Source organism: Citrobacter freundii complex sp. 2024EL-00216 (assembly GCF_043945515.1).
Classification (GTDB): Bacteria; Pseudomonadota; Gammaproteobacteria; order Enterobacterales; family Enterobacteriaceae; genus Citrobacter; species Citrobacter portucalensis.
Genome location: NZ_JBIMRA010000006.1, coordinates 173,014 through 230,684, shown reverse-complemented (window position 1 = coordinate 230,684; position 57,671 = coordinate 173,014). Strand labels below are relative to the sequence as shown.

Below are 57,671 nucleotides of genomic sequence, written 5' to 3'. Positions count from 1 at the left end.
TGCGCACTGATGCATAACAGCCAACAGCTACGTCTGATGCAGCTCGCCAGCAGCGCGCTCCCGGTAGGGTCATTTACCTGGTCCCAGGGTCTGGAGTGGGCGGTGGAAATCGGCTGGGTGAAAAGCGTCGATGACTTCTCTGCCTGGCAAATCCAGCAGATGGAGCAGAACTTTTTTACCGTTGACCTACCGCTGCTGGCGAGACTGTATCGCGCCTGCGAGCAGGACGATCTCGACGCAGCACGCCGCTGGAGCGCTTACCTGCTGGCCTGTCGCGAAACCCGCGAACTGCGGGATGAAGAACGCAGTCGGGGTGCGGCGTTTACGCGGCTGGTCACCGACTGGGAGTCGGATTGCTCGCGAGAATGGCGCACCCTCTTTGTCGACAGCCAACTCTGCGGCATGGCCTGGCTGGGCGTGCGCTGGAAAATTCCGCTGACGGAGCTGGCGTTAAGCCTCGGCTACAGCTGGATTGAGAGCGCTGTCATGGCTGGCGTCAAGCTGGTTCCTTTTGGACAACAGGCGGCCCAGCGTTTGATTATTGCGCTCTGCGATCGCTATGCGCAGGGTTTGGCACAGGCGCTGACGTGTCCTGACACCAGCCTCGGCTCCGCAACGCCGTTGGCCGCTATCGCGTCTGCCCGGCATGAAACCCAATATTCCCGATTATTCCGCTCCTGAGGAGAAAAAATGAGTAACTACAAGCATCCCCTGCGTGTGGGCGTTGGCGGCCCGGTTGGCTCGGGCAAAACGGCGCTGCTGGAAGCGTTATGCAAAGCCATGCGCAGCAGCTATCAGTTGGCGGTGGTGACCAACGATATCTACACCAAAGAAGATCAGCGCATTCTCACCGAGGCGGGCGCACTGGAGCCAGAGAGGATCGTCGGCGTGGAAACCGGTGGCTGCCCGCATACCGCCATCCGCGAAGATGCGTCGATGAATCTGGCCGCCGTAGAAGCGCTGAGCGAGAAATTCGGCAATCTGGATCTGATTTTTGTGGAAAGCGGCGGCGATAACCTGAGCGCCACCTTCAGCCCGGAACTCGCAGATCTGACGATCTATGTGATCGATGTTGCTGAAGGCGAGAAGATCCCGCGTAAAGGTGGTCCGGGGATCACCAAATCCGATTTTCTGGTGATCAATAAAACCGATCTTGCCCCTTACGTCGGCGCATCGCTGGAGGTGATGGAGCGCGATACCTTGCGCATGCGCGGCGAGCGTCCATGGACGTTTAGTAATTTAAAATCTGGAGAAGGCCTGGAAAAAATTATCGCGTTTCTGGAAGAGAAAGGAATGTTGCGGATGTAGTGAGAGCTATCGCCGGGCGGCGGATTCGCCTGACCCGGTCTACGGTTTTGTAAGCCCGGTAAACGCAGCTCTACCGGGCAAAAAAACTTATGCTGCCGGTAATTCCGCCAGCGGCCAGCGTGGACGCACGGTCACGCCAAGATCCGCCGTTGCACCCGCTTTAAAGCGCACCATGCCCGCGTAGGCGATCATCGCCCCGTTATCGGTACAAAATTCCGGACGCGCGTAAAACACTTCGCCACGACGTTTTTGCATCATCTCGGCCAGTTTTGCGCGCAGCGTACGGTTCGCACTCACGCCCCCCGCCATCACCAGACGTTTAAAACCGGTTTGGTCCAGCGCGCGTTTGCACTTGATCATCAGCGTATCAACTACCGCGTCTTCAAACGCACGGGCGATATCAGCGCGGGTCTGATCGTCATTTTCGTTATTACGAATGGTATTCGCAGCGAAGGTTTTCAGACCTGAGAAACTGAAATCCAGCCCCGGACGGTCAGTCATCGGACGCGGGAAGACAAAACGTTTTTCAACGCCTTGTGATGCCAGCTTTGACAGCATTGGGCCACCAGGATAATCCAGCCCCAGCAGCTTGGCGGTTTTGTCGAACGCTTCACCGGCAGCATCATCAATCGATTCGCCCAGCAATTCATACTGACCGATACCGGTGACGCTGATCAGCTGCGTGTGACCGCCGGAAACCAGCAGCGCGACGAACGGGAACGCAGGGGGATTATCTTCCAGCATTGGCGCCAGCAGATGCCCTTCCATGTGGTGCACAGGAATTGCCGGTACGCCCCAGGCGAACGCCAGCGAACGTCCTACGGTTGCACCAACCAGCAGCGCACCAACCAGACCAGGACCTGCGGTATACGCCACCGCATCGATCTCTTTTGCCGTCAGTCCCGCTTCTTTCAGCGCGGCCTGGATCAACGGTACGGTTTTACGTACGTGATCGCGCGAGGCCAGTTCAGGCACTACGCCGCCGTAGTCAGCATGTAATTTCACCTGACTATACAATTGGTTGGCTAAAAGACCTTTTTCATCGTCGTAAATGGCGATGCCGGTTTCATCGCAGGATGTTTCAATACCCAGTACACGCATGACTTGTTTTACCTCGCTCTATTACCGCGCAGTGTAGGACCAATGCGGGTTGATGTAAAACTTTGTTCGCCCCAGGAGTTCGGCTCGTGTATACTCCTTGTCCTTATAAAAGTCCCTTTCAAAATCGCGTCGGTGCTTTACAAAGCAGCAGCAATTGCAGTAAAATTCCGCACCATTTTGAAATAAGCTGGCGTTGATGCCAGCGGCAAACCGAATTTATTAAAGGTGAGAGTTACATGCCGGTAATTAAAGTACGTGAAAACGAGCCGTTCGACGTAGCACTGCGTCGCTTCAAGCGTTCATGCGAAAAAGCAGGTGTTCTGGCGGAAGTTCGTCGTCGTGAGTTCTATGAAAAACCGACTACCGAACGTAAGCGCGCTAAAGCTTCTGCTGTGAAACGTCACGCGAAGAAACTGGCTCGCGAAAACGCACGCCGTACTCGTCTGTACTAATCCATTGAGAGCCAAAGCTCTCAATTCAGACTGAGTTGTAGTTGTAAGGCCGTGCTTCCGGAAGGAATGCGCGGCTTATTTTCGTTTATACACGTCATCATTCAAGCTGCCTCAGTGTTGGCTGTAGTCGCTCACCCCAGTCACGTACTGCTGTACGCTCCTGAGGATTCGCTTCCTTGCCGCCTTGATGCATCCTGAATGATTTTGTGTATATGAGTCATCAAAAAACAGGGGCTTATGGCTGGACGAATTCCTCGCGTTTTTATCAATGACCTGCTGGCAAGAACCGACATCGTCGATCTCATCGACGCGCGGGTAAAGCTGAAAAAGCAGGGCAAAAATTATCACGCGTGCTGTCCGTTCCATAACGAAAAAACCCCCTCTTTCACCGTAAACGGTGAAAAACAGTTTTATCACTGCTTTGGGTGTGGCGCGCATGGCAACGCCGTCGACTTTCTCATGAACTACGACAAGCTCGAGTTTGTGGAAACCGTCGAAGAACTGGCCGCAATGCACAACCTCGAAGTGCCCTATGAAGCAGGCAGTGGCCCCAGTCAGATAGAGCGCCATCAACGGCAAAGCCTTTATCAATTGATGGACGGCCTGAACACTTTTTATCAACAGTCTTTGATGCAGCCCGCCGCTACCCCTGCGCGCCAGTACCTGGAAAAGCGAGGATTAAGTAGCGACGTTATCACCCGTTTTGCTATTGGTTTTGCGCCCCCCGGCTGGGACAACGTCCTGAAACGGTTTGGCGGCAATGCTGAGAATCGCAAATCGCTGGTCGATGCGGGGATGTTGGTCACCAACGATCAGGGACGCAGTTACGATCGCTTCCGCGAACGGGTGATGTTCCCCATTCGCGACAAACGTGGTCGAGTCATTGGTTTTGGTGGACGCGTGCTGGGCGATGCCCTGCCGAAATATCTGAACTCCCCGGAAACCGATATTTTCCATAAAGGCCGCCAGCTGTATGGCCTTTATGAAGCCCAGCAGGATAACGCCGATCCACAGCGCCTGTTAGTGGTAGAAGGCTATATGGATGTGGTGGCGCTGGCGCAATACGGCATTAACTACGCCGTGGCATCCCTAGGGACGTCAACTACTGCCGATCACATCCAACTGTTGTTCCGCGCGACGAACAACGTAATTTGCTGTTACGACGGCGACCGAGCAGGACGTGACGCAGCATGGCGCGCGCTGGAAACCGCACTGCCCTATATGACAGACGGACGCCAGCTACGCTTCATGTTTTTACCTGACGGCGAAGACCCCGATACGCTGGTGCGTAAAGAAGGGAAAGAGGCCTTTGAAGCCCGGATGGAGCAGGCGCTGCCGCTCTCCGCGTTTTTATTTAACAGCCTGCTGCCGCAGGTGGATTTGAGTACCCCGGACGGACGCGCACAGCTCAGTACGCTGGCATTACCGCTGATTACTCAGGTACCAGGCGAAACGTTGCGCATTTACCTGCGACAGGAGTTGGGAAACAAGCTCGGCATTCTGGATGACAGCCAGCTTGAACGTTTAATGCCTAAACTGGCAGAAAATGGGGCTTCCCGCCCTGTTCCACAGCTAAAACGTACGACCATGCGTATACTTATAGGGTTGCTGGTACAGAACCCGGGCCTCGCCCCGCTGGTTCCACCGTTAGGCGCACTGGATAGTAATAAGCTGCCTGGACTTGGCTTATTCAGAGAACTGGTCAACACTTGTCTGGCTCAGCCAGGTCTGACCACCGGGCAACTTTTAGAACACTACCGTGGCACAAATGATGCTGCGACCCTTGAAAAACTGTCGATGTGGGACGATATAGCAGATAAAGATATCGCGGAAAAAACCTTCACCGACTCACTCAACCATATGTTTGATTCGATGCTTGAACTGCGCCAGGAAGAGTTGATAGCTCGTGAGCGCACACACGGTTTAAGCAGCGAAGAACGCCGGGAACTCTGGACACTGAACCAGGAACTGGCCAAGAAATAAGAGAAAGACAAAAGTATTTAACGGCTTAACTGCCGAATATCGATCGGGAAGCCCCCGACAGCCGCACGGAGAGGCAGCGGCAAAATATAAGTATGCCCTCGTTTTGCCGTTGGCGGTTTTACCGCCCAACACCAATCAAACGAATTAAGTGTGGATACCGTCTTATGGAGCAAAACCCGCAGTCACAGCTGAAGCTTCTTGTCCAACGTGGTAAGGAGCAAGGCTATCTGACCTATGCCGAGGTCAATGACCATCTGCCGGAAGATATCGTCGATTCAGATCAAATCGAAGACATCATCCAAATGATCAATGACATGGGTATTCAGGTGATGGAAGAAGCACCTGATGCCGATGATCTGCTGCTTGCTGAAACCTCCAACAGCACCGATGAAGACGCGGAAGAAGCGGCTGCCCAGGTTCTGTCCAGCGTTGAGTCCGAAATCGGTCGTACGACTGACCCGGTCCGCATGTACATGCGTGAAATGGGTACCGTTGAACTGTTAACCCGCGAAGGCGAAATCGACATCGCTAAACGCATCGAAGACGGGATTAACCAGGTTCAATGCTCCGTTGCCGAATACCCGGAAGCTATCACCTACCTGCTTGAGCAGTACGATCGCGTAGAAGCTGAAGAAGCACGTCTTTCCGATCTGATCACTGGCTTTGTCGATCCAAATGCGGAAGAAGACATGGCGCCAACGGCGACCCACGTCGGTTCTGAACTCTCTCAGGAAGAGATGGATGACGATGAAGACGAAGATGAAGAAGATGGCGACGACGACAGCAGCGATGATGACAACAGCATCGACCCTGAGTTAGCGCGTGAAAAATTCGGTGAACTGCGTACTCAGTACGAAATCACTCGCGACACCATCAAAGCGAAAGGCCGCAGCCATGCTGCCGCGCAGGAAGAAATTCAGAAGCTGTCCGAAGTGTTCAAACAGTTCCGCCTGGTGCCGAAGCAGTTCGACTACCTGGTAAACAGCATGCGCGTCATGATGGACCGCGTGCGTACTCAGGAACGTCTGATCATGAAGCTCTGCGTTGAGCAGTGCAAAATGCCGAAGAAAAACTTCATCACCCTGTTCACTGGCAACGAAACCAGTGAAACCTGGTTCAACGCGGCAATCGCGATGAACAAACCGTGGTCTGAAAAACTGCACGACGTGGCAGATGACGTTCACCGCGGCCTGCAGAAACTGCAGCAGATTGAAGAAGAAACCGGCCTGACCATCGAGCAGGTTAAAGATATCAACCGTCGCATGTCCATCGGTGAAGCGAAAGCACGCCGTGCGAAAAAAGAGATGGTTGAAGCGAACTTACGTCTGGTTATCTCTATCGCTAAAAAATACACCAACCGTGGCCTGCAGTTCCTGGATCTGATTCAGGAAGGTAACATCGGTCTGATGAAAGCTGTTGATAAGTTTGAATACCGTCGTGGTTACAAGTTCTCCACCTATGCAACCTGGTGGATCCGTCAGGCGATCACCCGTTCGATCGCGGATCAGGCGCGTACCATCCGTATCCCGGTACATATGATTGAGACTATCAACAAGCTCAACCGTATCTCCCGTCAGATGCTGCAAGAGATGGGCCGCGAGCCGACGCCAGAAGAACTGGCTGAGCGCATGCTGATGCCGGAAGACAAGATCCGTAAAGTGCTGAAGATCGCTAAAGAGCCTATCTCCATGGAAACGCCAATCGGCGACGATGAAGATTCGCATCTGGGTGATTTCATCGAGGATACCACCCTCGAGCTGCCGCTGGACTCTGCGACCACCGAGAGCCTGCGTGCCGCAACGCACGACGTTCTGGCTGGTCTGACCGCCCGTGAAGCGAAAGTTCTGCGTATGCGTTTCGGTATCGATATGAACACCGACCACACGCTGGAAGAAGTGGGTAAACAGTTCGACGTTACCCGCGAACGTATCCGTCAGATCGAAGCGAAGGCGCTGCGTAAACTGCGCCACCCGAGCCGCTCTGAAGTACTGCGTAGCTTCCTCGACGATTAATCTCGCCGTATAAGTTCAAACGCCACCGCAAGGTGGCGTTTTTCTTTACATCCCGCGCATGACCAGCGCATCATCCAACTCGCGATACGCCTCCACCAGCTTATCCAGTGTAATCCGGCTCAATCCGCTGGGATTCGGCAATACCCAAATCTGCGTCGCGCCAATGGTCAGCGTCTGTTTTCCCCACTGCGCCCCACGCTGGCTAAGCCCCTGCTCAAATGCCTGCTTCCCAAGGATAGCGAGCGCGGCTGGCTGATACTCTTCTATTTTCTCAATAAGCAGACGACCGCCGCTACGCATCTCTTGTAGCTTCACTTCATTGGCTTGTACCGTTGGTCTGTCGACAAACTTAGTCACGCCGCAGCGGAAGTCCAGCAGGTGCTGTGCCTCTTCAGGTTTAAGCTGGCGATCGGTAAATCCCGCCTGATGGATAACCTTCCAGAAGCGATTAGCGGGGTGCGCAAAGGGGAATCCTGTACCTGCGGAAGAAAGCCCCGGATTGATGCCGCAAAACACCACCCGCAGCTCCGGTGCCAGTATGTCCTTAACCATAATTACTCCGAACAATACATCAGAGGAACCAGTATAACGGACTGAAAATACATTGTTTATAAAAACAGCATCCGTACGCTTATGTCTGGATTGCAACGCGGAGTTACTTTATAATCCACCGCCACGGCCCCTTAGCTCAGTGGTTAGAGCAGGCGACTCATAATCGCTTGGTCGCTGGTTCAAGTCCAGCAGGGGCCACCAAATATCAAGGACTTGCGAGAAATCGCAGGTCCTTTTTTTATGGGTATTCCGTAGAAATTGGCATGTAGCAAAAAAGAGTTTGCCCTGGAACAAATCAATACTTACTTGCATCAATATGTTGAATGAGTGCACAGAAGAACATGGCTGGCGGGGGCTAAAGCTATTTACGCGATACACCTGTTCAGAAAACAGCATGTTAATGGCAACCCCATCTGGACGCCGCCATCCTGGGATGGAAACGTCCGTTAGAGTTTAATTCGATAGTCAGCTCACACTAGCTCTTTGAGCTGCTCCTGCATATAGGTTGAAAAATACTCTGGGTTCTTGATAAGGATGCGGTTACCGGAGGCGACTTTTTCTGCCCATCCGGCCACTTTTTTCGTGAACTCGGGATTCCATCCCTCTTGCTCACCCCGTGCCATCACAACTTCCGGACTTGCTGGCACACCTAAGTCATGCAAATACTTTAAGATTCCCTTAGCGGTACTTTCATCCATTGAATGTGGTACTGACGCCGAAGTGTTCATACCACCAATAAAATCCAATGCTTTCTCAATTGCTGTTGGCATGCTCTTATCCTTAAAATTAACCACGTGAGAGACACATTTATACTATGTACCCAACTCCGCCGGGATATCAAAGAGAACATCGCCTTTATTTGACTTACCCCGCAGCTAAACGCTTACGCGGCTGTTTTCTGCGCTATTTTTTTGCTTCTCCGGCTAAAACCAGTCCGGTAGCCACCGCATTACGCGGCCCTTCGGTACCTCGAATATTGCCCTGCCCGGCGACAACGCCGTAATGCGCCAGCGCATCGGTGATCATCTGCGGGATTTCGAAATCCAGCGAAGAACCGCCTACCAGCACCACAAAAGTCATATCGCGAATAGAGCCACCGGGTGACACCTGGCGTAACGCGCGCAGGCAGTTGGTCACAAAAACCTTCTCTTTAGCCTGTCGGCGCACCAGACGGATTTTTTCCAGCGAGGTCTGGTTATCTACCGGGATCAGCTCACCCTCTTTCAGATACACCACTTTGGCGAATACTGACGGACTGAGCGGTTCGCGGAAAAACTCCACCGCGCCGTTCTCATGGCGAATGCTGAACAGGCTCTCCACTTTTGCCAGCGGGTATTTTTTAATTTCCTCCGCCAGAAATGCATCGCTTAAGCCGAGCTCCGTTTGAATCAACAGGCTGACCATATTCCCCGCGCCGGCCAGATGTACCGCTTTCACTACGCCGTCGCTATTGATGACGGCGGCATCGGTAGATCCTGCGCCTAAGTCGAGGATCGCCAGCGGTGCGGCGCATCCGGGCGTAGTTAACGCCCCCGCCACGGCCATGTTGGCCTCTACGCCGCCCACCTCAACCAGAGTGTTTAACCGGGCGCTCAGCTCACTGGCGATGGCCTGCATCTGTAAACGATCGGCTTTCACCATCGCCGCAATGCCCACGGCGTTCTCCATTGAACACTCTCCGGCGATGCCGCCCTGCACCTTGCGCGGAATAAATGTATCGACCGCCAATAGATCCTGAATATGCACCGTGTTCATGTCATGACCGGTCAGCGAGGCCATCACCTTACGCACCCGCTCCAGCATGCCGCCTGCGTGCGTACCTGCTTCACCGCGAATATCGCACACGGGCGCACAGGCGCTCATCGCCTGCATAATGGCCTGAGCGCCTTGCGCTACGTCGGCTTCACCGCCACGCTTTTCACCACGGATAAAGATCTTACCCGCCGGGATCACTCTTGATCGCACATCGCCCTGCGGGGTTTTCAGCACCACAGCGGAACGGTTGCCAATCAGCGCTCTGGCGATGGGGACAATAGTTTGTGTTTCCTCAGGGGTCAGGGCAAAGAAGGTTGCGATACCGTAAGGATTCGACAGCACCCGCACCACCTGTCCCGGGGCCGCCACTTCCACCGCCGCCAGCACGCCTTCCGGCACCTTCTCCAGTAGAGTGACTTCATCAACCACCGGTATTGGCCGATGCAGGCGATTATTCACCAGCACGCCATCATCTTTTTTCAGGATGGCCGCCACCACGTTGACGCCGCGATCCAGCGCTTCATTGATAAACCAAACCGCCTCAAGGAAATCCATCTCCTCACCCACCAACGGTATCCAGCCCTGGGCAAATCGATCCTCACCCAACGCCGCCAACTTCTCCACGGCGATGGTGGTTCCCATGCCCACGCCAACGCCGCCGGGCGTTTGCGGGTTATGGCCAATCATCGTTGATTCGGTAATGATGGTTTCAGTGATGGTTTCCATCGCCACATCGCCAATCACCGGCGCGGCCTCGTTGATGCAGATTTTTGCCACATCCTGCAGCGACCACGGCGTTTTATCCAGCGCCTGCTGCAGGGACGCGACCACCCCGGCGATATTCTCCCGCGTGCCTTTCATCCCGGTCGTGGCGACAATCCCGCTGCCGATAAACCGGCCATCCTGCGCCAACGCCACTTCGGTGGTGGCGTTGCCGATATCGATCCCTGCAATTAACGGCATGCTGCCTCCGTCACTGACTGCCTTTACGCAGCTTATTTCTCTGCTGGTATACCTCTGCCGATTCGCGGACAAACCCGGCGTTCACCGTGGCGTGCCAGGTGTGTTCCAGTTCATCGGCAATGGCCTGCAACTCGGCGAACGAAGAACGAAACGGCCTCAGTGCGTTGTAGATCTCCAGAATGCGGGCATCCGGGATCGCAATCAGTTCTGCCGCACGACGAAAATTGCGCGCCACGGCATGACGCTGCATCTGCTCGGCAATCTGCGCCTGGTACTCCAGCGTTTGCTGAGAAATACGCACATCCTGCGGCCCTACGCGGCCCGCCAGCACATTCTCAAGGGTAATGTCGGTTAGCAGCTTGCCGGTAGGCGTCTGGATTTTCTCCGGGCAGCGGGTGGCTAATGGGTAATCCTGCGCGGTCATGATGTTGTCGTTCATGGTCATTCCCTTACCAGTGCAATATGCAACGTGACAGGCGCGGCATCCTGCACCACGTGTTTGGTTTCTTTGATATGAAACAGCGCGGCCTTGGCCATAAATTTAGGGCGCACCATCTGGTCATTGACCACTGGCACCGGCGAAGGCGACTCTTTGCGTGCATAGCGTGCGGCGTTTTTACCAATCTGACGATAGGTTTCCAGCGTCAGCAGCGGAGCCTGAGAAAACAGTTCCAGGTTACTTAGCGGCAGCAGATCGCGCTGATGAATCACCGTGGTTCCTTTCGACTGGATACCAATCCCAATGCCTGAGCCGCTGAGATTTGCCGCATCCCATGCCATAAAAGAAACATCCGAGGTGCGCAGGATCCTCACTACTCGCGCATGCAGTCCCTCTTCTTCGATGCCAGCAACCAGCTCTTTCAAAATCGCGTTGTGCGGCATATCAATCAAGGTTTTATGCTGATACTTATCAAAGGCCGGGCCGACGCCAATCACCACCTCATCCACGCGCTCATCCGCGTTAGCCGCCTCGCCTTCGCTCACCTGTAAGGTGAAAACCGGCTTACGTTCAGTTGTGCATTCCACGGTGTACCGCCTTATTCAATTGAGCCGGGCTGAACCACGCCCGCAATATTTTTAATTTCCGCCCAGCGTTCGGCACTGATGCGATAGCCGGTACCAGGTCCCTGATAATCATTGATGTCGTTGACGGCGCTGACGACGTCGAACTGGCGATCCAGAATGGCCGACGTTTGCAGGTAATCACCGGTAACACGCTGTCTCAGCATGTTGAGGATATTGCTGGCGATATCTTCGAAGCCGCTGCAACTCAACGCGCCGACGATATCCAGCCCGGTGATATTGCGCTTCATCATCTCTTCCACGGCAGCCAAATCCTCAACTACATTACGCGCAGGCATATCTTTGCTGCCGTGAGCATAAGTAGCAGCTTCGACTTCTTCATCGCTAATCAGCGGCAGGCCCAGTTCGCGGAACACTGCCTGAATGGCGCGTGCGGCCTTATTGCGAATGGCGATGGTTTCCTCTTCCGTGACCGGACGCAGACCGCCGTCAACCATCAGATCGCGTTGCAGAATGTTGTAATCATCGAAATCTTCAGCGTCGAAGTTCGACCCGGCAAACATGTTGTCGTAGTTGGGTACCGCACTGTAACCGGAGAAAATAAAGTCGGTACCCGGCAGCATCTGCATCAGGGTGCGGGCAGTACGGCGAATATCGGAGTGGGAAAAGGTCTGGTCATTGGCGGAGGCCACTTCAAGGTCGAGCATTGAGGCAATCAGGTTTTCCGCCAGCACCGCGCGGATCCCTGACGGCACTGCGCCGGTCATGCCGATACAGCTGACCGCACCATTTTGCAGCCCCTGTACGCCCGCGCCTTTGGTGATAAAAATGCAGCGCGACTCCAGATAAAGCATCGATTTACTTTCGGAATAGCCCATCAGCGCTTCCGAGCCGGTGCCGGAGGTGTAGCGCATCTTCAGACCACGCGACGCATAAGCCGAGGCGAGAAACGCTTTGGACCACGGCGTGTCATCACCGTCGGTAAACACCGATTCTGTGCCATACACCGACACCGTTTCGGCATAACTGGTTAGCCCTCGCATGCCCAACTCCAGCTCCGTGGCCTCTTCAACGGAACATTGCGTCAGCACACCGGGGCGACCGCACTGGGAACCCACCAGCAGTGCCAGGGCGTTAAACGGCGCGTAGCGGGCGATCCCGACCGTCGTTTCCTGCTCGGAAAAGCCGCGGATCCCCGCTTCAGCAGCGTCGGCGGCAATCTGTACCGGGTTATCTTTCAGGTTAGTCACGTGGCACTGGTTGGAGGGAGTGCGTCTGGCGCGCATTTTTTGTAGCGCCATCATCATCTCCACCACGTTCATTTGTGCCATCACTTCCACCGCTTTCGCCGGGGTGATGGCGGTGGTAATGGCAATAATCTCTTCCCGACTGACGTGGATATCCACCAGCATTCTGGCGATCTCCAGCGCGTCGAGCTGCATGGCGCGCTCAGCTTCGGCCACGTTAATGGCATAATCGGCAATGAAACGGTCGATCATGTCGAACTCGGCGCGGCTCTTACCGTCCAGCTCAACAATACGACCATTTTCCACCTTCACCGACGACGTCGGATCGTAGGGGCTTTCCATGGCGATCAGCCCCTCTTCAGGCCATTCGCCAATCAGCCCATCCTGATTTACAGGCCGCTTCGCAAGCACTTCGAATCGTTTTGATCTTCTCATGATTTATTGACTCAAAAGGTAAAAAATAGGGACGCCGGGCCATATTGCCGGGGACACCACACCCGGTATTCGCCTTTCATCAGCAATGGCCGAACTCTAAATGAGCCAAGCAATAAAAAAATAAAATTAATTTCGTTCCAATTTGGCACCTAATAAAAACGCATCGTTCCATATTGAAACGCAATTCAGGAATATCCATCGTGAATTGTGACGAGGTTAAATGATCATTATCAATAAACGCAAAATCAGGGAAATGAATTTAATTTTTATGAAAACCCCACCTATTGACTTAATAACGTGCGGCGAGAAAATAAGGTAAAGCCAATGATAAAAATAGCTGTTGCGCGATATGTTTCGTGACCTCAGCCCTACAACATTTTCAGGAGAGACTGTGAATAAGAGCCAACAAATTGCCACCATTACGCTGGCGGCTGCAAAAAAAATGGCGCAGGCCGTTGAGGCTAAAGCGCTAGAGATCAACGTTCCGGTGGTCTTTTCCGTGGTGGATCACGGCGGGAATACGCTGCTAATGCAACGCATGGACGATGCGTTTGTCACCAGCTGTGATATTTCTCTTAATAAAGCGTATACCGCCTGCTGCCTGCGTCAGGGTACCCATGAAATTACCGACGCGGTACAACCTGGCGCTTCGCTATATGGTTTGCAGCTTACTAACCAACAGCGCATTGTTATTTTCGGCGGCGGCTTACCTGTCATATTAAACGGTAAATTAATTGGTGCCGTTGGCGTTAGCGGCGGCACTGTCGAACAAGACAGATTATTAGCAGAAACCGCACTGAATTGTTTCTCTGAATTATAATTTAAATCTAAGAAGGTATATTATGAGCTATCGTATGTTTGATTACCTGGTGCCAAATGTGAACTTCTTTGGCCCCAATGCTATTTCCGTTGTCGGCGAACGCTGCAAACTGTTAGGCGGTAAAAAAGCGCTGCTGGTTACAGATAAAGGTCTGCGGGCTATTAAAGACGGTGCGGTAGATAAAACACTCGCCCATTTACGTGAAGCGGGCATTGACGTGGTGGTTTTTGACGGCGTTGAGCCAAATCCCAAAGACACCAACGTGCGCGATGGTCTGGAGGTCTTTCGCAAAGAGCATTGCGATATCATCGTTACCGTTGGCGGCGGTAGCCCGCATGACTGCGGTAAAGGCATCGGTATCGCGGCAACTCACGAAGGCGATCTCTACAGCTATGCCGGGATTGAAACCCTGACCAACCCGCTGCCGCCTATCGTTGCGGTGAATACCACTGCCGGTACCGCCAGCGAAGTCACCCGCCACTGCGTGCTGACCAATACCAAAACCAAAGTGAAGTTTGTGATTGTCAGCTGGCGTAACCTGCCGTCGGTCTCCATTAACGATCCGCTGCTGATGCTCGGCAAACCCGCCCCGCTGACCGCCGCGACCGGTATGGACGCCCTGACCCACGCCGTAGAAGCCTATATTTCCAAAGATGCCAACCCGGTCACCGACGCCGCCGCTATTCAGGCTATTCGCCTGATCGCACGCAACTTGCGTCAGGCCGTAGCGCTGGGCAGCAACCTGAAAGCTCGCGAGAACATGGCCTACGCCTCTCTGCTGGCGGGTATGGCTTTCAACAACGCCAACCTCGGCTACGTTCACGCAATGGCGCATCAGCTTGGCGGTCTGTACGACATGCCACACGGCGTGGCGAATGCCGTACTGCTCCCGCACGTGGCGCGCTATAACCTGATCGCTAACCCGGAGAAATTTGCCGATATCGCAGAATTTATGGGTGAAAACACTGACGGACTCTCCACCATGGATGCCGCCGAACTGGCCATTCACGCCATTGCCCGTCTCTCCGCTGACATCGGCATTCCGCAGCATTTGCGCGATCTGGGCGTCAAAGAAGCCGATTTCCCGTACATGGCGGAAATGGCGCTGAAGGACGGCAACGCCTTCTCTAACCCGCGCAAAGGGAACGAGAAAGAAATTGCCGAGATCTTCCGTCAGGCATTCTGATAACGCAGGGGGCGCAATGTCACTTTCATCACCGGGCGTACATCTGTTTTATCACTCACGCTGGCAGGATACTCGCGTGCTTGATGAGCTGTGCTGGGGACTGGAAGAGCAAGGCGTCCCTTGCCGGGCAATCTGTTGCGACGAGCATGACTGCGCGCTGGCATTGAGCAAACTTGCGGCCAAAAGCTCAACGCTACGTGTCGGTCTGGGTCTTAACGCCACGGGTGATATTGCGTTAACCCACGCCCAGTTGCCCGAAGATCGGGCGCTGATCCGTGGGCATATCCGCGCCGGAATTGCGCAGATCCGAATGCTTGGCGCCAATGCCGGTCAACTGGTCAAAGTACTTCCCTTCAGCGAGATAAAATAAATGTACCGCATCTACACCCGAACCGGCGATAAAGGCACGACCGCGCTGTTTGGCGGCAGCCGTATCGACAAAGATGACATCCGCGTTGAGGCCTATGGCACGGTGGATGAACTGATTTCCCAGCTTGGCGTCTGCTATGCCAGCACGCGTCAGGCCGGGCTACGCCAGGATCTGCACGCCATACAGAAGATGCTGTTTGTACTGGGTGCGGAACTCGCCAGCGATGAGACAGGACTCGCTCGCTTACAACAGCGTATTGGCGATGAGGATATTCAGGCGCTGGAGCAGCTTATTGACCGCAATATGGCGCAAAGCGGCCCGCTCAAAGAGTTTGTTATTCCGGGGAAAAATCTGCCATCGGCACAGCTACACGTTGCGCGAACCCTAACCCGCCGACTGGAGCGGATCCTTATCGCGATGAGCAGAACGCTGACGTTACGCGATGAACCCAGGCGTTACATCAACCGACTGTCGGACGCGCTGTTCTCGATGGCGAGAATTGAAGAAACTAGTCCAGATGCTTGCGCTTAAACTGGCTGGCATCAATGTCGTATTGCTTCATCTTGCGCCACAAGGTAGTGCGACCGATATTCAACAGTTGCGACATCTCCTGTACGCGCCCGCTGGTGACGCGAGCAGCATGGATAATCGCCTCTTTTTCGATAGCGGTAAAGGTCAGACTGGCTGGCAGCAGTGAAGACGCCGTATCCAGACCAGGACGTTCGGCAAACAGATAATCCGGTAGATTGCTCAGCCGAATATGGCCGTTATCACTGCTGATGGCGATGTTTTCGATAATGCTGTTCAGCTCAAAGTCATTGCCCGGCCACGAATAGGCCACCAGCTGAGCCAGCGCGTCGTCGTCGATCTTCAAACTGGATGAAAAGCGTTTTTTCAGGCTATTCAGTCGCGTATAAATCAGCGAGGGAATACTGTTACGCCGCGCCCGCAGCGGGGGGATCACTATCTCAAAAGAGTGCAGCGCGTAATATAGCTGACGGCTAAAGCGGTTTTGCTCCACCAGATTGGCGAGATCAACCGTGGTGGTGGCGATCACTTTGACATCCACCGGAATCAACCGACGGGCATCCAGGCGGGTTAGTACCCCCTGCTTGATCACCTGTAACAGCGCGGATTGCAGCTCCGGCGCCAGATATTCAATTTTTTCCAGAAACAGCGTGCCGCCGTTCGCCAGTTCAAGACGGCTCAGCCGGCCATTTTCATCGTCGGTGGGCGCACTGCCCATAAAATCCTGCCCCAGCACGCTGTTGGCATACAGCTGACAGTTCACGGCGATATACGGCCCGCTGGCGCGCTCGCTTTCATTGTGAATGGCCTGACTCAGCAGCTCCTTACCAACGCCCTCTTCTCCGCACAGCAGGATCGGGAAACTCCCCCTCGCCGCCTGGCGTCCAAAGTGGATCAAACGGCGGGTTTCCGGATCGTCAGTCGACATCTGCTCAAAGGTGTGACTCACCTTGCCGAGCTGGCTGGTCATCAGCTGGCGCATTTGCTCTACCGGATGCAGCAGCAGGATAAAGCTGTTGCCCTGCTCCTCAACAATCGGTTTCAGGGTGATGACGGCATCAACAAACTGATGCTGGCTTTCAAAGGTAACTTCGACGTGATTCAGGCCGCGGGCATGTTTGATCGCCCGGCGCAGCAGCATGGGGAGATTGAGCAGATCGTGAATATTTTTTCCCTGGCTGGCCTGCGCATCGAGATGCAAAAGCAGCGCCGCACGCGCATTGAGGAACTGCAATACGCCCTGTTCGTTCCAGGCCATCACACCATCATCCATACTTTCCAGCAGCCCGTACATCTGGTTCAGATGGCGGTTGGATTCAGCCAGCAGGCTGTCGGTCAGCAAAGAGTTGCCGACTTCTCTGGCTATCGCCAGCGTCAGGGATAAATCAGAAACGCACTCATGCTCCACCAGACAACACAGCGAGATGGAGCCGAACAGTCGACCATGGTTATCGAAGACCGGCGTCGAGCAGAACGACCACGGATGCAGCGCCTGTTTAAAATGCTGATCGCCAGAGGTTTTTGTCGGCTGGCCCGGCATCGCCGCCAGCGACAGCGCACAACTGCCAATGATGCTTTCCGCACAGTAGCTGCCGTCGCGAAACCCAAGCTCCGCCAGCTGTTCCACCGTCTGTGGGTCGCCGCAACGGCTGAGAATACAGGCTGATTCATCCAGAATCAGCAGCGCGCACGGGCGGCCGTCCATAAACTCCCAGGCATCTTCCAGCGCAGCCTGAGCAATCGTCAGCAACGCCGTCTTGCGACGACAAATCGACTCAAAGGTCAGCCCTTGCGCCTGATGCGGCGCCTGCCAGGTTTCCCGCTGCATAAACTTGCTGCAACGATGCCATGACTGGGCAATGACTGAAGAGACTTCCTTCCCGATGCTATGCGTGTGCGCCGTCATATCCCTTTCCGCTGTTTAACCATAGACAACCCCTCCGGCAGAGACTGTCAGAGGGGGAGAAGATGCCGGATAAAAACCTACCGACGACTGATTAACGCGCCAGCCACTGCTGTCCCAGCAGGTCTGCCGTCAAAATAGCGGCATGTACGCTTTCAGGCGTTACCGGGAACGGCATATTGTGGATGGTTTCACCTTCTGCACAGGTCGCTTTTGCTACGGCCATGATCTTGCCGTCAACGTCTTCTTTCACGCCCATTTCCGCTAACGTTACCGGCAGGCCTACTTTCTGACAGAAATTCAGCACGGTTTCGATCTCTTCCATCGGGCTGTTTTGCAGCACCAGTTGCGCCAGCGTACCAAAGGCGACTTTTTCACCGTGGTACAAATGGTGGCACTCTTCCAGAATCGTAAAGCCGTTGTGGATCGCATGCGCCCCTGCCAGACCGCTGCTTTCAAAACCGATGCCGCTGAGGTATGTGTTAGCTTCGACAATACGCTCCAGCGCATCGGTCACCACGCCGGCCTGCGCGGCAAAGCGTGCCTTCTCGCCTTCCGCCAGCAGGGTATCATAGCACAATCGCGCCAGGCTCAGCGCCGCCACCGTGGACTGTCCGCCCGCCATGCTGGTCGCTCTGGCGTCATAACAGGCTTTCGCTTCAAACCAGGTCGAGAGCGCATCGCCCATCCCGGCCACCAGCAGACGTACCGGCGCTTTGGCAATGATTGCAGTGTCCATTACCACCATATCCGGGTTTTTCGGGTAGATCAGATACTCTTCAAACTCACCGGCTTCGGTATAGATAACAGACAGCGCGCTGGTTGGCGCATCGGTAGACGCGATAGTCGGGATCACTACCACCGGCAACTTCTGGTAGTAGCCAATCGCTTTGGCGGTATCCAGCGTTTTCCCACCGCCAATCCCAACCACACCGCGGCAACCGTGCTGTTTCAGAATGGCAATCAGGCGATTAATTTCAACATGGCTACATTCACCGTTAAAGCGTTCCGCATGGCAGCTAATGTCGTGGCTGTGCAGGCCGTTGAGTACTTTCTCTCCCGCCAGCTTCATCACGAAGTCATCCGCAATCACGAAAAAGCTGTCCGCCAGATTTTTAGCGTATTGACCAAACAAGGTGGAAGCGTCAGGACCCTGGAGATATTTGGCTGGAGATTGAATAACTTTTAGCATTCCTTTCATCCTCAAATAAGTACATGTTTTTACATGGTGAGCCCTGGCGTTAACCTGTTTAGCCTGATGCTGACGGCGAAAACGGGAGGTACCGGAGCGATGCAATAACTGTATGGCGAGGCGTGCACAAAAAAATCTTTCGTCTTTTTGTTCTGATATGAAACAGATAAAAACGACACATGTTCCATATTGGAACACTTAACCATAAAAAATATAAGGTTTGCGATCCCGATCCGTTCATTTGCCGCCAAATCTCCGGCACAGACGAATCTCACTTTCTCTTTTACCCACTCACTTGCCAAAATACCGGTAAAAAAAAAGCTGACAGTACCGTGTGACCTGCATTCATCGCGAGAGGAAAAAGTCGAGCGAGCTCGCATTGTGGTCGTTCACCGTTCTTTTAGGTTTCATTTCGGAACAAAAAACAATAACAACGTTCCGTAATGAAACTCATTTTAACGTTGTTTTTTTCCACGCTGACTTCGCCAGAATCTCTCTATCGCCTCCGCACCATGACCATGCTTCCGGGGGTTTGTCTTACACTCAACCTCAAGGAGCCGTTATGTCTCAATTCTTTTTTAATCAACGCACCCATCTCGTGAGCGACGTCATCGACGGTACGATTATCACCAGCCCGTGGAATAACCTGGCGCGTCTGGAAAGCGATCCGGCCATTCGCATCGTGGTCCGTCGTGACCTCAACAAAAATAACGTAGCGGTCATTTCCGGCGGCGGTTCAGGGCACGAACCCGCGCACGTTGGGTTTATCGGTAAAGGTATGCTAACCGCCGCAGTCTGTGGCGACGTGTTCGCTTCCCCGAGCGTAGATGCGGTACTGACCGCCATTCAGGCGGTAACCGGTGAGGCGGGCTGTTTGTTGATCGTGAAAAATTACACCGGTGACCGTCTTAATTTCGGTCTTGCCGCCGAGAAAGCCCGTCGCCTTGGTTACAACGTTGAAATGCTGATTGTCGGCGATGACATCTCCCTGCCGGATAACAAGCACCCGCGCGGCATTGCGGGAACCATCCTGGTGCATAAAATCGCGGGCTATTTTGCCGAACGCGGCTACAACCTCGCCACCGTCCTGCGTGAAGCGCAATACGCGGCCAATAACACCTTCAGTCTGGGTGTTGCGCTTTCCAGCTGTCATTTGCCGCAAGAAACCGACGCCGCCCCACGTCATCATCCGGGCCACGCGGAGCTGGGTATGGGCATTCACGGCGAACCAGGCGCCTCGGTCATCGACACCCAGAACAGTGCGCAGGTGGTGAACCTGATGGTGGATAAACTGCTGGCCGCCCTGCCTGAAACCGGCCGTCTGGCGGTGATGATTAACAATCTTGGCGGCGTTTCTGTTGCCGAAATGGCCATCATTACCCGCGAACTGGCCAGCAGCCCGCTGCATCCGCGTATCGACTGGCTGATTGGCCCGGCCTCGTTGGTTACCGCGCTGGATATGAAAGGCTTTTCACTGACGGCAATCGTGCTGGAAGAGAGCATCGAAAAAGCGCTGCTCACAGAGGTGGAAACCAGTAACTGGCCGACGCCGGTCCCACCGCGTGAAATCAGCTGTGTACCGTCATCTCAGCGTAGCGCACGCGTGGAATTCCAGCCTTCGGCGAACGCCCTGGTGGCCGGGATTGTGGAACTTGTCACCACAACCCTTTCCGATCTGGAGACCCATCTTAATGCGCTTGATGCCAAAGTCGGCGATGGCGATACCGGTTCAACCTTTGCCGCAGGCGCGCGGGAAATTGCCAGCCTGTTGCATCGTCAGCAGTTGCCGCTGGATAACCTTGCCACGCTGTTTGCGCTGATTGGCGAACGTCTGACCGTGGTGATGGGCGGTTCCAGCGGTGTGCTGATGTCTATTTTCTTTACCGCTGCGGGGCAGAAACTGGAACAGGGAGCTAACGTTGCCGAAGCCCTGAATACGGGACTGGCGCAGATGAAGTTCTACGGCGGCGCAGACGAAGGCGATCGCACCATGATTGATGCGCTGCAACCGGCCCTGACTTCGCTGCTCACGCAGCCGCAAAATCTGCAGGCCGCCTTCGACGCCGCGCAAGCGGGAGCCGAACGAACCTGTTTGTCGAGCAAAGCCAATGCGGGTCGCGCATCGTATCTGAGCAGTGAAAGCCTGCTCGGAAATATGGACCCCGGCGCGCATGCCGTCGCGATGGTATTTAAAGCGCTGGCAGAGAGTGAATTGGGCTAAGCCATAAGTGCCTGATAAGGCACTTACGCCGCCATCCGGCGAAGATATGCCTGATGCGCTGCGCTTATCAGGCCTACGAGTACTGCGAGTGCAAACCTTTGTAGGCCGGATAAGGCAACGCCGCCATCCGGCAGTGCGTTAACGATAAACGCGGATCCCGCCCTCTACGCCACGGCTAAACAGCACCTGCCAAAGCTCAATATCTCTGGCGCGGAAAGCCCCGGCGCAGGCACATAAATAATAATTAAACATTCTTCTGAAGGTGGCGGAATAACGTGACGACAGCTCCGGCCAGGCCTGATTAAAGCGCTCATGCCAGGCCATCAGCGTTTTATCATAATCGCTGCCAAAGTTATGCCAGTCCTCCATCACAAACCGTGATTCGCTGGCCTCGGCAATATGGGAAATCGACGGTAAGCAACCGTTCGGGAAAATGTATTTATTGATCCACGGATCGACGCTCATCCCTTTTTTATTGCTGCCAATAGTATGCAGCAGGAACAGTCCGTCCGGTTTTAAACAACGGTCGGCGATGCTGAAATAGGTGTCGTAGTTTTTCGGCCCGACATGTTCAAACATCCCCACGGACACAATGCGATCGTAGTGTTTATCAAGATCGCGATAATCCTGCAGCAGAATGTTAACGTCCAGCCCTTCACAGCGCTGCTGCGCCATTTTCTGCTGCTCTTTGGAAATGGTAACGCCTTCTACCGCCACGCCATAATGACGCGCCGCATATTCTGCCAACCCGCCCCATCCACAACCGATATCGAGTAAACGCATACCCGGCTTAAGCTGCAGCTTCTCGCAGATCATTTTTAATTTGGCATTTTGCGCTTCGTCTAATGTGGTCGCGTCTTTCCAGTAACCGCAGGAATATTGCATATGCGGATCAAGCATCAGCGCAAAGAGATCGTTACCAATATCATAATGTTCTTTACCGACGATCCATGCACGGCTACGTGACTGCAAATTAAACAGGCGTGCGCTGGCAATGCGTAAAATATCTTTCAGATTACCTGGCATCTGCTGGTCGAGTTTTGCTTTCAGGATTTTGCAGAACAGAATATCGAGCCGTTCGCAGTCCCACCAGCCTTCCATATAGCTTTCGCCAAGCCCTAATGAGCCTTGTTGCAATACCCGTTTAAAGAAACCAGTATGATGAAGTTGAATGTCCCAGGCGCGCGAGCCATTAATTCTGATATCCGCTTGCGAAAGCAGCTCTTTTCCCATTCGGGTCCAGTTATCATTTGTTTCATTGACGATGACAGCATCTGAACAAAGCGAGTTCATGGTATTTACCAAAAGTGGGCTAAAAATTATTACGCAAGATTATTATGGAAAAAAGAGTGTATGTATTATGATCCGCGGACAAGATCTATCGAGCAGCGGACACACCATCGGGAGCATTGACGATTCATTTATGGAAACTCTCGCGCAAAAACAGTGGAACTCCTTCCCGGATAACTCCATGACCGAACTGCCGCAGGACGTATTCTTTCGCTCTTATGTCCTGGAAGCCAACCACCATGTACCGCAGCATTCACACTCTTTTATGCAGTTTCATTTCGCCCGCAAAGGCAGCATGCGCATTGATGTTGCCGGTAAGTGCTGGATAATCCCGGCGCATTATGGCATCTGGATCCCAAATAATACGGAGCATGCGGTTTGGGCATTAGATGATGTATATTTAGAAAATCTGGATATTAAACCGGGTTTTCTTGAAGAGAGCATCAATGAATGCAAAGTAGTGGCTATCAGTGATTTCGCCAGAGAGTTTATTCATTACGCCACTAATTCAATTTCAGGCCATTATGATAGTCAGTCAAAAGAGGGCAAGCTGGTTAGTGTGCTGGTCGATATTATTCTGCAACTCCCGGAAGTCGCTTTTGTATTACCCTGGCCGCAGGATCGCGAATTAACCAAAGTCTGCCGAACAATACAAGAATCCCCCGCACTGGAGCATTCGGTTGAATACTGGGCGCAGCATTTGGGTATGTCTGCCCGTACCTTTTCACGTCATTTCAAAAAAGAAACCGGATTGCCCTTCAGCGTCTGGAAGCAAAAAATGCGAATACTTGAATCGGTATTAATGCTGAAGAAAAATAAAAGCGTAACCGCCGTGGCACTCGACGTTGGGTATTCAAGTACCGCGGCATTTAGCTACGCATTCCGCCAGGCGTTTGGCGTTCCGCCCTCTAATTACTGATTAACGGCGTTGATGCCAGTAAGCCGCTGCACGAACCCGTTGCTGATCGAACGCCTCGGTTTCAAAACGAGCACTCAGGTTTTTGACCACCTTTCCTTCGCCAGTGATCCAGATGAAATAATCGTCTGTGGGCATGCTTAGCCGCGATAAGTGTTCATTCACCGCCTGCTCGTTATGGCCGATAAACCACTGAAGAGTAAATCCGTCGAGATGGGCAAAATAGTCCTGGTAGGCTGCATCCTGCACGCTAACCAGCGCCGTGACGTTCGGACGTACCACCAAACGGCTGAGCGACTCCAGGCGTCGGCGCAACGCGGGCATTCCCGACTCATCACACACGTAAACCTGATACGCATAATCCTCTGGCACCACCAAAGAACCGCGCGGCCCGCCGATCGTCAGCTTGTCACCCTCACGGGCATTCATCGCCCACGTACTTGCCACGCCGCCGTCATGAATATAGAAATCCAGTGCCAGCTCATGGCGCGCTTCGTCATACAACGGCGTGTAGTCACGGGAGAGCGGACGTACACCGTCCGCCCAGACAATGCCTTCATCGGTGACGACAGGTGGTACAAAGTTGCTGCCCGGTTCAGGGAAAAAGACCTTGGTATGGTCGTCAAAGCCGCGTGAGCTAAAACCGTCCAGCGCGTCACCGCCCAGTACAATACGCTGAAAGCCCGCGCTAATACGCTCTACGCGCAGGACAGTAAGTTCCCGAAAGCGAAGTTCATTGCGAACGCGCTGCGGGTAGCGTGAGGTGTTTGTTGTCATTTTTTCGCCTTCGTGAAAATAATAAGATATATCTAAACTCATTTTCAAATGATAATGATTGCTAATCAAAAAGATTGCAAGCACTTTTTGATATAGTTGAGTTATGATTACCCCGCTATCACAACCACATAAAAACAGTTAATAATCATCATGTTATACAGAATATAATTTGTAGACTTGCAAACTGATAATTTTTAGATATAAATTAGATATATCTAAATAACATCAGGAGACGATGATGCAAAACCATCATGAAGGTTGCTGTAAGCACACTGAGCACCAACACGAAGGCTGCTGCAAGGGTGAAGGACATCACCATGAAGGCCGCCACAACGAGCACCATGCAGGTTGCTGCAAAGGTGAAGAACATCGCCATGAAGGCTGTAACAAAGAACATCACCACGAGCAGGGTTGCGGACATCGCCACGGTCGTGGTGGCGGCGGAGGGGGTCGTCGTCAGCGGTTCTTCGGCCACGGCGAATTACGCCTGGTGATTCTGGATATCTTGACCCGCGACGCCAGCCACGGCTATGAGCTGATTAAAGCGATTGAAACCCTGACCCAGGGTAATTACACCCCAAGCCCGGGCGTTATCTATCCAACGCTGGATTTCTTGCAGGATCAGGCACTGATCACCGTCAGCGACGAGGAAGGTGGGCGTAAACAGATTGCGATCACGACTCAGGGCCAGCAGTGGCTGGATGAGAACCGTGAACATCTGGAACATATCCACGAACGGATTAAAGCCCGCTGCGTGGGTTTTGAATTACGCAAAAATCCACAGATGAAACGCGCGCTGGAAAACTTCAAAGCCGTGCTGGATCTACGCGTCAATCATGGTGATACCAGCGATGCGCAGATCAAAAAAATCATCGGTATTATCGATCGCGCTGCACTGGATATTACTCAGCTGGATTAATCTGCACAGCAGGCGGAACCCGTATGCCCAACGTTCCGCCTGTATTTTTAGTATTAATGCAGCACCGTAACCGCATCTTCCAGACGACCCGCGCGATGCTTCACCATCGCGGAAATCTGCGCACTCTCTTCAACCAGTTCGGCGTTTTTCTGTGTAATGTTGCTCAGCTCATTCACCGCGCGGGTCAGGCTGGAAAGACCGTCTGATTGTTCCAGCGTGGAGTGGCTGATTTGGGCGATCAGTTGAGTGACGTTTTGCACCTGCGCCACAATATCGTCCATCGTGCGTCCTGCGGCGTGAACCTGGTCAGATCCGGACTGCACCTTGTCAGCGCTGGCATCAATCAGCTTGCGAATATCATTGGCTGCACTGGCGCTACGGCTAGCAAGATGACGTACTTCTCCCGCCACCACGGCGAACCCTTTCCCCTGCTCGCCCGCCCGCGCGGCTTCAACAGCGGCATTCAAAGCCAGAATGTTGGTCTGGAAGGCAATATCGTTAATCAGCGTCGTAATGGTGCCGATCCGCTGGGTGCTGTTGGCGATATCGTCCATGGTTTTGATGACGGTATCCATCGCCTCACCGCCGTGCGTTGCCGCGCTACTGGCGGCAATAGAGAGCTTATCGGCAGCGGCGGCGGTCTCTGAGTTTTGTTTCACCGATGCCGCCATCTGATTCATGGTGGTCACCGTTTCCTGCACGTTCTCGACAGTCTGCTGCGTATGCTTGTTTAAATCGTCGCTGCCTTTCGCCAGCGTTTCGCTGTCGCTGCGCACGCAACTCACCTGGCTGGAGACGTCGTGAATGAGCCAACGACACATTAATCCAAGTTGGCCCACTGCTCGTAGCATCAGGCCCAGTTCATCACTACGGTTAAGATGCGACACGCTGTTCCGCTCACCGGTCGCCACTTTCAGCGCCTGACGGGTGACATTCTCAATAGGACGCACAATTTGCCATTCGAAAATAGCCGTTCCAAAAAGCATCACCAATGCACTCATCAGCTGTAACGGCCATTCGGCGCCCATTTGCTGCAATGCGACCGCTAGCAGGACAAACATGAATGCCATCACGCTGCGCACCCGCCAGCGAATCGGCATCGCCGGCAGTTTACCCAGCCAGCCTTTGCGTACCACCAGCCCTTTATGAATACGTCGGTTGCAACGTCCTTCGTTCAGCGCTTTATATAAAGGCTCTACCGCCGCAATTTCCTCTTCAGTAGCCCGGGTACGAATCGACATATACCCGGTCACGCGTCCTTCCCGCACCATCGGTACCGCATTGGCCCTCACCCAGTAGTGATCGCCATTCTTACGCCGGTTTTTCACAATCCCGCTCCATGGCTCGCCCTGCTGCAGGGTGTACCACATATCCGCAAACGCCGCTTTTGGCATGTCCGGATGACGAACCTGATTGTGCGGCTTATCGAGCAATTCATTCAGCTGATAGCCACTGACCTGGACAAATGTATCGTTCGCATGGGTGATATAGCTTTGTAAATCGGTGGTAGACATGAGGGTGATATCATCATCCAGCGGTGTATTTTGCTGACTAACGTAGGGATGAGAAGACATGATTGCGTCCTGTGCAGGTTATCTGGTTGTTAACTCTTTCGGCTTATGTTATTTCGGCGATAATTTTTTTATCTTTAGTTGTTAAATTTGATTTAGATCGCAATTTGCGATTAAACCTCAAAATCTGTACGCATTCTAATCCATTGATTTAAAATACTTTCATCTGGTAACTATTCAACGTCACTTCTACCAGCGCACCGTCACAGTGCAAATATTGCCCATTTTTAGCGCAAATTTGCGTTTATTCGATCTGTTTTCAGGCTCCTTACTTGGGCAAAATGCCAGCAAATGTTAAAGCACGGCATTAAATGTTGCGCAAATGAGATGTTTCCTGGTGTTTATCCCGATTTTTGCGAAGCGCGCCGGAATGGCGCAATCCCTGCAATACTTAATTCAGTATCATGTGATACGCGAGCTCCGGGAGCATATTTTGAACAGGTTACCTTCCAGCGCATCGGCCCTGGCCTGCAGCGCACACGCACTGAATCTCATCGAAAAGCGCACGCTTGATCATGAGGAAATGAAATCGTTAAACCGAGAGGTGATTGAGTACTTCAAGGAGCATGTCAATCCGGGGTTCTTAGAGTATCGAAAATCTGTAACTGCAGGCGGGGATTACGGAGCCGTAGAATGGCAAGCAGGAAGCCTTAATACGCTTGTCGACACCCAGGGGCAGGAGTTCGTCGATTGCCTGGGTGGTTTTGGAATTTTCAACGTGGGGCACCGTAATCCAGTCGTGGTTTCCGCCGTACAGAATCAACTCGCGAAACAACCTCTACACAGCCAGGAGTTACTTGACCCTCTGCGGGCCATGCTGGCAAAAACCCTCGCCGCACTGGCGCCCGGTAAACTGAAATACAGTTTTTTCTGTAACAGCGGGACCGAGTCGGTTGAAGCCGCCTTGAAGCTGGCGAAAGCATATCAATCGCCGCGCGGTAAATTTACGTTTATTGCCACCAGCGGCGCATTCCACGGTAAATCACTGGGCGCGCTGTCCGCTACGGCTAAATCCACCTTCCGTAAACCCTTTATGCCGCTGCTGCCGGGCTTCCGTCATGTGCCGTTTGGCGATATTAACGCAATGCGCACCATGCTCAGCGAGTGTAAAAAGACCGGTGACGATGTCGCAGCTGTGATCCTCGAGCCGATCCAGGGTGAAGGAGGGGTGATCCTGCCGCCGCAAGGTTATTTGACCGCCGTTCGTAAACTTTGCGATGAGTTTGGCGCGCTGATGATCCTTGACGAAGTGCAAACCGGCATGGGGCGTACCGGCAAGATGTTCGCCTGCGAACACGAAAACGTGCAACCCGACATTATGTGTCTGGCCAAAGCGTTGGGCGGCGGTGTGATGCCCATTGGCGCGACCATTGCCACCGAAGAGGTGTTCTCCGTCCTGTTCGACAATCCTTTCCTGCATACCACCACGTTTGGCGGCAACCCGCTCGCTTGTGCAGCTGCGCTGGCCACCATTAACGTCCTGCTGGAGCAAAATTTACCGGCTCAGGCGGAGCAGAAAGGCGATATGTTGCTGGATGGTTTCCGTCAGCTTGCGCGGGAATACCCGGACCTGGTACATGATGTTCGCGGCAAGGGCATGCTGATGGCGATTGAGTTTGTCGATAATGAAATCGGCTACAACTTTGCCAGTGAGATGTTCCGCCAGCGGGTGTTGGTTGCCGGCACGCTTAACAATGCAAAGACGATCCGCATCGAACCGCCGTTGACGTTAACGATCGAGCAATGCGATCTGGTATTGCGATCGACGCGCAAAGCCCTGGCAGCATTACGGGTGAGCGTGGAGCAAATGTAACAACCTTACCCGGCCTATAGAAGACACTCTTTTGTAGGCCGGATAAGGCGTAGCCGCCATCCGGCAATTAGCCTAACTTAAACAATCCGCACACCAGCAGGCATAAGGCGTTCTGGCGTCAACAGTACGCTTTCACTACCGTCGTCGGTTTCCGCACACAGCAGCATGCACTCTGATGTCTCACCGCGCATTTTGGCCTTTTGCAGATTACACAGCACCACCACCGTTTTGCCCATCAACTCCTCTTCACTGTAGTAAGGCACCAGGCTGGTTACGGTTTGCAGCGTACGCTCTCCCACATCTACCTGTACGATATACAGCTTATCGGCATTGTCATGGCGCTTTACCTGTGCGATTTTTCCAACACGTATTTCCATTCGGGCAAAATCAGCAAATGAGACGGTATCCATTGTTTTCTCCTTTGGTAAAATTTTACTAAATACTAGCAAAATATTTTCCGGGCATTGTTCTCAAAAGCGGGAAAATGACGTACTCATCACACTCTGAAAGCCCAGTTTTACCCCGAGCATGTCAATTAATCATGCTTTTTTTACTGAAAACAGATGAATAGATAAGCACTTCATTTACAATGCGCAGGTAACTCAGGGAAAAGGCAAACATGGCAACACTTAAAGACATCGCAATCGAAGCTGGCGTGTCCCTGGCGACAGTGTCCCGGGTTTTAAACGATGACCCCACGCTGAATGTAAAAGAAGAGACTAAGCATCGCATTCTGGAGATCGCGGAAAAGCTGGAGTACAAAACCAGCAGCGCCCGAAAGAACCAGACCAGCGCGCTCGGCCCCCAGCATATTCTGGCGCTCTACAGCTATCAGCAAGATTTGGAAATCAACGATCCTTACTACCTCGCGATCCGCCATGGGATTGAAACCCAGTGTGAGAAACTCGGGATCGAACTGACCAACTGCTATGAGCACAGTGGTCTGCCGGAGAGCAAACACATTACCGGCATTCTTATTGTCGGCAAACCTTCTCCCGCTCTGCGCGAGGCGGCAACAGCGCTTACCGACAACATCTGCTTTATCGATTTCCATGAATCCGGCAGCGAATATGATGCCGTCGATATCGATCTGGCACGCATCAGCAAAGAGAGCATCGACTTCTTCATTGCCCAGGGCGTCACCCGCATTGGTTTCATCGGTGGCGAAGACCAGCCAGGCAAGGCCGATATCCGCGAAGCCGCGTTTGTCGAATACGGTCGTCTACAGCAGGTCGTTTCTGAACAGGATATCTATCGCGGCGGTTTCTCCAGTTCATCAGGCTATGAACTGGCTAAAGAAATGCTGGCGAAACCCGACTATCCCAGCGCCCTGTTTGTGGCTTCAGACTCGATTGCCATTGGCGTTCTGCGCGCCATCCACGAGCGTGGTCTGAATATTCCGCAGGATATTTCGCTGATTAGCGTTAATGATATCCCAACGGCGCGTTTCACCTTTCCTCCGCTTTCCACCGTTCGCATTCATTCGGAAATGATGGGCAGTCAGGGCGTCAACCTGCTGTTCGAAAAAGCCCGTGACGGGCGTGCGCTCCCCCTGCTGGTTTTTGTTCCCAGCAAGCTGAAACTGCGCGGCACCACCCGCTGAAATCCCCCGTTAACCCGCCCGGTTTCTTCTGATGCCGGGCGCGCATTGTCATGCATTCTTTTCCGCGTCCGAATTATTTTCGTGATCCAGTTAAAGTAAATCACCTCACCCGCTATATTTTAGTAAAACTTTTACTAAAATCACCATCAATTACACTTACCCACCATTACAATGAATGGTTCCGATTTTTCTCCACCGGGAGGCCTTATGAATCGCTGGGAAAACATTCAGCTCACCCACGAAAATCGACTGGCGCCACGCGCATATTTTTTCTCTTACGACTCCGTTGCGCAGGCTCGCTCGTTTGCCCGCGAAACCAGCAGTCTCTTTCAGCTGCTAAGCGGTCAGTGGAATTTTCAGTTCTTTGAGCATCCGCTGCAGGTGCCGGAAGCCTTTACGTCGCAGTTTATGAGTGACTGGGGCAGCATCACCGTCCCCGGCATGTGGCAGATGGAAGGACACGGCAAGCTGCAGTATACCGACGAAGGTTTTCCTTTCCCGATTGATGTCCCCTACGTTCCGACCAATAACCCCACCGGGGCCTATCAGCGTATTTTCACCCTCAGCGAAGGCTGGCAGGGCAAACAGACGCTGATTAAGTTTGATGGCGTAGAAACCTACTTCGAAGTTTACGTGAATGGTCAGTACGTTGGCTTCAGCAAAGGCAGTCGCCTGACGGCCGAATTTGATATCAGCGCGGTGGTGAAGACCGGTGATAACCTGCTGTGCGTTCGCGTAATGCAATGGGCTGATTCCACCTACGTTGAAGACCAGGATATGTGGTGGTCGGCGGGAATTTTCCGCGACGTCTATCTGGTCGGCAAACAGGCGACCCACATTCAGGATTTTACCGTTCGCACCGAGTTCGATGATGACTATCGCGACGCCACCCTCTCCTGCGACATTGCGCTGGAAAACCTGGCCTCCACGCCAGCGATAGCGTCGCTGGAATACACCTTGTTTGACGGTGAGAAGGCGCTGCATAGCGGTGTGATTAACACCCTGAAGGTGGATAAACAAACGCAGACCGCTTTTCATTTCAAGGTTAGCGCGCCGCAGCAGTGGTCTGCGGAATCGCCGTATCTCTACCATCTGGTGATGACGCTGAAAGATGCCAGCGGCAACATCCTTGAGGTCGTGCCACAGCGCGTTGGATTCCGCGATATTAAAGTTCGCGACGGTCTGTTTTACATCAATAACCGCTACGTGATGCTGCATGGCGTTAACCGCCACGATAACGATCATCTTAAGGGCCGCGCGGTCGGTATGGATCGTGTTGAAAAAGATCTGCTGTTAATGAAGCAGCACAACATCAACTCCGTACGCACCGCCCATTACCCGAACGATCCGCGTTTCTATGAATTGTGCGATATCTACGGCCTGTTCGTGATGGCCGAAACAGACGTTGAATCTCACGGCTTCGCCAATATCGGCGATATCAGTCGGATCACCGACGATCCACTGTGGGAAAATGTCTACGTTGAGCGCATCGTGCGCCACGTCCATGCGCAGAAAAATCACCCTTCGATCATCATCTGGTCGCTCGGTAACGAATCCGGATACGGCTGTAACATCCGCGCCATGTATCACGCTGCGAAAGCGCTGGATGACACGCGTCTGATCCATTACGAAGAAGATCGTGACGCTGAAGTGGTGGATATCATCTCCACCATGTACACCCGCGTGCCGCTGATGAATGAGTTTGGTGAATATCCGCATCCTAAACCGCGCATCATCTGTGAATATGCTCACGCCATGGGCAACGGTCCCGGCGGGCTAACGGAATATCAGAACGTCTTCTATCAGCATGATTGCATTCAGGGGCACTATGTCTGGGAGTGGTGCGATCACGGGATTCAGGCTAAAGATGACGACGGCAACGTCTGGTACAAATATGGCGGCGACTACGGCGACTATCCGAACAACTACAACTTCTGCCTTGATGGCCTGATTTATTCCGATCAAACCCCAGGACCGGGACTGAAAGAGTACAAGCAGGTAATTGCGCCGGTGAAAGTGCGCGCACAGGATCTGGCCCGCGGCGAGCTACGGGTAGAAAACAAACTCTGGTTCACCACGCTTGACGACTACACCTTGCATATTGAGGTTCGCGCCGAAGGAGATACGCTCTCTGTTCAGCAGATAAAACTGCGCGACGTTCCTCCCAACAGCGACGCGCTGCTGCAATGTGCACTGCCGGAGCTGGATGCGCGCGAAGCGTTCCTTAACGTCACCGTGACAAAAGATTCCCGTACGTCATACAGCGAAGCCGGGCATCACATCGCGACTTATCAGTTCCCGCTGAAGGCCAGAACGGCGGCTGCCGTACCGTTTAGCCTGCAAAACGCCACCCCTCTGACGCTGGAAGACAGCCGTCAGAGCTGCACCGTTCGCGGTTATAACTTCCATCTGACCTTCTCAAAGCTGACCGGTAAACCGATCGCCTGGAACGTCAATGGCGAAGAGCTGATTACCCGCGAGCCTAAGATTAATTTCTTCAAACCGACCATTGATAACCACAAGCAAGAGTTCGAAGGCCTCTGGCAGCCGAATCATTTACAGATTATGCAGGAGCATCTGCGCGAATTTACCCTTGAGCAAACGGATGATGCGCTGCTGATAACCAGCCAGACCATTATCGCCCCGCCGGTATTCGATTTCGGTATGCGCTGCACCTATCGCTGGCGCATTGCCGCGGACGGTCAGCTGAATGTGGAACTTTCTGGCCAGCCTTACGGCGAGTACCGGGACATTATTCCGTGCATCGGTTTCACGATGGGCATCAACGGTGATTTGGGCCAGGTGGCGTATTACGGACGTGGTCCCGGTGAAAACTATGCCGATAGCCAGCAGGCCAACATCATCGACATCTGGCGCAGCAGCGTGGATGAGATGTTCGAAAATTATCCTTTCCCGCAAAACAACGGCAATCGTCAGGACGTGCGTTGGGCAACGCTAACCAACCGCCACGGCAACGGCCTGCTGGTGGTCCCGCAGCGCCCTGTCAACCTGAGCGCCTGGCGCTATACGCCGGAAAATATCTTTGCCGCACAACACTGCAACGCGCTACAGCGTAGCGATGACATCACCCTGAATCTGGACCACCAGTTGCTGGGCTTAGGTTCCAACTCGTGGGGAAGTGAAGTGCTCGATTCCTGGCGCGTCTGGTTTACGTCATTCAGCTACGGCTTCACGTTGTTGCCGGTTTCCGGCAGCGAATCTGGCGCTCAAACCGCCGCCAACCGCGCCTTTGGCACCGGGTTCTTTTCCACGAATATGCACAGCGAGAATACAAAATGAGGATCATCGACAACTTAGAGCAGTTCCAGCAACGCTATGCTTCAGGTCGGAAATGGCAACGCTGCGTCGAGGCCATTGAAAATATTGACAATATTCAGCCAGGCGTCGCCCACTCTATCGGTGATTCCCTGAGCTACCGCGTGGAGACAGACTCCGCGACCGATGCGCTGTTTACCGGTCATCGTCGTTATTTTGAGATCCATTACTACCTGCAAGGGCAGCAAAAAATAGAGTATGCCGCCAAAGAGGATCTCCAGGTGGTTGAATATTATCGCGATGAAACCGATCGCGAATATCTGAAAGGTTGTGGAAAAACCGTCGAAGTGCACGAAGGACAAATGGTTATTTGTGACAACCATGAAGCCTATCGTTTTATTTGTAATAACGCAGTGAAAAAAGTCGTACTCAAAGTCACCATCGAAGATGGTTATTTTCATAATAAATAAAAACACAGGCGGCGCCGACGTTGCGCCGCCAGTACCCTATAATAATCAGGAATCGGAGATGTGCTATGTCTGATACCAAACGTAATACCATCGGCAAGTTCGGCTTACTTTCACTCACCTTTGCCGCGGTTTATAGTTTTAATAACGTAATCAACAATAATATTGAGCTTGGTCTGGCATCCGCACCGATGTTTTTCCTCGCGACGATTTTCTACTTTATTCCGTTTTGCTTAATCATCGCCGAATTTGTTTCGCTGAATAAAAACTCCGAAGCCGGTGTCTACGCATGGGTAAAAAGTTCGCTGGGTGGACGTTGGGCATTTATTACTGCCTACACCTACTGGTTCGTTAACCTATTCTTTTTTACCTCGCTTTTGCCCCGCGTTATTGCCTACGCCTCATATGCTTTTTTAGGCTACGAATACATTCTGACGCCGTTCGCAACCACCGTGTTAAGTATGGTGCTGTTTGCCTTCTCCACCTGGGTTTCGACCAATGGTGCAAAAATGTTAGGGCCGATTACCTCGGTCACCTCCACGTTGATGCTGCTGCTGACGCTGTCCTATATTTTACTGGCAGGTACGGCGCTGGTTGGTGGCGTACAGCCTGCTGACCCTATCACCGTAGACGCAATGATCCCGAATTTTAACTGGGCCTTCCTCGGTATCACCACCTGGATTTTTATGGCGGCAGGCGGCGCGGAGTCGGTGGCGGTGTACGTCAACGACGTCAAGGGCGGCTCCAAATCATTCGTGAAGGTCATTATCATTGCCGGGATTTTTATCGGCGTGCTCTATTCCATCTCCTCGGTGCTAATCAACGTCTTCGTCAGCAGCAAAGAGCTGAAGTTTACCGGTGGTTCGGTGCAGGTATTCCACGGCCTGGCGGCATATTTCGGCCTGCCGGAGCTGGTCGTGAACCGCTTTGTCGGCCTGGTCTCCTTTACCGCGATGTTCGGCTCCCTGCTGATGTGGACCGCAACGCCGGTGAAGATCTTCTTCTCTGAAATTCCGGCGGGTATTTTCGGTAAAAAAACCGTCGAACTGAATGAAAACGGCGTCCCGGCCCGTGCAGCATGGATCCAGTTCCTGATCGTTATCCCGCTGATGATTATCCCGACGCTCGGCTCCAATACCGTGCAGGATTTAATGAACACCATCATCAACATGACCGCCGCCGCCTCGATGCTGCCGCCGCTGTTTATTATGCTGGCTTACCTGAATCTGCGTGCAAAACTGGACCACTTACCGCGCGACTTCCGTATGGGTTCGCAAAAAACCGGCATTGTTGTAGTGTCGATGCTGATCATTCTTTTCACCATCGGATTTATTGCCTCTACCTTCCCAACCGGCGGCAATATCATGACCATTATTTTCTATAACGTCGGTGGGATTGTTATTTTCCTCGGTTTTGCCTGGTGGAAATACAGTAAATATATCAAAGGGCTAACCAAAGAAGAAAAAGCTATTGAGGCAGCCCCTGCTTCAGATATCAATTAATGACTAAAACATAATAACAATAAACAATATTCGCCAAGGCTATAACCAAAATAATTCGAGTTGCATGAAGGCGGCAAGTGAGTGAATTCCCAGGAGCATAGATAACTATGTGACTGGGGTGAACGAACGTAGCTAACGCACATGCAGCTTGAAGTATGACGGGTATATAACAATAAAAATTATATTTTATTTGCTTAGGATCGAAGCATGAAAAACATTAGCCATTGTTGCAGGGCAATTATTGCCCTGCCCTTTTTCTGCGTCTCCTCTCTGGGTGCAGAAGAAGTTCGCCCTGCAGAACACGACGACACGAAAACACCAGAAATATCTTCCCCCTCAATTCGCTTTTATGGCGAATTGGGCATGGGAGGATATATGGATTTAGAAGGACAAGACAAACATAAATACAGTGATGGTACCTATATAGAAGGTGGCCTGGAGATAAAACACGGCTCTTGGTTTGGTCTGATCTACGGCGAGGGCTGGACCGTACAGGCCGACCATCAGGGCAATGCCTGGGTTCCTGACCATAGCTGGGGCGGATTCGAGGGCGGGATCAACCGCTTTTACGGCGGTTATCGTACCAATGACGGAACGGAGCTGATGCTCAGCCTGCGCCAGGACTCTTCGCTGGATGACCTGCAATGGTGGGGGGATTTCACTCCAGACCTGGGCTACGTTATTCCCAACACCCGTGACATCATGACTGCCATTAAGGTGCAAAACCTGACCGGTCCTTTGCGCTACAGCGTGACAGCAACGCCCGCCGGACACCACGACGAGAGCAAAGCCTGGCTGCACTTTGGTAAATACGATCGCTACGACGATAAATATACCTATCCGGCCATGATGAACGGCTATATCCAGTACGACCTGACTGAAGGCGTAACCTGGATGAACGGCCTGGAGATCACAGATGGTACCGGACAGCTGTTCCTGACCGGCATCCTTTCGCCCAACTTCGCCGCCCGCGCCTGGCACCACACGGGCCGCGCCGACGGGCTGGATGTGTCCGGCACCGAAACCGGCTATATGGTCAGCGCAATGTATGAAGCGCTAAAAGGCGTTTACCTCTCCACTGCTTATAGCTACGCCAAACACCAACCGGATCGCGCCGAGGACGAAACCACTTCCTTTATGCAGTTCGGTATCTGGTATGAATACGGCGGCGGCCGTTTCGCTACCGCCTTCGACAGTCGGTTCTATATGCAGAATGCATCCGGCGACCCGAGCGACCAAATCTTCCTGATGCAATATTTCTATTGGTAACAAGGACCGGAATACCATGAACATGAAACCTATTCTTACGCCGCTGGCCTGTATTCTGCTGATGAACTTCTCCGCACATGCCGCCAGTGCTAACGACTTTAAAAACATCATTAATCGCACCGGTGCGCCGGGCTACATGCATGACTACGATCACGACGACCACCAGCGCTTTAATCCATTTTTCGATCTTGGCGCCTGGCACGGTCATTTGCTCCCGGACGGCCCTGCAACGATGGGCGGCTTTCCAGGCGTGGCGTTGCTGACCGAAGAATACATCAATTTTATGGCCAATAATTTTGACCGTCTGACGGTGTACCAGCACGGTAAAAAGGTCGATTTCGCGCTTGAGGCCTACAGCATTCCCGGCGCGCTGGTGCAAAAGCTGTCATCTAAGCATGTGCAAATAGAGATGACGCTGCGTTTTGCCAGCCCGCGCACCTCGCTGCTGGAAACCAAAATCACCAGCAACACGCCGCTGGATCTGGTGTGGGACGGCGAGCTGCTGGAGAAACTGGAAGCCAAAGAGGGAAAAGCGCTATCGGATAAAACCATTGATAGCGAATTCCCTGGCTATCAGCGCAAAATCACCGCCACGCACGACGGTCTGAAAGTCACCTTCGGCAAAGTGCGCTCAACCTGGGATCTGCTCACCTCCGGTGAGTCGGAGTATCAGGTGCATAAATCTGTCGCTATGAAAACCACGGTTAACGGTCATCGCTTTACGGGGAAGGCCCATATCAGCGGTTCGACAACTATTTACACCACCTGGTCTCATCTGCTTACCGCCGAGGATGTAGCGAAAGAGCAGCCGCAGATCCGCGATATTCTGGCGCGCCCGGCCTGGTATCTTGCTGCATCACAAAAGCGCTGGGCAGATTATCTGCAAAAAGGCTTAACCAACCCGGATGCCACAACGGAACAAACCCGGGTCGCGGTAAAAGCTATTGAAACGCTAAACGGCAACTGGCGCTCGCCAGGCGGTGCGGTAAAACACAATACCGTGACGCCATCGGTCACCGGCCGCTGGTTCTCCGGCAACCAAACCTGGCCGTGGGACACCTGGAAGCAGGCCTTCGCTATGGCGCACTTTAACCCGGAGATCGCCAAAGAGAATATTCGCGCCGTCTTTTCATGGCAGGTTAAACCCGGTGATCCGGTTCGCCCGCAGGATGCCGGATTCATTCCCGACCTGATTGCCTGGAATCTCAGCCCGGAACGCGGCGGCGACGGCGGTAACTGGAACGAGCGCAACACCAAACCCAGCCTGGCGGCGTGGTCGGTGATGGAGGTCTACAACGTTACCAAAGACAAGGCCTGGCTCGAAGAGATGTATCCAAAGCTGGTTGCGTATCACGACTGGTGGCTGCGTAACCGCGATCACAACGGCAACGGCGTGCCGGAATACGGTGCTACCCGCGATAAAGCCCACAATACTGACCGCGGCGAAATGTTGTTTACGGTGAAAAAAGGCGACAAGGAAGAAACGCTCTCCGGGCTTAACAACTACGCCACCGTGATCGATAAGGGTCAGTATGACGGCCTGGAGATCCCAGCACAGGTTGCCGCCTCGTGGGAGTCCGGTCGTGACGATGCGGCTGTATTCGGTTTTATCGATAAAGATCAACTGGATAAATACGTCGCGGGCGGTGGAAAACGCAGCGACTGGGTGGTGAAATTTGCCGAAAACCGCAGTAAAGACGGTAATTTGCTGGGTTACTCGCTGTTGCAGGAGTCAGTCGATCAGGCCAGCTACATGTACAGCGACAACCATTATCTGGCGCAGATGGCGACCCTGCTCGGCAAACACCAAGAGGCGCAGCGCTATCGCCAACTGGCGCAAAACCTCGCAGATTACATCAACACCTGCATGTTCGACCCGGCAACAAAATTCTTTTATGACGTTCGTATTGAGGACCAACCGCTGGCAAACGGCTGCGCGGGTAAACCGATCGTCGAACGTGGCAAAGGGCCGGAAGGCTGGTCGCCGCTGTTTAACGGCGCAGCAACGCAGCCCCATGCGGACGCAGTGGTTAAGGTGATGCTCGACCCCAAAGAGTTCAACACCTTTGTCCCACTTGGCACAGCGGCGCTGACCAACCCGGCTTTTGGTGCGGATATATACTGGCGCGGGCGCGTCTGGGTGGATCAGTTCTGGTTCGGGCTAAAAGGGATGGAGCGTTACGGCTATCGCGATGACGCGTTAAAACTGGCGGATACCTTCTTCAGCCACGCCAAAGGCCTCACCGCTGACGGTCCGATTCAGGAAAACTATAACCCGCTGACCGGAGCACAGCAGGGCGCACCGAATTTCTCCTGGAGCGCGGCGCATCTCTATATGCTGTATAACGATTTTCTTAAAAAACAGTAATCTGTGACATAACGCCGGATGGCGCTTCGCTTATCCGGCCTACAAAGACACATTTTCACAGGCCGGATTAGGTGCTTGCACCGATATCCGGCATATTCGTCCTCTGGCTCCACTCCTTTTTTGAATCCCATCACAATCACGGCATTCCCCTTTTCCCTTTTACGCGGCGACGGCTAAATTATTAACTCATCCGACCACATAACAATAATTTTACATACTGGACACCTTTATGAGCTATCCGTCGCTGTTCGCCCCGCTCGATTTAGGCTTCACCACGCTTAAAAACCGCGTGCTGATGGGTTCAATGCATACCGGGCTGGAAGAGTATCCCGATGGTGCAGAACGGCTGGCCGCGTTCTACGCCGAGCGCGCTCGTCACGGCGTAGCGTTAATTGTGAGTGGAGGTATTGCGCCTGCGCTTTCCGGCGTGGGGATGGAAGGCGGTGCGATGCTGAACGACACCAGCCAGCTTGCTCACCATCGCGTCATTACCGATGCTGTGCATGATGAAGGCGGCAAAATCGCCCTGCAAATCCTGCATACCGGACGTTACAGCTACCAGCCGCATCTGGTGGCGCCTTCTGCTATTCAGGCCCCCATTAACCGCTTTACGCCACATGAATTAACGCACGATGAAGTGCTGCAGTTGATTGAAGATTTTGCCCACTGCGCACAGCTGGCGCGGGAAGCGGGCTACGATGGCGTGGAAGTGATGGGGTCGGAAGGGTATCTCATCAACGAATTCCTGACACTGCGTACCAACCAGCGCGATGACCAATGGGGCGGTGAGTATGCCAACCGCATGCGGTTTGCCGTTGAGGTGGTGCGAGCGGTACGTCAGCGTGCCGGGAATGACTTTATTATTATCTTCCGCCTGTCGATGCTCGATCTGGTGGAAAACGGCGGAACCTTCGACGAAACCGTTCAGTTGGCGCAGGCTATAGAAGCCGCGGGGGCCACCATTATTAACACCGGTATTGGCTGGCATGAGGCACGTATTCCCACTATCGCTACCCCGGTACCGCGCGGTGCGTTTAGTTGGGTGACGCGTAAGCTGAAAGGGCATGTGACAATCCCACTGGTCACCACCAACCGCATTAACGATCCCCAGGTCGCCGATGACATTCTGGCCCGTGGCGATGCCGATATGGTGTCGATGGCCCGTCCGTTCCTCGCTGATGCCGAACTGCTGTCAAAAGCGCAAACCGGACGAGCGGATGAGATCAACACCTGTATCGGCTGTAACCAGGCCTGTCTGGATCAGATCTTCGTCGGCAAAGTCACCTCTTGCCTGGTCAATCCGCGCGCCTGCCATGAAACCAAAATGCCGATTGTTGCGGCAGCTGTGCCAAAGAACCTGGCGGTTGTCGGTGCGGGTCCTGCGGGCCTCGCCTTCGCCATTAATGCCGCAGCGCGCGGGCATCACGTGACGCTGTTTGACGCACATGGCGAGATTGGCGGGCAGTTTAATATCGCCAAACAGATCCCTGGCAAAGAAGAATTCTATGAAACCCTGCGCTACTACCGTCGGATGATCGACGTAACTGGCGTGACGCTGAAGCTGAATCACTTTGTCAGCGCACACGATCTGCACACCTTCGACGAAGTGATCCTTGCCAGTGGGATCGAGCCACGCATGCCGCCGATCGAGGGGATCGATCATCCTAAAGTGCTGAGCTATCTCGACGTTCTGCGCGATAAGACGCCAGTGGGTAAACGCGTGGCGATCGTGGGCTGCGGCGGGATCGGTTTTGATACCGCAATGTATCTGAGTCAGCCCGGTGAACCCACCAGCCAGAACATTGCGGAGTTCTGCGTGGAATGGGGGATCGACACCAGCCTGCAACAGCCTGGCGGCTTACGCCCGGAAGGCCCGCACTTATCCCGCAGCCCGCGCCAGATAGTGATGCTGCAGCGCAAAGCCAGCAAACCGGGGCAAGGTTTAGGTAAAACGACGGGCTGGATCCATCGCGCCACCCTGCTCTCACGCGGCGTGAAAATGATCCCGTCAGTCAGCTATCAGAAGATTGATGATGATGGGTTACACGTTGTGTTGAACGGTGAACAGGTGATCTTTAACGTGGATAACGTGGTGATTTGTGCCGGACAAGAGCCGCGCCGTGAGCTGGTCGATCCGCTGCACGCGGCAGGTAAAACGGTGCATCTGATCGGCGGCTGCGATGTGGCGATGGAACTGGATGCCCGACGCGCTATTGCGCAAGGCACCAGGCTGGCACTGGAAATTTAACAGGATGTATTTCGTAGGCCGGATAAGGCGTTAGCCGCATCCGGCACCCGCTATTACCGACGACGACCGGTTTTGACCGCTTTCAGCACCACGAATTTATTATTGGTGGCGATGGTCACGCAGTTGCCGAATATCTTCTTCAGCTTGTGGAAGTAGTCGAGGTGACGGTTAGCCACAATATACAGCTCACCGTTGATTTTCAGGCAGCGACGGGCGTGGTGGAACATTTCCCAGGCAATGTTATCCGTCAGCGCGTGCTTCTGGTGGAACGGTGGGTTGCACAGCACAGCGTTAAAGCGGAACGGTTCAACACCAGACAGCGCGTTGTTAATCATAAACTCGCAGCGATCCAGCGCTTCAGGCATGTTACTTTCCACGTTCAGGCGGCTTGAAGCCACCGCCATTGGCGATTCATCAACAAATACCACACTGGCTTCTGGATTTTTCGCCAGCAGCGTCATACCGATGACGCCGTTGCCGCAACCGAGATCAACAATCTCCCCTTCAAGGTTTTCCGGCAGATGCTCGATAAAAAAGCGCGCGCCGATATCCAGCCCGGTACGGGAGAAGACGTTGGCGTGGTTATGGATAGTCCAGTCGGTGCCTTCCAGCTTCCAGCTTAGCGTTTGCGAGGCAGCGGCCAGCTCCGGTTTGCTGAACGTACAGTTGATCAATCGGGCTTTTTTCCACGCCAGCGTAGTGGTGGTTGGACCCAACACTTTTTCAAACAGTTCCAGCGTCGAGGTATGTACATCACGCGCTTTTGCCCCGGCGATGATGCGCGTTTCTGGCGTTACCACTTCGCGCAGCGCACGCAGTTGCTGCTCCAGCAGCGCCATGGTTTTTGGCAGCTTAATCAGCACCACGCCCGGCGCCTGCGGATAGTCAGCGGTACTGTCGAGGAACTTGACGCTCGACTCGGCAATATCGTTGTGACGCAGGTTCTCGCGCGTGGCAAGCTCGCTAAGATAGGAATCGCCGATGCTGTACGGCGTATGTTCCGCCAGCGCACAGCCCAGCGCGCCGAAGGTATCATTCAGGATCAGCACCGGGCCGCTAATCTCGGTATCGTCCAGCTGTTGCAGCAGATATTCATCTGCAGCTTCCCACGCCAGCAGCGGGTTAACGTCATCCGTTTCCGGGAAACGTTTAAGTGACAGCGAACGGAAACCGTTGTCTATGTGGCTCATCGGCCCTCCTGAATGGTAAAATTTCGGCGTATCCCTGAAAAGGGTGCGTGAGTATACACTTTTATGATTTGCGTGGACATGAATGAACCAACTAACTTACCTCCAGGGCTACCCGGAACATTTGCTTTCTCAAGTGAGAACGCTGATTGCTGAGCAGCGCCTGGGCGCAGTGCTGGAGAAGCGCTATCCGGGTACGCATGACTTCGCGACCGACAAAGCGCTCTGGCAATATACTCAGGATCTGAAAAATCAGTTTCTGCGTAACGCCCCGCCGCTGAATAAAGTCATGTATGACAGTAAGATCCACGTTCTGAATAATGCGTTGGGGCTGCATACCGCCGTTTCTCGCGTGCAGGGCGGTAAGCTCAAAGCCAAAGCGGAGATCCGCGTCGCCACCGTGTTTCGCAGCGCCCCGGAACCCTTTTTACGCATGATCGTCGTTCATGAACTGGCGCATCTGAAAGAAAAAGAGCACGACAAAGCGTTTTACCAGCTTTGCTGTCATATGGAGCCTCAGTATCATCAACTGGAGTTCGATACCCGCCTGTGGTTAACGCAACAATCGTTAAAGCAAACTGCGTAGTCGCGCACTGGCTTTGTCTTCAGGGCATGCTAAATTGACGAAAGAATCCCTTTTCGCAGCCTGAAGGCCTTTATGATACGTTTCGCAGTAATTGGCACAAACTGGATCACCCGCCAGTTTGTCGATGCCGCCCATGAAACCGGCAAGTATAAGTTAACCGCAGTCTATTCTCGTAGCCTTGAGCAGGCGCAGACCTTCGCCAACGATTACCCTGTCGAACATCTGTTTACCTCGCTGGAAGCGATGGCGCAAAGCGAGGCGATCGACGCCGTCTACATAGCCAGTCCAAACTCTTTGCATTTCCCGCAGACCGAGCTGTTTTTGCGGCACAAAAAGCATGTTATTTGCGAAAAGCCGCTGGCCTCCAATCTGGCGCAAGCCGAAGCCGCTATCGCCTGCGCGCGTGAGAATCGGGTCGTGCTGTTTGAAGCGTTTAAAACCGCCTACCTGCCTAATTTCCTGCTGTTACAGCAATCACTACCCAGAGTAGGAAAAATCAGGAAAGCGTTTATCAATTACTGCCAGTACTCCTCGCGTTACCAGCGCTATCTGGACGGTGAAAATCCGAACACGTTTAATCCGGCGTTCTCCAATGGCTCGATTATGGATATCGGTTTTTACTGCCTGGCCTCGGCGGTTGCGCTGTGGGGCGAACCGCAGAGCGTTCAGGCCAGCGCCAGCCTGCTGGAAAGTGGCGTGGATGCCCACGGCGTGGTAGTGCTGAATTACGGTAATTTCAGCGTTACGCTCCAGCACTCAAAAGTAAGCGACTCGGTATTAGCCAGTGAAATTCAGGGCGAGTCGGGATCGCTGGTCATCGAGCATATCTCCGAATGCCAAAAGGTGTGCTTCGTGCCACGCGGTGGGAAAACGCAGGATCTGACGACGCCTCAACACATCAATACTATGCTGTATGAGGCAGAGGCTTTTGCCCATTTGGTTGAATCCGGCGAAGTGGATCACCCGGCACAGGCCGTCAGCCGTATCACCGCCAAACTGCAAACGGAGATTCGCCGCCAGACCGGCGTGGTTTTCCCGGCAGACGAAGCGGAAACATCGCTGACTGCGTAAAGGTGTGTAAAACGAATGTTGCAGGCCATTGACTGAAAGCATGGCCTGTAATATTTTGTAACCCGCAAAGGGGAGTAACTTCGTTGTCGGTTGATCGTCATTACGATGTGTGAAAAACCACATCCGGTCACCGGGCGATAGCAAAGGAATACGCCACCGTATTCCTTTGTTGTTGTAAGTGAGACCTTGCCGAATGGCAAGGTCTATGCATAAAAAGCAGCGGCTAACGTCATTCGGCGTTGGCCGTTTTTTTTATGCATGGGGAAATACAATGAATACTGTCGGCACACCGTTGTTATGGGGTGGCTTCGCTGTCGTAGTAGTAATTATGCTGGCCATCGACCTGCTGTTGCAGGGGCGTCGTGGCGCGCATACGATGTCAATGAAGCAGGCTGCAGCCTGGTCTATCGTCTGGGTAACGCTCTCGTTACTGTTTAACGCCGCCTTCTGGTGGTACCTGGCGGAAACCCAGGGGCGCGCCGTTGCCGACCCACAGGCGCTGGCGTTCCTTACCGGCTATTTGATCGAAAAATCACTGGCGGTAGATAACGTCTTTGTCTGGTTGATGCTGTTCAGCTACTTCTCCGTACCGCCTGCGTTGCAGCGTCGGGTACTGGTGTATGGCGTGCTGGGTGCGATTGTGCTGCGTACGATCATGATCTTCGCGGGCAGCTGGCTTATCACCCAGTTTGAGTGGCTGTTATACGTGTTCGGCGCGTTCCTGTTGTTTACCGGCGTGAAGATGGCGCTGGCGAAAGAAGATGCCTCCGGTATTGGCGACAGACCGTTAGTACGCTGGCTACGCGGTCATTTGCGCATGACCGATACCATCGAAGATGAAAAATTCTTCGTGCGTAAAAACGGCCTGCTGTTTGTTACGCCGCTGATGCTGGTGTTGATTCTGGTTGAGCTGAGCGATGTGATTTTTGCCGTCGACAGTATTCCGGCTATCTTTGCCGTGACCACCGACCCGTTCATCGTGCTGACCTCGAACCTGTTTGCTATTTTGGGTCTGCGTGCGATGTACTTCCTGCTGGCGGGCGTGGCGGAGCGTTTCTCCATGCTGAAGTACGGCTTGTCGGTCATTTTGGTGTTTATCGGTATTAAGATGCTGATCGTCGATTTCTACCATATCCCGATCGCTATCTCGTTAGGCGTGGTATTTGGCATTCTGTTTGTGACGCTGGTTGTTAACGCGTGGGTCAACCACCAGCACGATAAAAAGCAGCAAATACAGTAAGTTTCATCTGCTAGCTGAAAAGCCCGACAGCACACTGCGTGCGTCGGGCTTTTTGTTTATCATGTCAAAATAATGTTAACCCAAAGTTATAAAATATGATCTCAACGCGGAATCCAGGATATTTCGCTTCCCGAACCGCGTTCTTTCCTTATACTCAGCCATGCAAACATTTGCCCGATCCTGAAAGATGCGTCAACAGAACGCACAAAGGTAAGGCAACAACACAATGAAAGGATTACTACATGACTACGCAACGTTCATCGGGGCTGCTCTCGCGTTTGGCGCAAGGGAGCCTGGTTAAACAAATTTTGATCGGTTTGGTACTGGGGATTTTACTGGCACTGGTGTCAAAACCTGCGGCTGAAGCCGTTGGTTTGCTGGGTACGCTGTTCGTCGGCGCATTAAAAGCCGTCGCGCCAATTCTGGTTCTGATGCTGGTGATGGCTTCTATCGCCAACCACCAGCACGGACAAAAAACCAATATCCGCCCCATTCTGTTCCTCTACCTGCTCGGAACATTTTCAGCGGCATTAACCGCCGTTGTCTTCAGCTTTGCTTTCCCATCAACACTGCATCTTTCCAGCAGCGCGGGGGATATCGTACCGCCGTCCGGGATTGTTGAAGTGATGCGCAGCCTGCTGATGAGCATGGTTTCTAACCCAGTTGATGCCCTGCTTAACGCTAACTATATCGGTATTCTGGTATGGGCCGTTGGTCTGGGCTTTGCACTGCGCCACGGTAATGAAACGACCAAAAATCTGGTCAATGATATGTCCAACGCCGTCACCTTTATGGTGAAACTGGTGATTCGTTTCGCGCCAATCGGTATCTTTGGTCTGGTCTCCTCTACGCTGGCAACCACCGGTTTCGCCACGCTTTGGGGCTACGCCCAACTGCTGACCGTACTGGTAGGCTGTATGCTGCTGGTGGCGTTTGTGGTCAACCCACTGCTGGTCTTCTGGAAAATTCGCCGTAACCCGTATCCGCTGGTGCTGGCCTGTCTGCGTGAAAGTGGCGTGTATGCCTTCTTTACCCGCAGTTCGGCGGCAAATATTCCGGTGAACATGGCACTGTGTGAGAAGCTGAATCTGGATCGTGATACCTATTCGGTGTCTATTCCGCTGGGCGCCACCATCAATATGGCGGGCGCGGCGATCACCATTACCGTACTGACGCTGGCGGCGGTGAATACGCTGGGTGTTCCGGTTGATTTACCGACGGCGCTGTTACTGAGCGTGGTGGCTTCGCTGTGTGCCTGTGGTGCATCGGGCGTGGCGGGCGGTTCTCTGCTGCTGATCCCGCTGGCGTGCAACATGTTCGGTATCCCGAATGACATCGCCATGCAGGTTGTTGCCGTTGGCTTTATCATCGGCGTATTGCAGGATTCCTGTGAAACGGCGCTGAACTCTTCTACAGACGTCCTGTTTACCGCTGCAGCCTGCCAGGCAGAAGACGAGCGTCTGGCAAATAACGCCCTGCGCGGCTAATCCCTACGCCCCTCCGTCATCGGGCGGAGGGGTTCTCTTCTTGTACGCTTTTTTCAATTTTGAACGGATCAATTCCGCGTTTTTGCATTCGCCGGAAACGAATAATGTTCAGACCGTTCATTACCAGAAAACTCCCTTCGATCATCGTCCCACCAATCGACCCCAGCCAGAAATTATGGGTAACCCAACAGGCGGTTGCGCACCACATGACGCAGCGCACGGTTAACCCTTTGCAGCGAAACAGCGCCCAGGTGCTGGCCAGCGTGCCAATTATCGGCAACAGTTCCATCGCATGCTGTAATTTCGCCAGCCCGAGAACCAGGGTGAGGACAATAAAAACGGTCATTACCCACAGTTTGCGGGTATGCATTGAGACAAGTGTGCGGATGGTGTTGAGTTCTGCGCTCATTCCCGCAGGCCAGGCCCCCATCAGGAAAAAATGCACGCCGATGGTGGCGCTATAGACGGCGAGTTGCAGCCGGAACCGGCGCTCATCGCGATTGAAAAAGGTGGTAATGCCGATCAGAAAGGCGATGACACCTACGCCCTGGGCCAGCCAATACGCGGTCATGCAAGCAACCCCAATTCTATCTCGTAGGCCGGATAAGGCGAGTTCGCCGCCATCCGGCAACGGTTTGTGCCTGATGGCGCTGCGCTTATCAGGCCTACGGTTTGCGCAGACCTGCATGCAGGTACCATCAGGTATTTACTACAACGTTACGCCGCTTTTAAATATCGCTAACTCTCTAAAATCATTCCGCTCGTTGCAGGTTTGCTTGCCGTTGGCGAACTCGACGATGGTATCGACAAATTCTTCCAGTAACTGCGGCATCGCTTTGCCGTGGATCAACTGTCCAGCGTCAAAGTCGATCCAGTGCTTTTTCTTCGCCGCCAGCTCGCTGTTGGTAGCAATTTTCACCGTCGGCACAAAACCACCGTACGGCGTACCGCGACCGGTACTGAACAGCACCATATGACAGCCCGCGCCCGCCAGGGCACTGGTCGCCACCGCATCGTTACCCGGTCCGCTCAGTAGATTCAGACCATGCGTCTTCAGACGTTCGCCGTAGCGCAGTACGTCCACCACCTGGCTGGAGCCTGCTTTTTGCGTGCAGCCGAGAGATTTATCTTCCAGCGTGGTGATACCGCCCGCTTTGTTACCCGGCGATGGGTTCTCGTAGATCGGCTGGTCGTGAGCAATGAAGTACTGCTTGAAGTCATTGACCATGGTGACCAGCTTGCCAAAGGTTTCTTCATCGCGGCAGTGGTCCATCAGCAGTTGCTCGGCGCCGAACATTTCCGGTACTTCGGTCAGTACGGTGGTGCCGCCGTTAGCAATCACGTAGTCAGAAAAACGACCCAGCATCGGGTTGGCGGTAATACCAGACAGGCCGTCAGAGCCGCCGCATTCCAGACCAAACTTCAGCTCGCCCAGTTTACCCGGCTCACGCTTATCGTTACGCATCACGTTGTACAACTGGTGAAGATGTTCAATCCCCGCTTCCACTTCGTCTTCCTGATGTTGGCAGACCATGAAGTGAACGCGCTCAGGATCGTACTCGCCTAAGGTTTCGCGGAAGGCATCAACCTGGTTGTTTTCACAACCAAGGCCAACCACCAGCACCGCACCCGCATTCGGGTGACGAACCATGTTTTGCAGCATGGTGCGGGTGTTAATGTGGTCGTCGCCGAGCTGTGAACAGCCGTAGGTGTGGCTGAAGAGATGCACGCCGTCGATTCCTTCGGCGTCGTTAGTCTCTTTCAGAAAACGGTTCTGCATCTGGCGCGCCATGGCGTTAACACAGCCTACCGTCGGTAGGATCCACAGTTCGTTGCGCACGCCAACATCCCCGTTGGCACGACGGTAGATCTGCACATCACGATCCGCCGATTGTGCAACTTCCGCCTGAAAATCAGGGTGGTAGCTATACGTGTCCAGGTCGCTCAGATTGGTGCGCGTGTTGTGAGCATGAATATGCTCACCCGCCGCAACGTCCACCAGCGTATGGCCAATTGGCAAACCGTATTTAATGACGTTTTCGCCTTTCGCAATATCGCGTAAAGCGAATTTATGGCCACGAGAGACCGCCTGACGCAGGGTTACCGCCTGCCCATCAACGGTGACTTCGGTTCCTTCAGCCAAATCAGCGAGCGCTACCGCGACGTTATCCAGCGCATGGATCTTGATGTATTGCATACCTTCACCCGGGCCTTAGTTCAGTTCAATGGCGAAGTAATCACGCGCATTGTTAAAGCAAATATTTCTGACCATCTCACCCAGCAACTGGATATCTGCCGGTGCTTCACCTGCAGCAACCCAACGGCCAATCATCTGGCACAGAATGCGACGGAAGTATTCATGGCGCGTGTATGACAGGAAGCTACGGCTATCGGTCAGCATGCCGACGAAACGGCTCAGCAGGCCGAGCTGGGCCAGCTGCGTCATCTGACGTTCCATCCCGTCTTTCTGATCGTTGAACCACCAACCGGAACCGAACTGCATCTTGCCCGGCATACCTTCGCCCTGGAAGTTGCCGATCATGGTGCCCAGCACTTCGTTATCACGCGGGTTCAGGCAGTAGAGAATGGTTTTCGGCAGCAGGTTCTGTTCGTTCTGCTTGCTCAGCAGTTTGGACAGTTCTTCAGCCATCGGACGGTCATTGATGGAGTCGAAGCCAACATCCGCGCCCAACAGTTTGAACTGGCGCAGGTTGTTATTACGCAGCGCGCCGATGTGGTACTGCTGTACCCATTCGCGACGAGCATATTCCGCACCAAGGAACACCAGCACGGCGGTTTTAAACTGGGCAACTTCATGCTCACTCAGGGTTTCACCCGCCAGGCGACGCGCCAGAATGCTATCCAGTTCAGATTCGTTAGATTCGGCAAACAGCACCACGTCCAGCGCGTGGTCAGAAACTTTACAGCCGTGAGCCGCGAAGTGATCCAGACGTTTGGTCAGTGCAGCTTGCAGATCGCTGAAGCGGCGGATATCCGTGTCAGACACTTCACCAAGCTTCGCCATGTAGTCATTAAAGGTCGCCAGCTCAATGTTAAAGGCTTTATCCGGACGCCAGCTCGGCAGCACTTTCACATCAAAGCTTCCGTCTTTAGCAACGGCCGCATGATGCTCCAGAGAGTCGATCGGGTCATCGGTGGTACCAACCATTTTCACATTCATCTGCTGCATGATGCCGCGCGCGGAGAATTTATCCTGCGCCAGCAGCTCGTTGCACTGGTTCCAGATTTCGTCGGCAGTCGCAGGAGACAGCAGCTTACCTGTAATACCAAACGGGCGACGTAATTCGAGGTGGGTCCAGTGGTACAGCGGGTTACCGATAGTGTGCGGAACCGTGGCGGCCCATGCGTCAAACTTCTCGCGATCGGACGCATCGCCGGTACACAAGCGCTCAGCGACGCCATTAGTACGCATCGCACGCCATTTGTAGTGATCACCCTTCAGCCAGATGTCATACAGGTTATTAAAACGGTAGTTTTCAGCGATTTGTTGCGGTGGTAAATGGCAGTGGTAATCGAAGATCGGCTGGTCTTTGGCGTAATCATGGTACAGACGGCGGGCAAATTCGGTGTCCAGCAGGAAATCTTCAGTCATAAACGGGGTCATTATCGTCTTCCTCTCAACGAGTGCGTCAGATTGCTTATGTTTTGATGTTGACAAAGTTATCACACCAATTTCCATACACTGAAGATATTTTCGTGAGTTAGATCAACAAATGGTGACAAAAAAATTACTCTCAAAGAGGTAAATCACGCGTCAAGCCGCGCCAGTGCTGGCTTTGCTGAATCGAAATAATGACCACACGAAGATTCACACTTTTGTGATGGCACTCACCTTTTAAAGCTGTATGACAAGTTATCTTTTGGCCGTCGCGATACATAAGCCGACGGAATGCAAATTACCGATGTATCACCATCGGATTGACCGGTACGGAAACCGAATTAGCACAATTATTGACATGGCAAAGTTCGGGGAGTACCGGCTTTTTTTCGGTCCCCCCTCGTAAAAGAACATCCTCCGCCCTGAACTGGAAGATGACCGCTCGTTCGCGGACATAACAAAACGATGAGGTTTTACATGCGTAAAATTAAAGGGTTACGTTGGTACATGATTGCACTGGTGACGCTTGGCACCGTGCTGGGTTACCTGACACGTAACACTGTGGCGGCAGCTGCGCCAACTCTGATGGAAGAGTTACACATCTCCACTCAACAGTATTCCTATATCATCGCAGCGTATTCTGCTGCTTACACCGTAATGCAACCCGTTGCCGGCTACGTGCTCGATGTGCTCGGCACAAAAGTTGGTTACGCGATGTTCGCCGTTCTGTGGGCCGTCTTCTGCGGCGCGACCGCACTGGCTGGCAGTTGGGGTGGACTGGCGCTGGCGCGTGGCGCGGTAGGTGCCGCTGAAGCCGCAATGATCCCTGCGGGTTTGAAAGCCAGTTCTGAGTGGTTCCCGGCAAAAGAACGTTCAATTGCCGTGGGGTACTTTAACGTCGGCTCTTCTATCGGTGCGATGATTGCTCCGCCGCTGGTCGTCTGGGCAATCGTCATGCACAGCTGGCAGATGGCATTCATTATTTCCGGTGCGCTGAGCTTCATCTGGGCGATGTGCTGGCTTGTGTTCTACAAACACCCGCGCGACCAGAAAAAACTGTCTGATGAAGAACGTGATTACATTCTGAATGGTCAGGAATCACAGCATAAAAACAACACCTCGAAAAAAATGTCGCTCGGTCAGATCCTGCGTAACCGCCAGTTCTGGGGCATCGCGCTGCCGCGTTTCCTGGCAGAGCCGGCCTGGGGTACCTTCAACGCCTGGATCCCGCTGTTCATGTTTAAAGTCTACGGCTTTAACCTGAAAGAGATTGCGATGTTTGCCTGGATGCCGATGCTGTTTGCTGACCTGGGCTGTATCGTTGGGGGCTACTTACCGCCGCTGTTCCAGCGCTGGTTCGGCGTTAACCTGATCGTTTCACGTAAAATGGTCGTCACCATGGGCGCATTGCTGATGATTGGCCCAGGGATGATTGGTCTGTTCACCAGCCCGTACATTGCTATCGCCCTGCTGTGCGTCGGAGGCTTTGCTCACCAGGCGCTGTCCGGTGCGCTGATTACGCTTTCTTCTGACGTATTTGGTCGTAATGAAGTGGCAACGGCAAACGGTCTGACCGGTATGTCCGCCTGGCTTGCCAGTACGCTGTTTGCACTGGTTGTTGGCGCACTGGCTGACACTATCGGCTTTAGCCCGCTGTTCGCCGTACTGGCGGTATTCGACCTGCTCGGCGCACTCGTTATCTGGACGGTCTTGCAAAACAAATCGGCCAGCGAGGTCGACTCGGGATCACAGACTGGCGATCCCGCTCCGCAAAATTAACCCGCTGCTTTTCATCAAGGGTATATAATGCAAAGCCGCCAGTCATCTGGCGGCTTTTTTATCGCCGCGAGTGGAGCAGTAATCGCAAAAGTGGTATAACAAATATAGTCTGCCGTATCATGCCTGGAGCGCATATGGAAATCACCGAACCACGACGTTTGTACCAACAACTTGCAGCTGATCTGAAAGAACGCATTGAGCAAGGCGTCTATCTGGTGGGTGACAAACTCCCTGCCGAGCGCTTTATCGCCGATGAAAAAAATGTCAGCCGTACCGTGGTTCGTGAAGCAATTATCATGCTCGAGGTAGAGGGTTACGTTGAGGTGCGCAAAGGATCGGGGATCCACGTCATTTCCAACCAACCCAGACATTATGTTGCGCCAGATGAAAACCTGGAATTTGCCAGCTACGGTCCTTTCGAGCTGCTCCAGGCGCGTCAGCTCATTGAGAGTAACATTGCCGAGTTTGCCGCCACCCAGGTGACCAAACAGGACATCATGAAGCTGATGGAGATTCAGGAGAAATCACGTAACGAAAAAAGCTTTCGTGACTCCGAGTGGGATCTCCAGTTCCATGTGCAGGTCGCCCTGGCAACGCAGAACTCGGCTCTGGCCGCGATTGTTGAAAAAATGTGGACTCAGCGTATTCACAACCCCTACTGGAAGAAATTGCACGACCACATCGACCTGCGCACGGTTGATAACTGGTGTGATGACCATGACCAGATCCTTCGGGCGCTGATTCGCAAAGATCCTCATGCCGCCAAACTTGCGATGTGGCAGCATCTTGAGAACACGAAGCAGATGCTGTTTAACGAAACCAGCGATGATTTTGAGTTCAATGCGGACCGTTATCTATTTACCGAAAATCCGGTCGTTCATCTCGATACAGCGGCTAACAGCGCAAAATAAACAATCTTATCAATGCAGGCGCGACCACGCGCCTGTTTCTGACACTTGGTAAGCGTTAGGTATAAAGTGTCAGCCTGTGTAAATCCTCTCGCCTCCCTCCATTGCGATAAGCAAAATCACAGTTCAACAACCGTAATTTCTATAACGGACTACGTTGACCTTTGTTACAATTAGATGCTGTTTGAATTTTTGTGTTTAAGAGCTTGCTAACTTCACAACTTTACAGGGAATAGTTCAGGCCGTGAGTTTGTAACAGACCACAAGTCATGTAAAAAATATTAATAAAATCGTGGTGTTACAAAATCCAGAAAACCGGCATGACGACAACCGATTCTCCAGGAATATTGAATGGAACTACTGACTCAATTACTAAATGCTTTATGGGCTCAGGATTTTGAAACGCTGGCCAATCCTTCCATGATTGGCATGCTCTATTTTGTACTCTTTACTATTTTGTTTCTGGAAAACGGACTGCTGCCAGCAGCCTTTTTACCTGGCGACAGCTTGCTGGTACTGGTCGGCGTACTTATTGCCAAAGGCGCAATGGGTTTTCCGCAAACGGTACTGCTGCTCACCACCGCAGCCAGCCTTGGTTGCTGGCTCAGCTATATACAAGGTCGATGGTTGGGTAATACCCGCACCGTGCAAAACTGGTTATCTCATCTTCCTGCACATTATCATCAGCGTGCGCATCATCTGTTCCATAAGCATGGCTTGTCTGCGTTGCTGGTCGGCCGCTTTATCGCGTTTGTCAGAACATTACTGCCGACCATCGCAGGATTGTCCGGCCTGAACAATGCGCGCTTTCAGTTCTTCAACTGGATGAGCGGACTGCTTTGGGTCCTTATTCTCACATCGCTGGGCTATCTGCTGGGCAAAACACCGGTGTTTCTCAAATATGAAGATCAGCTGATGTCTTGCCTGATGCTGCTTCCTGTGGTGTTACTGGTGTTTGGTCTGGCAGGTTCACTGGTTGTTCTTTGGAAAAAGAAATACGGGAACCGAGGGTAAATTATGCTGAAATCATGCATAACGCTCCGACGACTTGCCTGGTCCACCACTTTTATGTTGTTCATCGGCGCGTTGCTCCTGACCTGGTCGGTCATTCGCCAGCAGGAGTCAACGCTTGCCATTCGTGCCGTAAACCAGGGAGCCAGCATGCCTGATGGCTTCTCTATCTGGCATCACCTGGATGCCAACGGCATTCGTTTTAAAAGCATCACTCCGCAAAATGACGCCCTGCTGATTACCTTTGATTCCAGTGCACAGAGCGCAGCGGCGAAGGTCGTACTGGATCGAACGTTACCGCACGGTTTCGTTATCGCTCAGCAGGATGATAATAATCAGGCGGTTCAGTGGTTATCCCGCTTACGTGAGACCCCACACCGTTTTGGTTAATTTCCAGGAATCTGAATTAGATCACTCACTTTGGTGATTTCACCGTTTAGCGCCTATGATTAATAAACTGGGTTTATGACCCAACGCTTTATTATTCTGGAGCATCGACCCTAAACGACGAGGTCGAATCACAATGGAAGGTTCAAGAATGAAATACCGCATCGCTTTGGCAATTAGCCTTTTCGCTCTCAGTGCCGGCAGCTACGCCACCACCCTCTGTCAGGAAAAAGAACAAGACATTCAGCGGGAGATTAGCTATGCCGAAAAACACAACAATCAGAGCCGTATCAATGGGCTGAACAAAGCGCTGAGCGAAGTCAGAGCTAACTGTACTGACAGCAAACTGCGCGCTAACCATCAGAAAAAGATCGCCGAGCAGAAAAATGAGATTGCCGAGCGTCAACGTGACTTAGCCGAAGCTAAGCAAAAAGGCGATGCGGATAAGGTAGCAAAGCGTGAACACAAGCTTGCTGAAGCTCAGCAAGAGCTAAAAGAACTCGAGACCCGCGATTACTAAGTACGGTAACTAGCCACTCAACTGGAGAAAACTATGTCGAAAGATAATGCTACGGAAAACCTGCGCGCTGAGCTGAAATCTCTTGCGGATACGCTTGAAGAAGTACTTAGCTCCTCTGGCGATAAGTCGAAGGAAGAGATGAGTAAAATTCGCAGCAAAGCCGAACATGCGCTGCGCGAGAGCCGCCATCGTCTGAGTGAAACCAGCGATGTAATCGCCAAACAGACCCGTGAGGCCGCGGCTAAAGCCGATAACTACGTGCGCGAAAACCCATGGACAGGCGTCGGCATTGGCGCTGCAGTCGGTGTGGTGCTTGGTGTACTGCTGTCGCGCCGTTAACAATGGCTGATTCTCAACACGCACAAGGTCCAGGCAAAGGCGTACTGGGTATTGGACAGCGGATCCTGACGATTCTCGTTGAGATCGTAGAAACACGGCTGCGGCTGGCCGTCGTTGAGCTGGAAGAGGAAAAAGCCAATCTCATCCAGATCCTGCTGATGCTTGGGCTGACTATGCTGTTCGCGGCGTTTGGCCTGATGAGCCTGATGGTGCTTATCATCTGGGCCATTGACCCTCAATACCGCCTGAACGCCATGATTGCCACCACCGTTGTGCTGTTGCTGTTAGCGCTGATTGGCGGGATATGGACGCTGCGTAAAGCACGTAAAACAACGCTGCTACGCCATACACGCCAGGAACTCGCTAATGACAGGCAAGCCCTGGAGGATGATGCATAATGAGCAGCAAAGTCGAACGTCAAAAGCGTAAGGCGCAACTGCTTGGACAGATCCAGCAGCAACGGCTGGATCTGTCTGCGACTCGCCGCGACTGGCTGGAAGCCACCGAGGTCTACGATCGTGGCTGGAAGACGCTACTGAACCTGCGTGGCTGGGTGTTGGTCGGGAGCAGTATTATGGCGGTTCGCACCATCCGCAACCCAAATCTGCTGGTACGCTGGGCTAAGCGCGGCTTTAGCGTCTGGAGTATCTGGCGTCTGGTGAAATCGACCATCAGACAGCAGCAACTGCGCGGCTAATCCTTTCCTTGCCCCCAACCTCAAAATTTTTGAAAAATACTGACAGTTTTCCTTGCTAACAATTCTCATTAAGCACGTTTATGATTCTCTCCATCGACAGCAACGACGCGCTCTGCAGCGTCGATGCACAAAAAAACACAATAAGCCGCCTGAGTGGTTTCCTGGAGAGTATGATGAAGAAATTAGAAGATGTTGGTGTACTGGTAGCGCGCATTCTGATGCCAATCCTGTTTATTACCGCAGGTTGGGGAAAAATCACCGGATATGCGGGTACCCAACAGTACATGGAAGCCATGGGCGTCCCAGGATTTATGCTGCCGCTGGTGATTCTGCTTGAGTTTGGCGGCGGTCTGGCAATTCTGTTCGGTTTCCTGACCCGTACAACCGCGCTGTTCACCGCAGGCTTCACATTGCTGACGGCGTTCCTCTTCCACAGCAACTTTGCGGAAGGTGTGAACTCTCTGATGTTCATGAAAAACCTGACCATCGCAGGCGGTTTCCTGCTGCTGGCTATCACCGGTCCAGGCGCATTTAGTATTGACCGTGTACTGAATAAAAAGTGGTAATCAAACTATACCCGTCATTCTTCAAGTTGCAGGTGTGTTGGCTTCACTCAGAAACCCCAGTCACATAGTTATCTATGCTCCTGGGAGTTTCTTCCCTTGCCGCCTTCCTGCAACTCGAATTATTTAGGGTATATACTTATTAAAAGACGAGGGGGTTTACTCCTCGTTTTGCTATCCGGGAGAGAGATAATGGGACAACTGATTGACGGCGTCTGGCATGACACCTGGTACGATACCAAATCAACCGGTGGAAAATTTCAACGTTCAGCATCGGCTTTCCGTAACTGGCTCACCGCGGATGGCGCGCCTGGCCCGACCGGTGAAGGTGGCTTTGCTGCCGAAAAAGACCGCTATCATCTGTACGTTTCTCTGGCCTGTCCGTGGGCGCATCGCACGCTGATTTTGCGCAAACTCAAAGGGCTGGAACCGTTTATTTCCGTTTCTGTTGTGCATCCGCTGATGCTGGAAAACGGCTGGACCTTTGACGATAACTTCCCGGCGGCAACCGGCGATACCCTGTATCAACACGAATTTCTTTATCAGCTCTATTTACACGCCGATCCGCACTACAGTGGTCGGGTCACCGTTCCGGTGCTGTGGGATAAAAAGAACCACACCATTGTCAGCAACGAATCTGCAGAAATCATCCGCATGTTTAACACCGCGTTTGATGCGCTGGGCGCCAAAGCCGGAGATTACTATCCCCCTGCCCTGCAAAGCAAAATCGACGAGCTGAACGGCTGGATTTATGACAACGTTAATAACGGCGTGTATAAAGCCGGATTTGCCACCAGTCAGGAAGCCTACGACGACGCCGTGGATAACGTCTTTCAATCTCTGGCACGACTGGAGCAGATCCTTGGGCAACATCGCTACCTGACCGGCGACCAGCTAACCGAGGCCGACATTCGCCTGTGGACCACGCTGGTACGCTTTGATCCCGTGTATGTCACCCACTTCAAGTGCGACAAACACCGGATTAGCGACTATCTGAACCTGTACGGTTTCCTGCGTGATATCTACCAGATGCCGGGTATTGCGGAAACCGTCAATTTCGATCATATCCGCAATCACTACTTCCGTAGCCACAAAACCATTAACCCGACCGGCATTATTTCTGTTGGGCCGTGGCAGGACCTCAACGAACCTCATGGGCGTGACGAGCGTTTCGCATGATATACACAGGCCCCCATTTGGGGGCTAA

At 53.1% G+C, this 57,671-nt stretch carries 52 protein-coding genes and 1 tRNA gene (1 of these 53 running past the window's edge); 36 read left to right on the top strand and 17 right to left on the bottom strand.

The genetic code is table 11. The annotated features are described in order from the left end of the window. The 3 genes in view from ureE to ureG are tightly spaced (at most 9 nt apart) and all read left to right on the top strand, a layout consistent with a single transcriptional unit that may run on beyond the window. Window positions 1-10: the 3' portion of an urease accessory protein UreE gene (gene ureE, locus ACHHZ7_RS10340; RefSeq protein WP_020996339.1), read on the top strand. 449 nt of this gene lie to the left of the window's left edge; the window shows 10 of its 459 coding nt (coding positions 450-459); the start codon falls outside the window, past its left edge; its stop codon occupies window positions 8-10. Next, on the top strand, window positions 10-681 hold the full coding sequence (locus ACHHZ7_RS10335; protein ID WP_060683212.1) for an urease accessory protein UreF: 672 nt from the start codon (window positions 10-12) through the stop codon (window positions 679-681). The genes ureE and ACHHZ7_RS10335 overlap by 1 nt, the downstream gene beginning before the upstream one ends. A 9-nt stretch (window positions 682-690) precedes the next feature. Next, entirely contained in the window at window positions 691-1,308 is a 618-nt protein-coding gene (gene ureG / locus ACHHZ7_RS10330; RefSeq protein WP_003828463.1) for an urease accessory protein UreG, read from the top strand. Window positions 1,309-1,395: 87 nt separating this feature from the next. Here ureG and tsaD read toward each other — a convergent pair whose 3' ends face one another. Beyond that, entirely contained in the window at window positions 1,396-2,409 is a 1,014-nt protein-coding gene (gene tsaD, locus ACHHZ7_RS10325) for a tRNA (adenosine(37)-N6)-threonylcarbamoyltransferase complex transferase subunit TsaD (protein ID WP_003024694.1), read from the bottom strand. A 236-nt stretch (window positions 2,410-2,645) separates the two neighbouring features. On the opposite strand from tsaD, the gene rpsU reads away from it, so the two are divergent. From rpsU to rpoD, 3 genes are all read left to right on the top strand, one after another. Beyond that, window positions 2,646-2,861, top strand: coding sequence for a 30S ribosomal protein S21 (rpsU, locus tag ACHHZ7_RS10320; RefSeq protein ID WP_001144069.1), 216 nt, complete (start codon window positions 2,646-2,648; stop codon window positions 2,859-2,861). Between the two features lie 237 nt (window positions 2,862-3,098). After that, entirely contained in the window at window positions 3,099-4,844 is a 1,746-nt protein-coding gene (gene dnaG, locus ACHHZ7_RS10315) for a DNA primase (RefSeq protein WP_003828467.1), read from the top strand. Between the two features lie 164 nt (window positions 4,845-5,008). Next, entirely contained in the window at window positions 5,009-6,856 is a 1,848-nt protein-coding gene (gene rpoD / locus ACHHZ7_RS10310; RefSeq protein ID WP_003024699.1) for an RNA polymerase sigma factor RpoD, read from the top strand. 45 nt (window positions 6,857-6,901) lie between these two features. Here the strand turns inward: rpoD and mug are convergent, their stop codons facing one another. Further along, a complete protein-coding gene (gene mug / locus ACHHZ7_RS10305; protein ID WP_008785849.1) occupies window positions 6,902-7,408 on the bottom strand; it encodes a G/U mismatch-specific DNA glycosylase in 507 nt (168 codons plus the stop codon). A gap of 125 nt (window positions 7,409-7,533) precedes the next feature. On the opposite strand from mug, the gene ACHHZ7_RS10300 reads away from it, so the two are divergent. Then, window positions 7,534-7,609, top strand: a tRNA-Ile gene (locus ACHHZ7_RS10300). A 269-nt stretch (window positions 7,610-7,878) separates the two neighbouring features. On the opposite strand, the gene ACHHZ7_RS10295 is transcribed toward ACHHZ7_RS10300, so the two are convergent. The 5 genes from ACHHZ7_RS10295 to ACHHZ7_RS10275 all read right to left on the bottom strand — a co-directional run bounded on the left by ACHHZ7_RS10295 (window position 7,879) and on the right by ACHHZ7_RS10275 (window position 12,831). Beyond that, complete coding sequence (locus ACHHZ7_RS10295) at window positions 7,879-8,202, bottom strand: DUF1889 family protein (RefSeq protein ID WP_001573898.1); 324 nt, start codon at window positions 8,200-8,202, stop codon at window positions 7,879-7,881. A 109-nt stretch (window positions 8,203-8,311) separates the two neighbouring features. Beyond that, the gene (locus ACHHZ7_RS10290) at window positions 8,312-10,126 is read right to left on the bottom strand and encodes a diol dehydratase reactivase subunit alpha (protein ID WP_060683169.1); all 1,815 of its coding nucleotides are present in this window, start codon (window positions 10,124-10,126) and stop codon (window positions 8,312-8,314) included. A gap of 10 nt (window positions 10,127-10,136) precedes the next feature. Beyond that, entirely contained in the window at window positions 10,137-10,565 is a 429-nt protein-coding gene (locus ACHHZ7_RS10285) for a diol dehydratase small subunit (RefSeq protein ID WP_060683168.1), read from the bottom strand. 2 nt (window positions 10,566-10,567) lie between these two features. After that, window positions 10,568-11,152 carry a propanediol/glycerol family dehydratase medium subunit gene (locus ACHHZ7_RS10280; RefSeq protein WP_008785852.1) on the bottom strand — a complete coding sequence of 195 codons (585 nt, stop codon included), beginning with the start codon at window positions 11,150-11,152 and terminating at the stop codon, window positions 10,568-10,570. Window positions 11,153-11,163: 11 nt separating this feature from the next. Next, the gene (locus tag ACHHZ7_RS10275) at window positions 11,164-12,831 is read right to left on the bottom strand and encodes a propanediol/glycerol family dehydratase large subunit (RefSeq protein WP_048215504.1); all 1,668 of its coding nucleotides are present in this window, start codon (window positions 12,829-12,831) and stop codon (window positions 11,164-11,166) included. 391 nt (window positions 12,832-13,222) lie between these two features. Between ACHHZ7_RS10275 and ACHHZ7_RS10270 the strand changes: the two genes are divergently transcribed. The 4 genes from ACHHZ7_RS10270 to ACHHZ7_RS10255 are packed head-to-tail and all read left to right on the top strand — an operon-like array spanning window position 13,223 to window position 15,738. Beyond that, a complete protein-coding gene (locus ACHHZ7_RS10270; RefSeq protein WP_003828504.1) occupies window positions 13,223-13,651 on the top strand; it encodes a heme-binding protein in 429 nt (142 codons plus the stop codon). 22 nt (window positions 13,652-13,673) lie between these two features. Next, the gene (dhaT, locus tag ACHHZ7_RS10265) at window positions 13,674-14,837 is read left to right on the top strand and encodes a 1,3-propanediol dehydrogenase (RefSeq protein WP_003024734.1); all 1,164 of its coding nucleotides are present in this window, start codon (window positions 13,674-13,676) and stop codon (window positions 14,835-14,837) included. 16 nt (window positions 14,838-14,853) lie between these two features. Further along, window positions 14,854-15,207 carry a glycerol dehydratase reactivase beta/small subunit family protein gene (locus ACHHZ7_RS10260; RefSeq protein WP_060683166.1) on the top strand — a complete coding sequence of 118 codons (354 nt, stop codon included), beginning with the start codon at window positions 14,854-14,856 and terminating at the stop codon, window positions 15,205-15,207. After that, on the top strand, window positions 15,208-15,738 hold the full coding sequence (locus ACHHZ7_RS10255; RefSeq protein ID WP_060683165.1) for a cob(I)yrinic acid a,c-diamide adenosyltransferase: 531 nt from the start codon (window positions 15,208-15,210) through the stop codon (window positions 15,736-15,738). Here ACHHZ7_RS10255 and dhaR read toward each other — a convergent pair. Together dhaR and ACHHZ7_RS10245 are read right to left on the bottom strand one after the other, a co-directional pair. Further along, entirely contained in the window at window positions 15,716-17,641 is a 1,926-nt protein-coding gene (dhaR, locus tag ACHHZ7_RS10250; protein ID WP_060683164.1) for a dihydroxyacetone kinase operon transcriptional regulator DhaR, read from the bottom strand. The two genes, ACHHZ7_RS10255 and dhaR, sit on opposite strands and share 23 nt — an antisense overlap. Before the next feature lie 91 nt (window positions 17,642-17,732). Then, window positions 17,733-18,830, bottom strand: a complete 1,098-nt coding sequence (locus tag ACHHZ7_RS10245; protein ID WP_003024745.1) for a glycerol dehydrogenase — start codon at window positions 18,828-18,830, stop codon at window positions 17,733-17,735. Between the two features lie 562 nt (window positions 18,831-19,392). Between ACHHZ7_RS10245 and ACHHZ7_RS10240 the strand changes: the two genes are divergently transcribed. Further along, window positions 19,393-21,051, top strand: a complete 1,659-nt coding sequence (locus ACHHZ7_RS10240; RefSeq protein WP_060683163.1) for a glycerone kinase — start codon at window positions 19,393-19,395, stop codon at window positions 21,049-21,051. Window positions 21,052-21,189: 138 nt separating this feature from the next. Here the strand turns inward: ACHHZ7_RS10240 and cfa are convergent, their stop codons facing one another. Next, a complete protein-coding gene (cfa, locus tag ACHHZ7_RS10235; RefSeq protein WP_048225647.1) occupies window positions 21,190-22,344 on the bottom strand; it encodes a cyclopropane fatty acyl phospholipid synthase in 1,155 nt (384 codons plus the stop codon). 67 nt (window positions 22,345-22,411) lie between these two features. On the opposite strand from cfa, the gene ACHHZ7_RS10230 reads away from it, so the two are divergent. Further along, window positions 22,412-23,260 carry an AraC family transcriptional regulator gene (locus ACHHZ7_RS10230; RefSeq protein ID WP_003828520.1) on the top strand — a complete coding sequence of 283 codons (849 nt, stop codon included), beginning with the start codon at window positions 22,412-22,414 and terminating at the stop codon, window positions 23,258-23,260. Here ACHHZ7_RS10230 and ACHHZ7_RS10225 read toward each other — a convergent pair whose 3' ends face one another. After that, entirely contained in the window at window positions 23,261-24,034 is a 774-nt protein-coding gene (locus tag ACHHZ7_RS10225) for a siderophore-interacting protein (RefSeq protein ID WP_060683162.1), read from the bottom strand. A gap of 235 nt (window positions 24,035-24,269) precedes the next feature. On the opposite strand from ACHHZ7_RS10225, the gene ACHHZ7_RS10220 reads away from it, so the two are divergent. Continuing rightward, window positions 24,270-24,953 (top strand): PadR family transcriptional regulator, encoded by a 684-nt coding sequence (locus ACHHZ7_RS10220; RefSeq protein ID WP_164091703.1) that lies wholly within the window; start codon window positions 24,270-24,272, stop codon window positions 24,951-24,953. A 53-nt stretch (window positions 24,954-25,006) separates the two neighbouring features. Here ACHHZ7_RS10220 and ACHHZ7_RS10215 read toward each other — a convergent pair whose 3' ends face one another. Continuing rightward, on the bottom strand, window positions 25,007-26,527 hold the full coding sequence (locus ACHHZ7_RS10215) for a PAS domain-containing methyl-accepting chemotaxis protein (protein WP_060683161.1): 1,521 nt from the start codon (window positions 26,525-26,527) through the stop codon (window positions 25,007-25,009). A 430-nt stretch (window positions 26,528-26,957) separates the two neighbouring features. Between ACHHZ7_RS10215 and ygjG the strand changes: the two genes are divergently transcribed. Continuing rightward, a complete protein-coding gene (gene ygjG / locus ACHHZ7_RS10210; RefSeq protein ID WP_167371260.1) occupies window positions 26,958-28,337 on the top strand; it encodes a putrescine aminotransferase in 1,380 nt (459 codons plus the stop codon). A gap of 77 nt (window positions 28,338-28,414) precedes the next feature. On the opposite strand, the gene ACHHZ7_RS10205 is transcribed toward ygjG, so the two are convergent. After that, complete coding sequence (locus tag ACHHZ7_RS10205) at window positions 28,415-28,747, bottom strand: tRNA-binding protein (protein WP_060683160.1); 333 nt, start codon at window positions 28,745-28,747, stop codon at window positions 28,415-28,417. Window positions 28,748-28,956: 209 nt separating this feature from the next. Here ACHHZ7_RS10205 and ebgR point away from each other — a divergent pair, with 209 nt between their 5' ends. The 7 genes from ebgR (at window position 28,957) to ACHHZ7_RS10170 (ending at window position 41,070) form a co-directional block, all read left to right on the top strand. Then, window positions 28,957-29,940, top strand: a complete 984-nt coding sequence (gene ebgR / locus ACHHZ7_RS10200) for a transcriptional regulator EbgR (RefSeq protein WP_032945068.1) — start codon at window positions 28,957-28,959, stop codon at window positions 29,938-29,940. 207 nt (window positions 29,941-30,147) lie between these two features. Next, window positions 30,148-33,240, top strand: a complete 3,093-nt coding sequence (gene ebgA, locus ACHHZ7_RS10195) for a beta-galactosidase subunit alpha (protein WP_060683159.1) — start codon at window positions 30,148-30,150, stop codon at window positions 33,238-33,240. Further along, window positions 33,237-33,686 (top strand): beta-galactosidase subunit beta, encoded by a 450-nt coding sequence (locus tag ACHHZ7_RS10190; protein ID WP_003828536.1) that lies wholly within the window; start codon window positions 33,237-33,239, stop codon window positions 33,684-33,686. The genes ebgA and ACHHZ7_RS10190 overlap by 4 nt, the downstream gene beginning before the upstream one ends. Window positions 33,687-33,751: 65 nt before the next feature. Beyond that, window positions 33,752-35,185: an amino acid permease gene (locus ACHHZ7_RS10185; protein ID WP_060683158.1), complete on the top strand. Its 1,434-nt coding sequence runs from the start codon at window positions 33,752-33,754 to the stop codon at window positions 35,183-35,185. A gap of 207 nt (window positions 35,186-35,392) precedes the next feature. Continuing rightward, window positions 35,393-36,454: a protein YgjJ gene (ygjJ, locus tag ACHHZ7_RS10180; RefSeq protein ID WP_192463948.1), complete on the top strand. Its 1,062-nt coding sequence runs from the start codon at window positions 35,393-35,395 to the stop codon at window positions 36,452-36,454. Between the two features lie 16 nt (window positions 36,455-36,470). Continuing rightward, window positions 36,471-38,822, top strand: coding sequence for an alpha-glucosidase (ygjK, locus tag ACHHZ7_RS10175; protein WP_060683157.1), 2,352 nt, complete (start codon window positions 36,471-36,473; stop codon window positions 38,820-38,822). Between the two features lie 229 nt (window positions 38,823-39,051). Continuing rightward, a complete protein-coding gene (locus ACHHZ7_RS10170; protein WP_032945075.1) occupies window positions 39,052-41,070 on the top strand; it encodes an FAD-dependent oxidoreductase in 2,019 nt (672 codons plus the stop codon). Between the two features lie 53 nt (window positions 41,071-41,123). Here ACHHZ7_RS10170 and rlmG read toward each other — a convergent pair whose 3' ends face one another. Continuing rightward, window positions 41,124-42,260: a 23S rRNA (guanine(1835)-N(2))-methyltransferase RlmG gene (gene rlmG / locus ACHHZ7_RS10165; protein WP_008785866.1), complete on the bottom strand. Its 1,137-nt coding sequence runs from the start codon at window positions 42,258-42,260 to the stop codon at window positions 41,124-41,126. 82 nt (window positions 42,261-42,342) lie between these two features. On the opposite strand from rlmG, the gene ACHHZ7_RS10160 reads away from it, so the two are divergent. The 4 genes from ACHHZ7_RS10160 (at window position 42,343) to sstT (ending at window position 46,641) form a co-directional block, all read left to right on the top strand. Next, a complete protein-coding gene (locus ACHHZ7_RS10160; protein ID WP_003828546.1) occupies window positions 42,343-42,843 on the top strand; it encodes a M48 family metallopeptidase in 501 nt (166 codons plus the stop codon). 72 nt (window positions 42,844-42,915) lie between these two features. Beyond that, window positions 42,916-43,914, top strand: a complete 999-nt coding sequence (locus ACHHZ7_RS10155; RefSeq protein ID WP_060683156.1) for a Gfo/Idh/MocA family protein — start codon at window positions 42,916-42,918, stop codon at window positions 43,912-43,914. A 271-nt stretch (window positions 43,915-44,185) separates the two neighbouring features. Next, the gene (locus ACHHZ7_RS10150; protein ID WP_048216385.1) at window positions 44,186-45,154 is read left to right on the top strand and encodes a TerC family protein; all 969 of its coding nucleotides are present in this window, start codon (window positions 44,186-44,188) and stop codon (window positions 45,152-45,154) included. 242 nt (window positions 45,155-45,396) lie between these two features. Further along, the gene (gene sstT, locus ACHHZ7_RS10145) at window positions 45,397-46,641 is read left to right on the top strand and encodes a serine/threonine transporter SstT (protein WP_032945076.1); all 1,245 of its coding nucleotides are present in this window, start codon (window positions 45,397-45,399) and stop codon (window positions 46,639-46,641) included. Window positions 46,642-46,657: 16 nt separating this feature from the next. Here sstT and ACHHZ7_RS10140 read toward each other — a convergent pair whose 3' ends face one another. The 3 genes from ACHHZ7_RS10140 to uxaC all read right to left on the bottom strand — a co-directional run bounded on the left by ACHHZ7_RS10140 (window position 46,658) and on the right by uxaC (window position 50,266). Then, a complete protein-coding gene (locus ACHHZ7_RS10140; protein ID WP_060683770.1) occupies window positions 46,658-47,212 on the bottom strand; it encodes a YgjV family protein in 555 nt (184 codons plus the stop codon). Between the two features lie 138 nt (window positions 47,213-47,350). Further along, window positions 47,351-48,838 (bottom strand): UxaA family hydrolase, encoded by a 1,488-nt coding sequence (locus ACHHZ7_RS10135; protein ID WP_395149016.1) that lies wholly within the window; start codon window positions 48,836-48,838, stop codon window positions 47,351-47,353. Window positions 48,839-48,853: 15 nt separating this feature from the next. Continuing rightward, a complete protein-coding gene (gene uxaC, locus ACHHZ7_RS10130) occupies window positions 48,854-50,266 on the bottom strand; it encodes a glucuronate isomerase (RefSeq protein ID WP_003024811.1) in 1,413 nt (470 codons plus the stop codon). Between the two features lie 471 nt (window positions 50,267-50,737). Here uxaC and ACHHZ7_RS10125 point away from each other — a divergent pair, with 471 nt between their 5' ends. The 10 genes from ACHHZ7_RS10125 (at window position 50,738) to yqjG (ending at window position 57,643) form a co-directional block, all read left to right on the top strand. Continuing rightward, the gene (locus tag ACHHZ7_RS10125; RefSeq protein WP_048215487.1) at window positions 50,738-52,039 is read left to right on the top strand and encodes an MFS transporter; all 1,302 of its coding nucleotides are present in this window, start codon (window positions 50,738-50,740) and stop codon (window positions 52,037-52,039) included. Window positions 52,040-52,173: 134 nt separating this feature from the next. Then, a complete protein-coding gene (exuR, locus tag ACHHZ7_RS10120) occupies window positions 52,174-52,950 on the top strand; it encodes a transcriptional regulator ExuR (protein WP_003828559.1) in 777 nt (258 codons plus the stop codon). Window positions 52,951-53,298: 348 nt separating this feature from the next. Further along, on the top strand, window positions 53,299-53,961 hold the full coding sequence (gene yqjA, locus ACHHZ7_RS10115) for a DedA family general envelope maintenance protein YqjA (RefSeq protein WP_003828561.1): 663 nt from the start codon (window positions 53,299-53,301) through the stop codon (window positions 53,959-53,961). A gap of 18 nt (window positions 53,962-53,979) precedes the next feature. Further along, window positions 53,980-54,348, top strand: a complete 369-nt coding sequence (mzrA, locus tag ACHHZ7_RS10110) for an EnvZ/OmpR regulon moderator MzrA (RefSeq protein WP_162623447.1) — start codon at window positions 53,980-53,982, stop codon at window positions 54,346-54,348. Between the two features lie 148 nt (window positions 54,349-54,496). Further along, window positions 54,497-54,865, top strand: a complete 369-nt coding sequence (locus tag ACHHZ7_RS10105; RefSeq protein ID WP_032941739.1) for a DUF1090 domain-containing protein — start codon at window positions 54,497-54,499, stop codon at window positions 54,863-54,865. Window positions 54,866-54,898: 33 nt separating this feature from the next. Next, window positions 54,899-55,204, top strand: coding sequence for a YqjD family protein (locus tag ACHHZ7_RS10100; RefSeq protein ID WP_003024832.1), 306 nt, complete (start codon window positions 54,899-54,901; stop codon window positions 55,202-55,204). 2 nt (window positions 55,205-55,206) lie between these two features. Beyond that, window positions 55,207-55,602: a phage holin family protein gene (locus tag ACHHZ7_RS10095; RefSeq protein ID WP_003828567.1), complete on the top strand. Its 396-nt coding sequence runs from the start codon at window positions 55,207-55,209 to the stop codon at window positions 55,600-55,602. After that, window positions 55,602-55,901 (top strand): YqjK-like family protein, encoded by a 300-nt coding sequence (locus ACHHZ7_RS10090; protein WP_003828569.1) that lies wholly within the window; start codon window positions 55,602-55,604, stop codon window positions 55,899-55,901. The genes ACHHZ7_RS10095 and ACHHZ7_RS10090 overlap by 1 nt, the downstream gene beginning before the upstream one ends. A 173-nt stretch (window positions 55,902-56,074) precedes the next feature. Next, complete coding sequence (locus tag ACHHZ7_RS10085; RefSeq protein ID WP_003024847.1) at window positions 56,075-56,467, top strand: DoxX family protein; 393 nt, start codon at window positions 56,075-56,077, stop codon at window positions 56,465-56,467. A gap of 189 nt (window positions 56,468-56,656) precedes the next feature. Beyond that, the gene (yqjG, locus tag ACHHZ7_RS10080) at window positions 56,657-57,643 is read left to right on the top strand and encodes a glutathionyl-hydroquinone reductase YqjG (RefSeq protein ID WP_008785878.1); all 987 of its coding nucleotides are present in this window, start codon (window positions 56,657-56,659) and stop codon (window positions 57,641-57,643) included. Window positions 57,644-57,671: the final 28 nt, after the last annotated feature.

Excerpts from the sequence above, each read along its gene's own strand:
- ACHHZ7_RS10160 (WP_003828546.1), top strand. The coding sequence starts at position 42,343 with ATGAACCAACTAACTTACCTCCAGGGCTACCCGGAACATTTGCTTTCT.
- ACHHZ7_RS10155 (WP_060683156.1), top strand. The coding sequence starts at position 42,916 with ATGATACGTTTCGCAGTAATTGGCACAAACTGGATCACCCGCCAGTTT.
- ygjK (WP_060683157.1), top strand. The coding sequence starts at position 36,471 with ATGAACATGAAACCTATTCTTACGCCGCTGGCCTGTATTCTGCTGATG.
- ACHHZ7_RS10275 (WP_048215504.1), bottom strand. The coding sequence starts at position 12,831 with ATGAGAAGATCAAAACGATTCGAAGTGCTTGCGAAGCGGCCTGTAAAT.
- uxaC (WP_003024811.1), bottom strand. The coding sequence starts at position 50,266 with ATGACCCCGTTTATGACTGAAGATTTCCTGCTGGACACCGAATTTGCC.
- ACHHZ7_RS10215 (WP_060683161.1), bottom strand. The coding sequence starts at position 26,527 with ATGTCTTCTCATCCCTACGTTAGTCAGCAAAATACACCGCTGGATGAT.
- ebgR (WP_032945068.1), top strand. The coding sequence starts at position 28,957 with ATGGCAACACTTAAAGACATCGCAATCGAAGCTGGCGTGTCCCTGGCG.
- ACHHZ7_RS10220 (WP_164091703.1), top strand. The coding sequence starts at position 24,270 with ATGATGCAAAACCATCATGAAGGTTGCTGTAAGCACACTGAGCACCAA.
- yqjA (WP_003828561.1), top strand. The coding sequence starts at position 53,299 with ATGGAACTACTGACTCAATTACTAAATGCTTTATGGGCTCAGGATTTT.
- ebgA (WP_060683159.1), top strand. The coding sequence starts at position 30,148 with ATGAATCGCTGGGAAAACATTCAGCTCACCCACGAAAATCGACTGGCG.
- ygjJ (WP_192463948.1), top strand. The coding sequence starts at position 35,393 with ATGAAAAACATTAGCCATTGTTGCAGGGCAATTATTGCCCTGCCCTTT.
- ACHHZ7_RS10105 (WP_032941739.1), top strand. The coding sequence starts at position 54,497 with ATGAAATACCGCATCGCTTTGGCAATTAGCCTTTTCGCTCTCAGTGCC.
- ACHHZ7_RS10205 (WP_060683160.1), bottom strand. The coding sequence starts at position 28,747 with ATGGATACCGTCTCATTTGCTGATTTTGCCCGAATGGAAATACGTGTT.
- ACHHZ7_RS10230 (WP_003828520.1), top strand. The coding sequence starts at position 22,412 with ATGATCCGCGGACAAGATCTATCGAGCAGCGGACACACCATCGGGAGC.
- ACHHZ7_RS10140 (WP_060683770.1), bottom strand. The coding sequence starts at position 47,212 with ATGACCGCGTATTGGCTGGCCCAGGGCGTAGGTGTCATCGCCTTTCTG.
- ACHHZ7_RS10190 (WP_003828536.1), top strand. The coding sequence starts at position 33,237 with ATGAGGATCATCGACAACTTAGAGCAGTTCCAGCAACGCTATGCTTCA.
- tsaD (WP_003024694.1), bottom strand. The coding sequence starts at position 2,409 with ATGCGTGTACTGGGTATTGAAACATCCTGCGATGAAACCGGCATCGCC.
- ACHHZ7_RS10135 (WP_395149016.1), bottom strand. The coding sequence starts at position 48,838 with ATGCAATACATCAAGATCCATGCGCTGGATAACGTCGCGGTAGCGCTC.
- yqjG (WP_008785878.1), top strand. The coding sequence starts at position 56,657 with ATGGGACAACTGATTGACGGCGTCTGGCATGACACCTGGTACGATACC.
- dhaR (WP_060683164.1), bottom strand. The coding sequence starts at position 17,641 with ATGACGGCGCACACGCATAGCATCGGGAAGGAAGTCTCTTCAGTCATT.
- ACHHZ7_RS10150 (WP_048216385.1), top strand. The coding sequence starts at position 44,186 with ATGAATACTGTCGGCACACCGTTGTTATGGGGTGGCTTCGCTGTCGTA.
- mug (WP_008785849.1), bottom strand. The coding sequence starts at position 7,408 with ATGGTTAAGGACATACTGGCACCGGAGCTGCGGGTGGTGTTTTGCGGC.
- ACHHZ7_RS10090 (WP_003828569.1), top strand. The coding sequence starts at position 55,602 with ATGAGCAGCAAAGTCGAACGTCAAAAGCGTAAGGCGCAACTGCTTGGA.
- ACHHZ7_RS10085 (WP_003024847.1), top strand. The coding sequence starts at position 56,075 with ATGAAGAAATTAGAAGATGTTGGTGTACTGGTAGCGCGCATTCTGATG.
- ACHHZ7_RS10095 (WP_003828567.1), top strand. The coding sequence starts at position 55,207 with ATGGCTGATTCTCAACACGCACAAGGTCCAGGCAAAGGCGTACTGGGT.
- ureG (WP_003828463.1), top strand. The coding sequence starts at position 691 with ATGAGTAACTACAAGCATCCCCTGCGTGTGGGCGTTGGCGGCCCGGTT.
- ACHHZ7_RS10240 (WP_060683163.1), top strand. The coding sequence starts at position 19,393 with ATGTCTCAATTCTTTTTTAATCAACGCACCCATCTCGTGAGCGACGTC.
- ACHHZ7_RS10245 (WP_003024745.1), bottom strand. The coding sequence starts at position 18,830 with ATGCTAAAAGTTATTCAATCTCCAGCCAAATATCTCCAGGGTCCTGAC.
- ACHHZ7_RS10225 (WP_060683162.1), bottom strand. The coding sequence starts at position 24,034 with ATGACAACAAACACCTCACGCTACCCGCAGCGCGTTCGCAATGAACTT.
- exuR (WP_003828559.1), top strand. The coding sequence starts at position 52,174 with ATGGAAATCACCGAACCACGACGTTTGTACCAACAACTTGCAGCTGAT.
- ACHHZ7_RS10285 (WP_060683168.1), bottom strand. The coding sequence starts at position 10,565 with ATGAACGACAACATCATGACCGCGCAGGATTACCCATTAGCCACCCGC.
- rpsU (WP_001144069.1), top strand. The coding sequence starts at position 2,646 with ATGCCGGTAATTAAAGTACGTGAAAACGAGCCGTTCGACGTAGCACTG.
- ACHHZ7_RS10335 (WP_060683212.1), top strand. The coding sequence starts at position 10 with ATGCATAACAGCCAACAGCTACGTCTGATGCAGCTCGCCAGCAGCGCG.
- ACHHZ7_RS10260 (WP_060683166.1), top strand. The coding sequence starts at position 14,854 with ATGTCACTTTCATCACCGGGCGTACATCTGTTTTATCACTCACGCTGG.
- sstT (WP_032945076.1), top strand. The coding sequence starts at position 45,397 with ATGACTACGCAACGTTCATCGGGGCTGCTCTCGCGTTTGGCGCAAGGG.
- rlmG (WP_008785866.1), bottom strand. The coding sequence starts at position 42,260 with ATGAGCCACATAGACAACGGTTTCCGTTCGCTGTCACTTAAACGTTTC.
- ACHHZ7_RS10170 (WP_032945075.1), top strand. The coding sequence starts at position 39,052 with ATGAGCTATCCGTCGCTGTTCGCCCCGCTCGATTTAGGCTTCACCACG.
- dhaT (WP_003024734.1), top strand. The coding sequence starts at position 13,674 with ATGAGCTATCGTATGTTTGATTACCTGGTGCCAAATGTGAACTTCTTT.
- ACHHZ7_RS10125 (WP_048215487.1), top strand. The coding sequence starts at position 50,738 with ATGCGTAAAATTAAAGGGTTACGTTGGTACATGATTGCACTGGTGACG.
- ACHHZ7_RS10255 (WP_060683165.1), top strand. The coding sequence starts at position 15,208 with ATGTACCGCATCTACACCCGAACCGGCGATAAAGGCACGACCGCGCTG.
- dnaG (WP_003828467.1), top strand. The coding sequence starts at position 3,099 with ATGGCTGGACGAATTCCTCGCGTTTTTATCAATGACCTGCTGGCAAGA.
- cfa (WP_048225647.1), bottom strand. The coding sequence starts at position 22,344 with ATGAACTCGCTTTGTTCAGATGCTGTCATCGTCAATGAAACAAATGAT.
- rpoD (WP_003024699.1), top strand. The coding sequence starts at position 5,009 with ATGGAGCAAAACCCGCAGTCACAGCTGAAGCTTCTTGTCCAACGTGGT.
- ACHHZ7_RS10100 (WP_003024832.1), top strand. The coding sequence starts at position 54,899 with ATGTCGAAAGATAATGCTACGGAAAACCTGCGCGCTGAGCTGAAATCT.
- ACHHZ7_RS10185 (WP_060683158.1), top strand. The coding sequence starts at position 33,752 with ATGTCTGATACCAAACGTAATACCATCGGCAAGTTCGGCTTACTTTCA.
- ACHHZ7_RS10290 (WP_060683169.1), bottom strand. The coding sequence starts at position 10,126 with ATGCCGTTAATTGCAGGGATCGATATCGGCAACGCCACCACCGAAGTG.